The organism is Legionella sp. JM-2024 (assembly GCF_055389095.1).
Genome location: NZ_AP039388.1, coordinates 893,186 through 950,856, shown reverse-complemented (window position 1 = coordinate 950,856; position 57,671 = coordinate 893,186). Strand labels below are relative to the sequence as shown.

Genomic DNA, 57,671 nt, shown 5'->3' with positions numbered 1-57,671 from the left:
TGCATGCTACTGTTTAGTTGTTGATGATAATAATGGATTAAACGAAAAAAATAGGAGTATTTTGCAATTTTACAGTACATTTTTGCGGTAGTCGTTGGTTTGTCTACTACAAAACAGCGAGTGTAATAATCCAGGGAGTTGCTGTCTAAATATTCTGGATCAACCACATGATTATTCTCGAAAGCAAGATTACTCAAATTAAGATTATGCACAGAAACATTCATAATTACAAAATCAGGTTTGACATTCTTTTTCAATAAATATTTTAAGTATGCTCGATGGTGTACAATTCCTGACCCCTCCACTCCTATGTTATATACCTCATAGGATTTGGAAAAATTTTTAGCCAACAAAGAAGAAAAAAGTTCAGGATAAAAACTTCTGGCAATAATGGAATCGCCGATTGCAACAATGCCTTGTTTAATAGAATCACTAACAATCATTTTCTGATCATTTCTGATATTTTCCCCAAAAGGCGCCGTACTGGTAGCCGCTATCCATCTTGAGAAAAATTCGAGAAGTAAAAAAACCAGGCATATAATCAATAAACCTAGCAATCCCTGCTTAAATAGTTTCGATCGATAGGTTTTTTCGCAATGAGTATCAGACATAAGTAGTAGAAATTAATTTCAAAGTATTCAAATTTGTGCAGAATAAACATATTCGATAATGATGTATAGTATTAAACGTAACAAAAAAACTGAAGAAATAATTTAGTTTGGTTTAAACTTAATCCGCTCCCTTACGGTCGCGGCTCAGATTGTTGTTAAATCGAATTGTTATAAGAACCGAGTCGCGACCGTGAGGAAGCGGGCAAATCAAATTTCAACTCCGAATACCCTATTTTTATTTTCAAACACAGCCATTGGCGAACCTTGTTCATAAACAACGTATTGAATTGTTGCTTCAATTTCTTCCTCACTCCAAAGATAGCGTGTACTTCCATGGCGAGTCCATCGACTCTTTCTACCACTATCTAATTTTGCTTTATTCAAATAACGCGAAGCGTATGCTTTTACTGCATTCATCACCTGTTCGGGAGATAATTTGGCATGAACAACAAGATGCACATGATTTGATCTGACATGAGCTGCTAACAATACCCACTGGCGATATTTACATACCTCGCTAATCGCTTGCAAAACAATACTGCGTCTTAATTCATCCAGGGAATAAGGGGTTTCTAGCATGAGTTTTTTTACCTGATCTAATCGCCTTGGGGCATAAGAGATAAAATCAGTGCCGGGTATATTGTTGTAGTGATCGACCGAGGTTGATTTGTCTCCATGTAACCATGTTCCATAGCATGTAAAGGTAATAAAGTATGCAAGAGGAATTACTGTTTCAGGTATCATCATTCCACCATTTCCATTTGGTTTAGGACTTGTTTATGGAAGGACATGTTATCACGTTAACTAATTATTTTTGAAACAAATTTTTGATATTGAAAATTGATATCAGTTTTATCCACTCCCTTACGGTCGCGGCTCGGATTATTGTTCAATCGAATTATTGTTAAAACCGAGCCACGACCATAAGGAAGCGGATAAAACCGAGCAGCTACCGTAAGGGAGTGGATAAAACCGAGCCGCGACCGTAAGGAAGCGGATAAAACCGAGCCACGACCGTAAGGGAGTGGATAAAACCGAGCCGCGACCGTAAGGAAGCGGATAAAACCGAGCAGCTACCGTAAGGGAGTGGATAAAACCGAGCCGCGACCGTAAGGAAGCGGATAAAACCGAGCCACGACCGTAAGGAAGCGGATAAAACCGAGCCACGACCGTAAGGGAGTGGATAAAACCGAGCCGCGACCGTAAGGAAGCGGATAAAACCGAGCCACGGCCGTAAGGGAGTGGATAAAACCGAGCCACGACCGTAAGGGAGTGGATAAAACCGAGCCGCGACCGTAAGGAAGCGGATAAAACCGAGCCGCGACCGTAAGGAAGCGGATAAAACCGAGCCACGACCGTAAGGGAGTGGATAAAACCGAGCCGCGACCGTAAGGAAGCGGATAAAACCGAGCCGCGACCGTAAGGAAGCGGATAAAACCGAGCCACGACCGTAAGGGAGTGGATAAAACCGAGCCGCGACCGTAAGGGAGTGGATAAAACCGAGCCGCGACCGTAAGGGAGCGGATATTGTTGATATTAATAATTATTAACTACCGACCAAGCTTCCAACGGATTAGTAGTAAAAAATGAATCGCTCACTGCATAACCTACTATGCATGCCAATTGATCATTAATATAAACCAATGGAACTCGGTCTCTTATCCAGGGCGGAATCTGCCATTCTTGAAATAATTTTTTTAAATGTTTCGTTTGTTCATGCCAATAAAACTCTTCACCACCCTTTCTAAACCGAACATCAATTTTCGCATCTTTTGGAATCATTAGTCCTTTTTTAGCCTTTACCGCAGACAAATCAATATTTGTTTCTGGACATATTAAAGGTGTAGGAAATTGTTGCCATTCAATAACCTCTGGTAAATTGATCACATCTCCTCGAAGTAAGTAAAGATGATGTTGAAACCGACGTACTTGTATTTCTCCCCAACTCACCATCGGCATGGCATCAGAACTTGAAAAAATTATTTCATGGACGATTCGTTGAAATGTCTTCGTGGAGGGTAATTGAACCTGATTCTTTTTCAGCCAGATCTTTAAGACATTAGTAGTCCGATCAAATCCAAGTACCTTTAAAGGCTCGATACTTAACTGATCGTTAGCCCTTAACAAATCTGGGCAATCATTAATAGCCAGTGCCTCCAGATTAGTTTTGGCTTGCTGGCAATGAGTCGCTGCTCTGGCAATGTTACCTGTTACTCCAGGCCATTTTTCTGCCAATAATGGCATTACCTGATGACGCAGGTAATTTCGAGAGTATTTGGTATCCTGGTTGCTTTCGTCTTCTACCCATTTTAACCCATGACTAAGCGCGTAGCTCTCAAGATGCGATCTCGAATAAGTTAAAAATGGTCTTGCTAATTGACCGGTCTCTAAATCACTCAATTCAAGCATTGCTGCCAAACCATCTATTCCTGCGCCACGAAAGAGTTGTAAAAGGACGGTTTCAGCCTGGTCATCAAGATGATGCGCCAAAACCAGGCAATCCTTATTCGTTAATAAAGATGAAAAAAAATCATACCGCGCAGTACGTGCTGCTTCTTCAATATTGGCAGAACGATCAAATTCAATCGCTTTGGCAATAAAATCAATGCCCAAATCTGAACAAAATTGCTCACAATGCCTTTGCCAGGCCAGAGAATTCCTACTAATCCCATGGTTAATATGTACAGCCAGGAATTTATTACGCAAGGAAGGGAGCGAGGAAAAAACGTGTAACAGCACAGTAGAGTCCAGCCCACCACTAAACCCAACCACCAATTTATTAAATTTTTCCAGACGTACAATCCACTCTGAACTTAATAAAGGCTTAGTCACATGCACCCATTGCCATAAATTTTTGGTATCTTAAATCAATTAATTGATCCAATGGTATTTTTTTCAAAGCCAGAAGTTCACTCGTTAACAGTCTCTTTATGCGATTAGCCATCTCATCAACATCTCGGTGTGCGCCACCTAATGGCTCAGGAACGACCATGTCCACCAATCCATTTTCAAATATTCTATCGGCAGTAATTCCCATAGCTCGCGCCGCTTCACTGGCTTTCGAAGCATCCTTCCAAAGAATTGAGGCACAACCTTCTGGAGAAATGACTGAATAAATACTGAATTGAAGCATAATAATTTTATCACCAACCCCAATCGCCAATGCCCCACCTGAACCTGCTTCGCCGGTAACAATGCAGATAATCGGTGTTTTAATGCGAGACATCACAAATAGATTACGTGCTATCGCTTCAGATTGGTTACGCTCTTCAGCACCAATACCAGGATAAGCTCCGGCTGTATCGATAAAGGTGAATATCGGAAGCTTGAATTTTTCAGCCATTCTCATCAAACGCAATGCTTTTCTATATTCTTCAGGTCGTGCCATTCCAAAGTTTCTATAAACTTTTTCCTTGGTGCGCTTACCTTTTTGATGACCAAGTACCATAACAGGCTCTCCATTTAAACGAGCCATGCCCCCAATAATAGCAGGAGCTGAAGAATAACTGCGATCACCATGCAGCTCCTGAAAATCAGTAAAAATCCTCTCAATATAGTCCGTAGTTTGCGGCCTTAAAGGATGCCTGGCCATCTGAGCTACTTGCCATGGCTCAAGCTTAGAGAAAATATTCTCTGTTAACTCAGAACACTTGCTTTCAAGTCGAGCTATTTCCTCGCTTAAATTAACTTCATTATCACTGCCAACCATACGCAGCGCCTCAATTTTTTGATTCAACTCTTCTATAGGTTGCTCAAAATCCAAAAATTGCCGGGTCATTGATTACTCTTTGGTGAATTAAACGTCTTTGGTATATGATACTCTTAACCGTTAATCGATGCCAGATTTCAGACAAAACAGATGATAATTACAGGATTTACTCCATTAAACACACAAAACTGCATTTTAAATGAATCACGTATTGATCTTTGGCAGTTCTCTTTAGACCAGGAATTACATACCGCCTATCAATTATTGAATGCGGATGAACGTTCCCGTGCCGATAGATTTTATTTCAGTCGCCACAAAAGACGCTTCACCAATGCCAGAGCCACCTTAAGAATCATTCTTGCAGGTTATCTTAATATCTCTCCTGAACGATTGGAATTCAGCTACAACGCTCATGGAAAACCCAATGTTATCAATTCACAAAAATTGCAATTTAATATAAGCCATACGGGTGAAATGGCTATACTAGCGGTAGGGAAAATTTATCCTATAGGAGTTGATATAGAAAAATATTCCGCACGCCCCTATGAAGGAATAGCTAAAAACTTGTTTTCCGAACAAGAATTTCAGGAATTGAAAAAGGCTCCTAAATCACTTATACCAGCTTTATTTTTTCACGTTTGGGCGCAAAAAGAAGCATTTATTAAAGCCAGTGGATTAGGTCTTTCCTATCCAACCAAAGAGTTTCATGTTCCTACAAGTTTTCCAACCAAACAATTAGTTGATGATCCTTTACATAACATGACCTGGCAATTACGATCCTTTATGCCAGAAGTTTGCTGCAGTGGAGCTTTATGCTACCATCCTGCCGTCAGAGAAATCCGTCATGGTGTTATACAGCTTCACCAGAATGTTAGTTTAAAATTTTAATAACCTATCAAAAATATGTTTCAATTTAACTCGTCTCAACACACATTAATAAAAATTCTAGGGGATGGAGCCCGCCATAGTGGCAGTGAACTAGGGAAGGCTTTAAAAATCAGTCGCTCCGCTGTATGGAAACAAATTAACCAACTTAATGATTTAGGGATTTCTATAACTCGCCTGCCACATCAAGGCTACCAATTGGCAAACCCCTTAATCCTGTTAGACTCTAATGTCATTACAAATCAATTACAAACAAAAGGATTTAAACAACCTTTTCATTTGCATTTATTTACATCGATTGATTCAACCAACCGATATCTGAAAGATTTACCACCCAGTTCTGCGGTGGAAATTTGTTGTGCTGAAATACAAACTCAAGGAAGGGGCCGCTTTGGAAGACATTGGCATTCCCCCTTCGGAGAGAATATTTATTGCTCTACCCGATGGAGTTTCAGCAGTGATCTTTCTCGACTTTCTGGGTTAAGCCTCGTTTCAAGTTTAGCAATAGTTGCTTTTTTAAATACTATAAACAATTCAAGTGATATCAAAATCAAATGGCCAAATGACATCTTGTGGGGCAATAAAAAATTATGTGGTAGTCTTATTGAGATCATTGCGGAATCAAACAGCAACTCGCAAGTCATCATTGGAATAGGATTAAATGTCAATACAGACACCGAAAATCACCCTTTGCCAGATAAGCCATGGTGTTCTTTGTACGAAATTTTTAAGCAACAGTATAATCGTAATCTTTTAATTGCGAATCTCATTGTTCATCTGGAACGATATTTAAACGATTTTATAAAAGCTGACCTCAGCATTTTTATGGATGAATGGAATGCGAACGACTACCTGGCAGGTCAATACATCACCGTTTCTCAATCCACGGGTTCTATATCGGGAGTTGCTTGTGGTGTAAATCATTCAGGCCAATTGATTTTAAAAGACAGCAAGGGAGTGAACCATTTTCTTTCATCAGGGGACACGTCACTTCAACCTGGAAAAGCTAACAAACTACTTGAATAACCTTTATGGAATACATTTGAAATGGTATTTGAAGGTTCGTCCCGAGCAGGTTTAAGTGCTCGGAACTGGATGAGCTGCGAGGAAATCGATTTATACTGCTTGTTCTGAATCATCAGACTCTTTTTCTTGTTGTATGCGCAAATAAATTTCTTCACGATGAACGGAAACATCTTTGGGGGCATTAATACCTAAGCGAACTTGATTGCCTTTTACACCTAAAACGGTAATATTGACATCATCACCTATAATTAATGTTTCACCTATACGCCGAGTCAAAATTAACATGACTAAAAATCTCCCTAACATAGCAGCTACCTACTTCTCCATAGAACGCTTCCATGGTGTTCTTGGCAACTACAAGATGAACAAAATTTAAGCAAATTTCATTGCTTGGATCACATTGTACACTCTGATTATTAACGGAATATTAAGTAACAAATAAATCTGTATTTAATTTTTGCAAAAATGAGCGGAAAAATTAATAAATTCCACATCACAAATCGCACAATGTTCCTGTATATTAAAATTTCTAATTTACAAACAAACCGAGTTCGAGAATGGAAAGTAAGTTTTTGTCTAATCTTGAACTCAGTGCCATTCAAAAATACATATTTAAAATCAACTGGATATGATATCAGATAAACGAATTTACTGCCAATTTTGATTAGGATAGTTCGAACTTATTAAAGGAAAGTTGAGAATTCAGCTTCTAAAACTATTCATTACTTCAATATTCATGGTATGTAGAACTTATGAGGTAAATCATGTCTTTAATTTTTAGCTGAAAGGATACAACGCAAAATCATACTTCGATATAAATAATCCACATAGCTATCATTAGACCTCTTTCCAAACTCGCTGAGGTGAGGGAAGTGCGAGGAGAAACGGAGCGCAGAACCGGAGTGTACAGGTCAGTACATGAGGACTCGAGCATCATATCGACGAAGCAATTTCCCACCGCAGTAGAGTTTGGAAAGAATTCTATTCAGAGCCCTGCCTTAACTCAGGGTAAACTCGACCAAGCCTCTCATGGAAATAATATTTATTCCCAGAGATCCTTCATAAAAGTCAGGATGACAGCTATTTAGGCACAATTATAGTTCCAAATCAAACGATGGACTTACCCTGCGAGAGAACAGGCAAATATTAACAAAACAATAGATGCAAACAGTTGGATTTGTTAAATTAAAGAATTAGCTTCTAGCTCAGTTAATCCATTATTTAGATTAGCTGGAACAGCAAAATGCATATTTTTAGGAAAAGACAGATTTAGATTACCCATCATTTCAACATATTCTTGCTTTGATTTTACCTGTAATCTGGGATTATTTTGCTTTTCATGATCAATGGTACTAAAGTACTTCTGGTTATAATCATGACCAGGATACACTTTCATAAATCCAGGTAACTTTAAAAGCTTATTAAACAGACTATCATATTGTTCACTGGCGCTGCCATTTTGAAAATCGGTACGACCCGTAGCGTTAATCAATAAAGTGTCACCCGTAAATACTTTGTCCTCTAGTATAAAACAATAAGAATCTGGAGTATGACCTGGAGTATGCATTGTTCTTATTTTAATATTTCCAAAATTTAAAAACTCGTCATCTCGCAACTTAATGTTTACAAATTTAGCATCCGTCTCAATCCCCATCATAGACTGGCAATCAGTCAATGTAGTCAATAGACCTGAGCCAGTAATGTGATCGGCATGGAGATGAGTATCAATAGAAGCAACCAGATTTAATTCTAATTTATTAATTAGGTTGATATAGCTTGAAACATTTGATTTAACAGGATCAAGGATGACTGCGTGCTTACTATCAGCAGACCCTATGAGGTAGGTGTAAGTACAAGAGTCTTGATCAAAAAGCTGATGAAAAATCATTGAATCTCCGACTATATAAAATAGCAAATCCTTTAAAATAAAACAGATGAAACTAATCGAGACCGATGTAATTCAAATCAGTATACTTTATGTAGCAATTCCTGAAAACTTAAATTATTATTTCTCTTTCTAATTCCATCAAAACAGGTATTATGTTATTCAATTCGTATTTGTTTTTATTCGTTTATTTACCAATTGCCCTCATTGGAAGCTATTTTCTCATTTATTACTTTAAATCTGGTGTCACTCCCTGGCTGTTAATTTTTTCTCTGATATTTTATGGTTGGTGGAATCCAAACTATCTTATTTTGCTAATTGCCTCGATAGTTTTTAATTATTTAATTAGTAAGTTACTTATTAAAAACGAACGACTTTTCTACAAAAAAACATTTTTAATTCTCGGGATAGTCTGTAACCTTGGTGCCCTTTTTTATTTCAAATACATGAACTTTTTTATACAAAATTTCAACACAGTGGCCCATACTCACTTTAATTACCTAAACATTATTTTACCTCTAGGGATCTCCTTTTTCACGTTTACACAGATTGCCTATTTAGTTGATACCTACCAAGGAAAAGTAAAAGAATTTAATTTCATTAACTATTCATTATTTGTTACCTATTTTCCACACTTGATAGCGGGCCCAATCATTCATCACTCCGATGTCATGCCTCAATTTAAAAAAATTGTAGCGATAAAACAGTTCCCTTTCATGCGATACTTTATAATAGGATTATCTATATTTATAATCGGATTATTTAAGAAAGTTTGTTTGGCAGATACCATTGCTCCCAAAGTCAATTATATTTTTGATTTGCCTGGTAAAGGATATGATCTTTCTTTTGTAGACGCTTGGATTGGTGCCATAGGCTATACCTTGCAATTATATTTCGACTTTTCTGGTTACTCTGAAATGGCAATAGGCCTCAGTTATATGATAGGGATTAAATTACCAGTCAATTTTAACTCTCCATACAAGGCAATCAATATCATTGACTTTTGGCGAAGATGGCATATGAGTTTATCTCGTTTTTTCAGAGATTATTTGTATATACCTCTCGGCGGAAACAGACATGGCAGTTTTCATAAATATATGAATTTATTTATCGTAATGGTTGTAGTAGGTTTTTGGCATGGGGCTGGGTGGACTTTTATTTTATGGGGCATATATCATGGTACATTACTTATTCTAAACCATGGGTGGTATGCGGTAAAAATTTATATAAGCCACTTCTACAAAATCAAGATAAATTCACAGATAACATTGACAATATTCAGATATTTTTCGATAGCAATAACGTTCGTTCTGGTAGTTTTTGGCTGGGTATTATTTCGCTCTAATGATTTTGAAACTGCTCAAAACTTTTACAAAGGAATGCTTCATTTTCATACTTACTATTATGGCACCTCTGGTTTACTATTTTTATTAAATTATATTTTCTTTGGATTATTTCTATTATTAGGTTTATTGATATGTTTTATTTTACCAAGCACTATTCAAATAATGAAAAAAACTAATGCCATATTAGATAATTCAAATAAAGACATATCTAATTCATCCTCCGGTCTAATTGCGAATAAACTTATTTGGACTCCTCATATCTGGTATGGTTTTAGTTTGGGTATATTAGCTTACTTCTCAATAACAACTATTTCCCAAACATCAAGTACTTTTTTATATTTTAACTTTTGATTTAGTGATATGACGAAATGGTTCAAAAAATTTATTATAAATACATTATTACCATAATCCTCGGATTAATTTTTACTCATTTATTTTGGAGTTATGCTTTAGGAATATTAACTTCCAGCTTGTATAAGAATAACTTGGTTAATGTTAGAAATTTTATTGATAGGGAGAGATACCCCCTTATCCAAGCCTATTTGAATAAGAAATTAAAATCACCCCAAAAACCAGTAATCCTGGTACTCGGTTCCTCCTTTTCTTACGGTTATCGTCTTCTGGCTAGAGAAACTTACACTCATTTTATGGCTAAATATTTTCCAAATCATACTGTTTTAAATGCTTCACAGCTTGGGTCTAGCGGTGAAGATATCTTGACTAACATTAATTATTTAAAAACAAATAAAATACACTTGGATACCTTGATAGTAGAAATTAATTTATTTAATTTTACTTCATCAGTTAGCTTAATAGCAGCAGACACGAGCCCAAAATACTGGTTTGATAATATAAACAATTCATATAGCCAGTTTTATTTACTTCATCCACATGGAATTAATCTTCTTACCAATTTAGAATTAGATAGAATATATGACCCTGGTAAAAAGATAGAACACTCATATTCTTTTATTTCTTTACCGGACAGCTTTTCGGAAGAATACAGCCATTTTAAAAAAAAATTACCTATGTATAGGAATTTCTTAAATTCATTATTTTCATCTTCTTCAACTATTGCAGACCATGTGTATTTTTTTGTTTCTCCAATATACAAAAATGGTATAAAACAAACTCAATTTAAAATATCTGATATTCAGAATGAATTGGATGATATTCATCAAATATGTGAGAAATTTTCCAAAATTCATTGCCTGACACCCAGTTTTAACTATTCAAAAAATAACTTTATGAACCTGTCACATTTTAACGAACAAGGACACCGTGTACTAGCGAAATGGCTATCAGGCCAAATAGCAAAAACACAAAAACAACAATTAACAACGGTGGAATTAAATAAGCAAGTCAGCTAAAATACTCACCAATTTATAATTAATATACTTTATCATGAAAAAAATACTAATAGTTGGTGCAGGACAATTAGGCAGCAGACATTTACAATCGCTTAATTTACTAAATCAAGAAATGGAAATTAATGTTATTGATCCTAATATTGAATCACTTGAAATAGCTAAAACCCGCTTTGATGCCACTATTCAAGATGTAAAACATAAAATTAGCTATGCACAGACCATAACAAATCATCAATCAATAGACATAGCAATTATCGCCAGCACAGCAAATAGCCGAAGATCCATCATAGAAAATTTATTAAATAAAGCAGAAGTGAAACATCTGGTTCTTGAAAAATTATTGTTTACCCAAAAACAAGATTATTACGATATTGCCAAGCAGTTATCCACAAAAGATACAAAAACATGGGTTAATTGCACCATGAGGATGATGCCATACTATCGGCATTTAGATACTGTATTTAAAAATGAAATCATTCAATATCATGTCAACGGAAGCCAATACGGTTTAGTCACTAATGCGATCCATTATCTTGATCATTTGGCTTATATCACCGGAATCAATCAGTTTGAGCTGGATACCCGATATCTTGATAAACAAGTTATACCCAGTAAAAGAAAGGGGTACTTCGAATTAACAGGGACATTAATCGCGCGATTTGAGAATGGAAGCATCGGTTTCCTGCATTGTGATAAAAGTGGAATAGCACCCATTCAAATTGAAATTTACAATCATAATCTACGTGTTATCTCAAGGGAATGGGAACAAAAGGCATGGCAAACCAGTTTGGAAAAAGACTGGAAATGGGAAGAGGTTAATGCTCCCATCCCCTATCAGAGTATGCTAACTTCTGAACTGGTGACCGCTCTGTTAGAAACAGACCATTGTAACCTGACAAATTACAGCACCTCCATGCAACATCATTTACAACTACTGGCTCCTTTAAAGAGATTTTTATTAGAAAACGGCTTAAACAGTGAAGTGGATTATCCATTTACCTAGTGCTTCGTCAATGGATGTAATTCACTATCCACTCCCTCACGGTCGCGGCTCGGATTATTGTTAAAACCAAACCACGACCATAACCGAGCCGCGACCGTGAGGAAGTGGATAGATAGTGCTGATAAAAACTTGTATGATATTAATAAATGAATTACCCATACTATGAATAAACCCGCCTTAATCAGTATTGATCATATTAATCAATTAATACCTGCTATTGCTGCCTATCGACATAACAAAATAATAAATAAGTCCCCATTAAAACCCTTGGTAATTCTTACCAAACCACACATTCCATTTAATTCTCTTAGAATCTCTCATATCCAATCGTTAATTAGCAATGAACCCAACTCAATTTTTTTATCGGGTTACTCGCTATTCAAACACCCCAAATTCATCACTTACTTACCAGTAAGATTACGAGCAAAACTAATACATCGTAAACTAAAAAAATATGAATTTGATGAATTCTTCTTTTCGCATGACATCAGCAGTGATTTTTGGAACCAGGCATTGATGCACGCTTTTCCCAATGCGAAACGTATTTGCTATGGCGATGCCTTAGGATTAGTCTATACCCAGAACTATTTCTCTCGATTTATGTACCAAATTATTAATAAGAAAAGAATTATACTGCACAATATACTTGCAAGATTAAAAAGAAAATTAATCTATCCAGCAAAAAAATATCAATTACAAGCTCAACAAGCCTTACTGGCTATACCTTGTGATCCCGGGAAAGATTTTTTAACTCAATGCGATTTCTCTATTATATCTAGAAATGATTTAAAAAAATGTGTGGCTGATCTTGCTAATTGCATCCCTGAATTTAAAACTCATATGCGGGATCTAATCAAAAATAACCCCAATCCATGCTATCTGCTTATGCTCAGCAATTTTACTGAGTCCAAATTAACCACGATAGATAATGAAATTGCACTTTATAAAGACATTCTATCAGAATACGCCTCTGTAGGTAGTACTGTTATTTTAAAACCTCATCCCGCACTTAATCCTGATTTATTTTTATTAATAATTAATGCGTTAAAAGAAAAATACAATATACAGGTAATAGACCAGCAATATTATCATCTACCCATTGAATTGGCAGAAAGTTTAGTACAAGGATGTGAAGTGTTATCAGTGTCTTATTCCTCTATTTCTCTGCCATACCTCTATGATAAACAGGTAAAACATGTGCTGACACAAGAGCTTGTGAATAAATATTTTTCAATTGAAAAAATGAGTTGGTTTATAGAAAGCAATAATTTATACATTAGTATGATCAATGCTCTCCCAAATTGGAAACAGGATCGTGAGTTACTTATCTAACAACAGTAGACTTCTTAGGACACTCGCTGCGTTGAGTGAAATGAAAGAAGAACCGAAGCGCATAACCGGAATGTACACGTCAATACATGAGGACTCAAGCACCGCATCGACACAGCAATTCGTCACCACAGTTGAGTTTCCAAAGAAGTCTAATGCCGATCACTCTATTAATATTGGAGTCGTCATTATTAACTACAACTCAGGGAAATATCTGTTAAAAGCAGCTCACGCACTGGCTATACAAACCTATAAACCTTCTCAAATTATCATTTTTGATAATGCCAGTCATGAAGAAATCCCCGAAGAGATATTTAGTCTGGATTTGCCTTTAACAGTCATTAAACATGACAAAAATCTTGGATTTGCATCTGGCAATAACCGCGCGATAGAATATTTATCTCCTGCGATCAATTGGATAGCATTACTTAATCCTGATGCCTACCCCCATAAAGAATGGCTTGAGGAAATGGTATACACCATCCGTGAATACCCACAATTCGCTTTCCTGGGCTCTAAATTAATTTGTGAACAAGAACCCCATTTATTGGACGGCACTGGAGATTGCTATCATATCAGCGGAAAAGCCTGGCGCAGGAATCACAGGAAACCACTTAATCAGGATCCTGGTAGTATCTCAGAGATTTTTTCTCCTTGTGCTGCTGCTGCCCTATACCGACGTAATGCGTTTCATGACGTTCAAGGATTTGATGAGCATTATTTTTGCTATTATGAAGACATCGACCTGGCTTTCCGTTTATGGCTTTTAGGCTATAGGGGGGCTTATGTTCCTAAAGCTATTGTTGAGCACACTGGCTCAGCAACTACCAAGAGGCATAGCGATTTCTATACCTATCATGGGCATCGCAACCTGGTCTGGACTTACTTTAAAAATATGCCTACGGCCTTATTACTGCTAAGTATTCCATTACATCTTTTATTAAATATCGTTACTATTATTTTATTTATGTTCAGGGGACAAACCTCAACCATTCTAAAATCCAAGATTGACGCAATAAAAGGTTTGCAGAGGGTTTTAAGACAACGCAAAATAATCCAAAAATCTCGAAAAACAAATATATTTCAACTACTCAAGATCCTGAATAAAGGTTTACCATGGTAAAAAATTTAGAGAATGTTCATCAAATTGTGTCATTCCCGGACTTAAACCAGGATATACATATAGGTATTTTAACAGGATCAAGAAAATGAAATCTCAATATCCCTTAGTTACTGTAGTAATTGTAAATTACAATTCAGGGGAAATGTTGCTGAAATGCATCGAGGAAGTATTAAGCTGCACTGTTCCGGTAGAAATAATTATTTCTGATAACGCCTCATCTGATAATAGTTTGCACCTTTTAACTAGTGCATACAAAGACAATCCAAACATTCATATTCATAAAAACCATGCCAATCTTGGTTTTTCAGCTGCTAATAATGCGGTCTATCCCATGATAGAAACACCCTTTGTTCTATATTTAAATCCAGATTGTTTTATTAGCGAAAACACTATTGAACACCTGCTTCAGGTTATGAATGATTATCCTGAAGCTGGAATGGTAAGCTGTCTGGTAACTAATCTGGATGGGACTGAACAAGTAGGATGTCGAGGCCTTACCCCAACCCCTGCCAGAGTATTCAATCAAATGTGCAAATTAGATAAAATATTTCCAAATAACCCCAAATTTTCAGGCTACCTGTTATCTGATAAAGCCTTACCAGATCATCCCATAGAAGTAGAATTGATTTCAGGGTCATGTATGTTTGTTAGAAAAAAAGCGATAGATGAAATTGGCCTGCTTGATGATAAATATTTCCTTTATTGTGAAGATTATGATTGGTTCTATAGAGTCTTGAACGGAGAATGGAAAATCATTTTTACACCACATACGAAAGTAACCCATGTAAAAAGCTATAGTACGAAGCAGATTCCTCTTAGAGTCCTGGGATACAAAGCAAAGGGAATGTGGAGATATCATAATAAATTCTTTAAAAATAACTCATCCTTTTTTACTACACTGCTGGTAAGAATTGGAATACTCAGTCGTTTATTTGTTTTAAGCAATATTCTTTTATCAAAAAAATTGTTGAAAATCATTAATAAACCCATCAAATTCTATGTTAAAGAATAAAATAAAATGCCTGTTGTTGCTTTAAAATTTCTCCGAGATTATAATTCGACCAATAAAAAAAATAACTAATGATTTTATAATGATAAATAACAAAAGGATTGTTGCCTTTATACCTGTGCGTGGTGGAAGTAAATCCATTATAAATAAAAATCTCGCTCTACTGGGTGGAAAACCCTTAGTTGCCTGGCCAATTGAAGTGGCATCAGAAGTCACTGAAATTGATGACATTATCGTATCAACTGATGATCAAAACATTGCGAATACCGCAAAATCCTATAACGTTACTATCCAGCACAGACCTGATTATTTAGCTACAGACACAGCACTGGTTGCAGACGCAGTACGCTATTGCCGAACAGTTCTCGCTTCTGAAAATAACCTGCCTGATTATATGATATTACTGGAAGCTACCTCGCCTTTCCGAACTAAAGAAATCATACAAAAATGTTTATACCGTTTAATTCATGAGGATCTGGATTCCATTGCTACTTTTAATGAATCTGAAATAAATCCACATCGAATCTGGTCCATTCAAAATGACCAGCCAGAGCCTTTTATTAAAGGTGCAATACCTTGGATTTCAAGACAAAATTTACCAAAGGCCTATCAGTTAAATGGAGTTGTTTATGCTTTTAACCTAAGGACCTTTCCTAATGAAGGACCAAACGTCCTTTTTGGAAAAATGGGTGCAGAAATTCTTGATGGAAATTCTGTAGTTGATATCGATACAAAAAAAGATTTGGTGGTTGCAAATGTCTTATTCGAAACCCGAAACAGCACCGAGGTTATCTGAGCTTTTTTCACTAGAAGATAAAACTGCTTTAGTGATAGGAGGAGCCGGCTTATTAGGCAGTGAGATAGCTCACGCTTTTGCTGAGCAAGGAGCTAACGTTATTATCGCTAGCCGTAGTATGGAAAAATGTCAAAATTATACTAATTATCTAACTGAACATTTTAAAAATAGCATCTTTACTCCTCTCTCAATGGATATTTCTAATCCTGAATCCATAGATCTATGTCTGCATACAGTGAATGAATTATTTCCTGATGGCCTGGATATTTTAGTTAATTGCGGCTGGTCAGGTCGCAAAAACACTTTTGAATCCATTTCTGATGAAGATTGGAATATGGATATCGAGATATGCCTGAATGGAGTGTTTAGAACCATTAAGAGAGCCTATCCTCTTTTAAAAAAGAAAAAAGGGAATATTCTTAATATAGCGTCCATGTATGGTCATGTTGCTCCTGATTATAGGTTGTACGATAGTGAGAGATTTGCCAACCCACCCAGTTATGGCGCAGCCAAAGCAGGATTAATACAACTCACCAAGTATTTGGCAAGCTTCTTATCACCCCACCAAATCAGAGTAAATGCCATAAGCCCTGGACCATTTCCCTTTGAAAGTACTCAAAAGGAAAACCCTGATTTCATTCAACGTTTAAATAACAAAAATCCACTGAATCGAATTGGTAAACCTCATGAATTAAAAGGCGCCGCCATATTACTATGCTCAGAAGCCGGATCTTATATAACTGGCCAAAATATATGCGTTGATGGTGGCTGGGGTGTATGGTGATGAAAGCAGGTATTTTAGGATATAGCGAAGGAAACGGCCACCCCTTTTCATTCTCTGCCATTATTAATGGATATGATCCTGATGCGTTTATTGCAGCAGGTTGGCCTGTTATTCTAAACTACCTGGAAAAGCAATCTAAGGATGCTTTTGATTTTCATGATCTGAAAGTAAGCCATGCATGGACTCAAGACAAGAGTTTGACACAAAAATTATGTGCCGCAAGCAAGATAACCTATGCGATCGATGATTATGAAGAGATGCTAGGTAAAGTAGATCTTGTCTTTATAGCCAGGGATGATTATCAAACTCATTACAAAATGGCCAAGCCCTTTCTGGAATATGGCATACCCGTTTTTATTGACAAACCACTAACTTTAAATATTGATGAATTAAACTATTTTGAAAAATATTTAAATAATGGTTTGCTCATGAGTACCTCTGGTATGCGCTATGCTCAGGAGTTGGATCTAATAAGAAGTAATGATTTAAATCTTGGAGAATTAAAATTAATAGAGGGTGTTGTTTTAAATAACCTGGAAAAATATGGAATTCATCTTATTGATGCAATTAATGGTTTGGGACTAGGAAAAGTAATTTCTGCGGTGCGACTACCTACCCCATTCGAATCATATAATCTCACCTTGCAAAATAATGTTATGTTTAACTTATCCTGTATAGGAGAAGTCGGTAAAACCTTTCATCTTTCGTTTTATGGTACGAATAATCATTACCATTATGACCTTCATGATAATTTTACTGCATTTAAACGAACTATTAAAAATATGCAATTGATGGTTAAGAAGAAACTACCTGTTATACCACCGCATGAAACGATCAATACCATGCGATTAATAAGGCAATTGTCTTCATTAAAACCTATGGAACAAATTACTTTCAACAATAAAGAATAAGGACAGAGAGTGTTTGATCTAACAAATAAAACGGCAATTATCACAGGTGGGGCTGGAATTCTTGGTAAAGGTTTTAGTCGAGAACTAGCAAAAAATGGTGCTAAAGTTGTGGTAACCGATGTTTGCTATGATAAAGCTGAACAGGTGTGCCTATCAATCCAAGAGGAGTTTCCAGAGGCTAAAGTTCTTCCTTTAAGATGCGATGTCACAGATAAAGTGAATATCACTCATATGGTTGAAACAGTTAAGACTCAATTCAGTTCAATTGATATACTTTTAAATAATGCAGCCAGCAAAACAGATGATTTATATCAGTTCTTTGCTCCTTTTGAAGAATACACTTTAGAGACATGGCGAAAAGTAATGGAAGTAAACCTGGACGGTATGTTCCTTGTGGCTCAAGCGGTGAGTAGAGAGATGATAAATCAAAACACTGGGGGCAGTATTATTCAGACTAGCTCCATTTATGGCGTTGTTGCCCCGGATCAAGGCATCTACAAAGGATCTGAGTATCTGGGAGTGAAAATTAACACACCTGCTGTCTATTCTGTATCAAAAGGAGCTGTCTTAAGCTTAACTAAATATCTGGCAACGTATTTGGCCAAATACAATATTCGTGTTAATACTTTAACTCCTGGCGGTATTGAAAGTGGACAAAACGATGTCTTTATTAAAAATTATTCAAATAAAGTGCCTTTAGGAAGAATGGGAAAGTTTAACGAATTACTAGGTGCCTTGGTTTTTCTGGCATCAGATGCTTCGTCCTATGTGACAGGACAAAATATCATAGTAGACGGTGGATTTACCTGTTGGTAAAATAATAATTACCCTCTAAACATATATTTTTTGTTAGTGATCTTTTAATTTTGTTTTAAGCAAGTCAAAAGACATTTATCAAAAATGTAGTCCCATGATTATTCGCGGACTGAAAGATCCCCTAAAAATGTACATTTTTAGGGGATCTTTCAGTTCTCGAGCTCAGGCCAACGCTGAAGAAAATCTCAATACAGTATAGAATTTATAATAAAGTTTATTCTATTGTATAATGATGACTTTATTTTTATAGTATATAAATAATGCTCTTTAATTCTTATTCTTTTCTTTTCATCTTCTTACCAATTACCTTCGCCTTATTTTCTTTTTTTCAGTTTAGTCCAATACATTCTAAAACAATTGCATTTCTTTTTCTAACCTCCATTATTTTTTATGGATATTGGAATTTATACTATTTGCCTCTATTGTTAATCTCAATTTTATTTAATTTTCTCATCAGTTTATTAATAGAACGAAAAAATAGAAATCTCTTCTATGTAGGACTTATTGGTAATTTATCATTGCTTGTTTACTTTAAATACAGCCAGTTTTTATTAGCGAATTTATACTTATTACTTAATCAACCTCTGGAATTAATCAATGGGGATCTACCACTAGGTATTTCTTTTTTTACCTTTACACAAATTGCTTATCTCACAGATTGTTATAGAAAACAAATTAAGGTACCTCCCTTTGTGAACTATGGTTTATTTGTCACCTTTTTTCCTCATTTAATGGCGGGACCAATACTTCATCATCAAGAAATAATGCCCCAATTTGAAAATAAGGGAAAAAAATTACTCAATTGGGAAAATTGTGCAGTTGGCTTGACTATTTTTTCTATTGGTCTTTTTAAAAAAACCATCATTGCCGATTCTTTAGCACCTTATGCAAACACCGTCTTTAGTGCAGCGTCCAAAGAATCCATCACTTTTATAGAAGCCTGGTGCGGAAGTATTTCCTATACGTTTCAATTGTATTTTGATTTCTCAGGTTATTCTGATATGGCCATAGGCTTAGCTCGTCTTTTTGGTATCGTGTTTCCTTTAAATTTCAATTCACCATACAAGGCACCCAATATTATTATTTTCTGGCGCCGATGGCATATGACCTTATCCCGTTTTCTTCGAGATTACGTCTATATCCCTTTAGGCGGGAACCGCAAAGGAAATATCAAACGATACATCAATTTGATGATAACGATGATCATAGGTGGCATTTGGCATGGGGCTGGATGGACTTTTATTATATGGGGTCTATTACACGGTTTCTATTTGGTAATAAATCATTTATGGCTTCAGTTTAAAAAACATTATTTTCAATCGTTCGTCATAACGAAATTTATTGGTAATTCTTTTGCTCAAATCGTTACCTTTCTGGCTGTTGTGATAGCTTGGATTTTTTTCCGCGCAGAAACTTTTACGACTAGCAGTCATATTTTAACTGCATTATTTCATAATATTTCACTATCTAGTACCTTATTTAATTTTGAACAATTAAAGCACTTATTAGCACTTTTATTCATAACAGGATTAATCGTATTTTTAGGACCGAACACTCAACAATTACTCAATAAATACAATCCCGCACTCGAAACTTACCCAGGGGAAATTGAACCATATCTTTTCAAGAAATTGTACTGGGCACCTAATGTGTTCACTGCAGCAATTTGTGCTATTTTGACCTTACTTTCACTGCTGTCTTTGGGGCATATCAGTGAGTTTTTATATTATAAATTCTAGGTGAACTCAATTGAATCGCTTTAAAAAGTTTTTCATTTTTTATCTCGCATTTCTTCTATTATTTGGTTTTATTACCATATTATTTAATTGGCTGGTTAATCCGTACGATATTTATAAATCAGTACCTATTCAAAAGTTCAGTCAGAAGCCACAAGTTACCTCCCACCTGCGTCTTACCAAAGCTATAGCAGTAGAATGGAAAAAACCAGAGTATCTGATATTAGGCTCATCTACTGCTGAAACAGGGCTTAACCCTGATTTTTCTGCATGGAATAATTCTCAGGTTTATAATCTGGGTTTGAGCGGAGCAAATATTTATGAGGTGATGCGCTATCTACAGCATGCTGAGGCAATTAAGCCTATTAAAAAAGTCGTTTTAGTCGTTAATTTCTTTATGTTTAATGCCTATGTCAATAATAGAGATGATTTTAATGAGTCATTACTGCGTGTCGATATCAATGGTAATAAAAATCCCCTTGCTGTAAATACTATTTTTTCTACTTTACTGTCATTTGATGCATTAAAAGCGAGCCTGGAAACCATAAAAAACCAGAACAAAAGAAATGCCTTTCTAAGTAATGGACAACTTGTTCATGATTATAGACAAGAACAAATAGACCAACTAAAAGGCTATAAAAATAATTTTTTGCATACGGAAAGTTACAGTAAATTATCTTTATTGCCATCACCACAAAATCAATTCAGTTTTACTAATCCTGAAAATGGGATTAACACTATTGATTATTTAAAAAAAATCATAGCGATTTGTGAAAATAACAATACTGAATTAATTCTAATCCTTGCTCCAGAACATGTCAGACTTTTAGAGACCTATAAATTATTAGATTTATGGGACATCTATGAGCAATGGCAAAAAGAGTTGATGGTTACAATAACAACTCATAATCAAAAACACCCCAACTCAAAATTTGCTTTATGGGGTTTTAATAACATTAATTCCATTACAACAGAACAACTTCCTGATAAAGAGGATGCCAATACTAAAATGCATTGGTTTTGGGACCCTCAACACTTTAAAAATGAATTAGGGAACCTAATATTGTCAGTAGTACTAAAGCTAAAAGATGAACCTGAGATTAGTCATTTTTCTACTTTACTAACACAAGATAATATTCAGAAAAAATTAGAGAATGATAAATTAGCGCTAAATAAATGGGAGAATAGAAATCCAAAAGCAGTTATAGAACTAAAACACAATCTATTTGGAATTACCACTCCTGAATCTGATTAACCAGTTCCTAATAAAGCAACTCTTCTAAATTATCGATGAATTCTCATTTTTAATAGTTTATCACTGTCAGCATCATGATATGAAAATAAAAAATTCAATTCGATCATTAAAAGAAAATATTGAGTTTTAGAAATCTGATTATATTTACAGAGTTAATTCATTAATTACTTTATAAATTCTTTCAAAACTTAACCCATCAATCATTCCCCAATGTGCAGAAATTTGTTTTTGTGCTGTTTGTATTTCATTAAAATATTGATTTTCTTCCAAAATCAATTTCATTACCTGTTCAAATTCTTCTTGTTTCGATACTTTTAAAACACCTGAAGCCTCATCATAGTCGTTCAAATTAAATTGATAAAAATCATAATTGATCACTGGCTTTCCAAGTGCAATAGCCCAACGTACAGTACTAGAATAGCAACTTACATAAATATCATGTGTTGCTAGTTCATCAAGAATGTAAGAAGTACTGATATTTATATTTAAACTTTCAACAAAACTTTTAAATTCCGGCTGAACTGCTGGATGAAGATTAATTGTAACTCTTACATTTTTTAACTGACTTAAAAATTTAAATACTGTTGAAGTAAGATCTTCATAAGTATCAAACTCACATAAATTTGACCGCTCATTATGATAGCTTGGGGGCCAGCAAACCAAAATGGATATTGGGTTATCTATATTATAGCTATTTTGCTCCACCAGATTTCTATTATTTAAATCTAAACGAGTTTTCAAATAATCACAGTAGGGTGAACCGGTTAATACTAATTTATTAGGTTGAACCTCTTCCTTTACATAATGATTAAACATGATTTGACTTTCAACACCGAGAGCATTTGCGAATCCTCCATGAACAGTCCATGGGTTGTATAATTTTATTTGCAACTCCTCACGCGCTAAAATGAAATGAGGATTTAACAAAATTGAACCTGAAAATTTACCCCTTTTAACCCAATGCGGAAAATTATCTTTTACCGCTAAACCTGCTCCCTCATCAGAGTTATATAATTCTTCATTTTGCCTTTTCTGAGCTAGAGAATTTTCCAAATCCATGTAACTTCCATATCCATACGGTATATCTAAAATTGGAATTTTCTTGAATATTGCTGCTTGAATCAAACAAGCATTAGAGCCTATTCCATCCTCGCCCACGATCAATAGTTTGGGTTGATACTTCGTAAAAAATTCTTCAGACCTTGATAACTCTTGGCTTAAACTAATATACAAAGCCCTAAGAGTATCAAAATTTAAATCATATTTTTTATATTTATTTTCTAACTTATTAACTCTATCATCTAAATTATCTTTCTCATTAATATTCAATTCACTTAAAAAGATGAACATTCCATTAAAATCATTTATAAATGATAAAATTCTGGAAACCAATTTTTCATTCTTTTCGGGTAGGACAAAAATTATAAACTCTTTTTTTACTATGAGTTGTAAAGCAAGCATCGCAAGGACAGGCGCATCTGTAAATGAATTGATGTAAATAGCAATTGGTTTTCTATTTACTTGGTCACCATAATAAAAACTTAAAATTTTCTTTAATACTTTATTCATAAAAACCATCAATACTCCAAATTATGTCCAGACTCGGTTAGCAATTTTCAGCAAAATTTCTCTGGCTTTAAAAGTTGCATACTCAGGGTTTTCCAATTTTTTACTCGCCATCCAATATTCTCTTTTGCCACTATCAGAAAATAAATATTGTAAATTACGACTATCTGGTTTTTGGGAGTCAAATATAAATGCAATATTTTTTTCCTTATATGGCGATGCCTTAATCATGTTGTAATTATTCAAATGATTCAATAAGTCCTCTTTATAACATAATGCAATAGGGCTGATGAAAGGAATTGGTGAAAAGAAATTTAGATAGCTTGCATCATAAAGACAATTAGACAAAATACTACAAACTGCATCACATAATATCAATGTATGTTCGACTTTTTCATCTTTCATCAATCTAAAGGAGATTTTTGAACTTTCTAGTAACTCAATAGTGCTCAGAGCTTGATCATCACTCTCACGTGGGTGCTGCCTGTATACGATAGTAGCTCCCGGACAAGCTTCAGGTACTAAAGATAAAAAATCCAAAAGGGTTTCTTTATATCCTGGAATACGGTGAAGTGATTGGCCAAATAAACCAATTACAATATCTTCAGTTGATAAATCAGCTTTTTCCCTTAATTCTTTTCTGAGATGAATAAGATCTAATGATTTATACCAAGAATGTCGTGGTGAGCCTATGACCAGGCCTTCAGTATCATGTCGCTGTTCTGTTAATATTTTTGCTTCTTGATCTAAACAAAAATAATAATCTGCGCAAGTACCGAAAAAATCATTAACTTCACCCCAAAAATCTTGCATCACCACTGTTGGAATTTTATTTTTAGCAACAGTAATCAATGCTTCATCAATACCAGCATCACCTGGTGTAGACAATCCACATAAAATAACATCAGGCTTTATTTTTTCCAAGAGTTCATCGGCATAATTCAATATAAGATCCGCTTCATTGCTATCTTGCTGTTTCACTATAAAATTGGGTACCAACTCATATTCTAAATTGTGATTACCAAAATACTGAGCTGCGGGAGGTTGAATATATAAAAACAAGTCACAATCAGGAGCAGACTTGGCCAACTTTACAATTTCAATGATATTAATAGCGGCCCCGACATCCCTAGATGACACCAGAATTCTCTTTCTGGACATAAACTTATACCTGTAGAATTTTATTTAAAGTAATTTGCATTTTTTTAGCTAGTTCAGATAGCATATAAAATTTGCGCCATTCCTGTTCATATATGTTATTTCCCTCCATTTCACATAATGTAAGAACACACAATGAGCGAAGAGCAATTGTTGATAAAGCAAATCTGTCTGTTTCTTGATACAAATAAGAGCCACCACTTTCAAGATAGGCAACCATAAAATGTTTACCTAATTCCTGAATATAATCAATCGAATTATATCTTACAAATACCAGACGCTCTAATATTAATGCCAATTCATAAATTATTGGCAAATAGCTGTGGAGAGTATCCTCAAAATCAAAGAAATAGACATGATTATCAACCATCATCATATTTCCAGGATGCAAATCTCCATGTATGGCTTGAAAATCAGCCCCTTGAGTAAAATTCAAGTCGCCATTCAAAGCCAAACTTCTCACATAGTCAGGAAATGGCCCTATTTTAATTATTCCTTTCGCAATTTGTTCACGTATTTCATTTAATTTCGATATTCGCTTATTTGTTCTGGTTTTAATACTATCTTGTAAAGGATAATTTCTAAGCGCCTCATGCATTTTTGCAAGAGAGCTTCCTAATTTTTTGAGAACATCAATGGAAGATTTTAATCGAGTGCCATCAAGAAACGGGTAAATAAAATAACTTTTCGAGTCCGATGACAAAGCAGAGTTGGCATTTACTCCTTGCATCTGCAACCATCGAGCCACATGTTCAGCTTGTTGATAATGCTCAAAATGCTCCTGTTGAAAACATTTAATAAAATAGTTTTTTTCGTTTTGCTGCTCTTTAATCAAATAAAAATTTGATAACTGATCTTCAAAACAGACCTGATAGACCGTGCCACTCAATTGCACTTTTCCTAATAAGGTCTCTGCTTGATTGGAATCAAGCGGTACATAATCAGGCAGACCAGGCATTAGGGTCTGCCAGGTTGGGTTTTTAAGAATCATTTTTTTTAATATCAGACCATTGAACGGGATTATTTGCCTTGATTATTGAAGTAACATTACTTCCATTTACTAAATCCCAGTGTTGTACAGGTACGCCAAGGCATGGAAAAGCAAATCTTACATTATCTAGTGAAAGCGTTTCACCCGGTTGGATATCTCTTCTTGCTACAACACATTGGCGTTGTGAGCTCCCAATCACTCCCTTGATTTGCCGCCTTGGGTTGCGTTCAGTACTGCCTAAAGATTCCCAGACATCGTATACCTTTTGCAAAACATCAGGTAAGTCCTCCAGACTCATTGAATGGGAAATATCTTGATCAAGCTCCTCAGGGTATACATGAACCCCTTTTTCCAAAATTGAAGCACCTAAGGCAATAGAAACATAAAGCATTTCAAGACCATTATGATGGTCAGACAAGCCAACAGGAAGGTTAAACGCCTGTGAATAAGTTTGCAAAAGTCTTAAATTATGTGCTTCGGGTAAAGCGGGATGTCCATCTGGGCTGTGCTGGACAATGATGTCTTCACAACCAGCAACTCGTGCTGTGTTGATCGCATTAAATACCTCAGCAATAGTTGATCTGCCTGTGTCGATAAGTAAAGGTAAGCCTTTTTGTGCGGCATAACGAATTAAAGGGATATGTACTATATTAGCGGATGCAATTTTTAACGCACAAGCGCCATGCTGGGTTGCAAAATCTACTGCAGTAAAATCATACACAGAAACTATAAACGGCATGGATGCGTTTCTCACGATAGAGAATAACTGTTCATACTTTTCCAAAGGCATCACCTTACGCTCAATCAGTTCTCTATAATTCTCCTTTTTAACCTGACCGTCTTTGGAAGTATATGTTTCCATAAGATCACTGGGAAGACATATTTCAGGATCGTTTAAAATTTCTGTTTTTAATACGACAGGTTGTTTCGGAACCATCGTACGCGCTTTTATAATCGTTTCAACCATGTTCTTGGCAAGCTGATAATCACCATTGAAATAGCTGCCAACTTCAGCTAAAAAAATTGGTGGGTATTGAGTACTGACATTAAAATTCCCAAGCTTGAATTCTCTTTCCACAATTGTACCCTCATAAATTTAGAGTGATATTTTTAATAAATAGTGATCAATTAATAGCTTTAAACCATTAGTAAGCTGTCTTTCATTTTTTTCAGTTCTCATAGTCCAGGTCCGAACCGGATCTTCTTTGGGGTTCAAATCAAGATTAATCTTGAAAGGATGGAAGCACCATTGGCTACATTTGTCTTGTATCAACTCTCCAATAGTTTCTTTGCTAAACACGTTCCATCCTTTCTCCCACTTCCCTTTCACCCCATTCTTCCTTTTTCGGTGGGTTATTTCACAGTCAACCCCAAATTCGTTGAAAGGTGACAAGATATAAATTGTTGCACCTGGTCGACAAGCCTTGAACAAATTTGAGAAAAAGGCGGGTAATTCAGACTCATCAAAAATAGACATAACCCCGACTACAGTAACGATATCAAATTGATGGGCTAAATTGTCTGGTAATTGTAGAATAGACGCTTTAAAAAATTCTTTATCTGGTTGCAGTTTTTTACACTGATCAATTAAATCGTCAAAAACATCAATTCCCGTGTACTGAAATTCTGGATATCGATTAGAGAGAAAATAAACCAATTCACCAGTTGCACAACCGACATCAAGTAAAGAAACAGTCGAATCTCTTTGTTCCTGGGCAATGAAAAAATCAAGGAATTTAAAAATTTCTTTTGGATTTTTTGACCATCCTTCAGTGATGTAATGTTGAAAATTCTGATAATTAGCAGACATAATTATTAATCCTAGAACTGTTTTCCTTTTCTGAAAGCAAAAATTCACAAAATTGCAAATCAAGCTTGGTATCAACATCAATACTGTCTTCCATACTCATCACATAAGGTAGACATGGAGATTGGTAAAATTTTAATTGATCAAGAAAATTTGTTGTTTTTAAAGCATAAATAGCCCCATTTTGCCTATACACTTCTTCCAAATCCTGAGTCCTCTTTTCAACATCCTCCAAACAAGTGTATGGCAAAACCTCATTATCCTTAATGCGAATGCATTTTCCAGGATGATGCTCAACTTTACAAACACTCATAACACTATTCATCCCGGATTCTAAAAATTGTTCCAGACATTGTTTTAAATGAAATGAAGATCTTAAAGGGGAGGTAGGTTGTAACAATACGATGTAGTCAGGAAAATAATTGGTTTCGCTAAACGTTTCTATCACATGTTTTACAACATACTCATTAGATACTGTATCGCCAGCTAATTCCAACGGCCTATTGATAACCATTACTCCGGCACCAAGAGCTACCTCAGAGATCAAATTATCTTCAGTTGACACCACAACATCAGTAATTAAATCACAATGGCTAGCAGCAAGAATAGAATGCACGAGTAATGGCTTATCTCTTAAATTCAAGATGTTTTTACGAGGTAACCTCTTTGAGCCTCCTCGTGCAGGAATAATAGCCAAAATGCTTGGTTTATTAAAATGATAAATCAATTCATATCCTTGATGTTTTGTAACAACTCATCTGACACTTCTTCTCCAAATTACCGGAGAGGAAGAGAAGGAAAATATATTTTAACTCTTCCTTCGCACTACCTTCCGCAACTTGTCCTCGGAATCCAGGAATATTCCACTATTCCTGGATCTTGCGGACAAGCCGCAGGACGTCGCATCTCGTTAATCTTAAGGTACTAGAAAACCTGTTGTCTTAATATCCATCGTCCATTATCAAAAGCCCAAAGATGTGGTGATCTAAACTGATTGGTCAACCTCTCAAAATATTCCCTATCCATTTTGGGTTGCTCAAATTGTTTAGCTGCTATGGGTAGTTTTTTTGAATCAATACTTAAATATTCAAAATTCTCTTTTTCAAATCGTTCCGGATATTCACCATCAAAGCGTTTTACCAAAGCAACTCCTTCTTCCCGCACCAACTCCCCATTGCGAATTTCCTGGGAGCTATCGTAAGTCGCTCTACCAATCCCAAATTTGATAAAAGTGGTGTAGTAGTGCAAATCATCAATTTTATCGTCTATACCGCTGTATTTACTATAGGTACCCGCAGTCCGCTCGGGTGAGGGGGTAAATCCACCATGGTTTACAGCAAAATAATAACACTCTTGTGGATGCCAAGGTAAATAATATCCTAAATATTGTACTTCAATGTTCTTATCAGCTAATTTATTTGGATTAGGTGGAATATAAGGCTGTAGCTCTACTTCAGTTAAACCAAACTCTTCCTTCAACTCAAGCGCTGATATTCCAGAAAGATAAATATTGGAAATATCATTGGCAGTGAAATAACTGATATCCTTGGTTGCTTTTTCGTTTTCCTTGGCATTGTTACCGTATTCCGATGGATTTTCCCCATAAAATACTAATGGAATATTCAAATCCATTGCGATTTTTGGTGGATAGTACATTTGACCAAGAATAAAAGGTTGAAATGGGTGATATAATTTTTCCAGTGCTAATCTGGTCAGCAACCTATGCACTTGTCCATTAGGAGTGAACAGATAATTGTCAAATCCGGCATGAATCCAAGCCTGAAAATTATTCCAACCCCAAGAGGTATAGATATGGGGAGCCCAAGTAACGGTTAAAGGATTCATTCCATATTCATATTTTAACATATAGGCTGTGTAAAAGCTGTCCTTGCCACCTGATCCAGGAATAAGACAATCATAATGGCCATTTTTGCTACGATATTTATCGCATAATTCTTTTAATTCTCTTTTTCTTTGTTCCCAATCGATTGATTTTTTCCTTTCCGCAATTCGGCAAGCGGAACAGACACCTTCTTCATCAAAATTAATAGTAGGCTTCTTGGCATCAATGGTATGTTTATATTCTTTTTCTGAATTAGGCTTTTGGTTGCTGTAAGTACACTTGGTACAAAACATCACCTCACTTGGCAAACCATAAAATATCTCCTCTGGTTTACTATCAAGTTTGTATTTAGCAAGGTTGACTTCTCCTGGGTACGTAATCATTAAATGGAATCTCCAATAATATTCATCAATAATTTATGCTAATACAATTTACCAATTCTGTCCTAAACAGAATATGAATTTATATGTATTAAATTGTTAGTAAATTAATTTGAACGGATCACAAAATCAATACATAAACTCATAAAATCACATCTATATTCATCAAACTATTTTATTAGACATAGTATGCATTGATAATTCATTTACTTTACTTTCAAAAAATCTCCATATACTTCTTTATGCACACTAATTACAAGATTTTTTATGTAGTATCTACCTCCCCGACTAAAAGTCGGGGATAATATTTGGCATTTGTAAAACCATAGTCAATGGATCTTGTAGTTATTCACCATAAATTTGGTGAATCAAATCCATCGTTTTTAAACTGTCCTTCAAGGTTATCGCATTATTATCTTGACCACGCACACCTTTACAAACTTCTTCGGCCTGTTTATAAAATCCTGCTTTAAATTGTTGATCGATATCATCCAATGTTAAATCATGGACTATTCTTTCGTTTGCATTTTGATAGCGTGCCTTTTCAAGGGGTTGCATTGTCCAGCGAATACTTGGGGTACTCACACTACATGCCCAAGGACCTGGCCCTTTCCAAATGCATTCATATAATGCACGGTCCCCGCTGTCAAACTCTACATAACTAATCACAATTTCTGTTTGATCTTTTTTCCAGGGAGCAACTGGAACAACCTGTGTTATCTCACCTCTCGCAAAGAATCGAATCAAGTCAATGGTATGGATTGAATTAGCATACATAAATTTTTGAACAATTTTTTCCGGGTGCTGGCATGCTCTTGCCTCTTCAAAACTCTGCTGATCCTGAATATGGATAAATCTCTTATCAGAGCTTTTTGAATCCAGATCGTTGCGAATTTGTATTGAACTGGAATAAAATCTTCTGTTTAAGCCTACATATATTGGACCTTTTGCTGTTAATGCTGCTTCCGCTATATCATGAGCGTCCATCAAATCATATCCGGCTGGCTTTTCCAAGAGCACAGACCAATCATATTGAAAACACTTTTTCGCAACTTGATTAGCCTCAAGCTCAGGAACTGCAACCACCACTAAATCGGCGCTCGTTTGTTTATTTAATTTTTCAATTGTCTCTGCGACATATGGAACACCAAACTCACTTGCTAAAGCGACGGCTTTTTCATAAGTTCTGCTTAATAAACCAGTCACTTGAACTCCAGGCACAGCTTGAAACGCTTTAATATGCTCACGTCCCATTCGACCTGCACCTATTATTGCAACACTTAAATTCTTCATAATCACCCTTGCTACAAAGTTAAGACGCTTTTCGAGGTACTTTTTTAAGATGAATTAATTCCTTAACCAAATCATTGATTCTGTGAGTTGATTTTCCGTCCAAATTACCCCATTTTCTTTTTTCTATGTCCAATTGTTTCTTAATAACAATAAACTGTTCCAACTGACTCATGGTATTTATGGCCCGTTTAAATTCTTCTTTAGTGCACGCATTAAGCACTCCATTGACGTTTTTATAATCTGAAAAGTCATAATAAAACATATCGTAGTTGATAGTTGGAATACCACATGATATAGCCCAACGAATCGTTGCAGACGCAAATGCCAGGTAAATATCAGATAGAGCGACTAATCGAGCAGTATCTATCTGGGTAACTAAGATATTTTTTTTCACAAAAAGATCAGATAATTCCAGGTAGTTTGGATGAGGTCGAAAAATAATTTCATAATCCTTTTTAAATATCTCAACACAATCCGCAATAAAGTTTACCGCATCTTCCGCATCTTCAAAATCAAATTGAGGAGGATTAGCTGTAATTTGATTTGGAAAACCTCCGAGCAAGAAAAAAGGTTTATCACTTTCTATACCTAATTCCCGGTATAATTTTTTTCTTTCGTCTTCCTTATTCAAGTAATAATAAGCCAAATTATCGTCATAACAGGCACCTGTGATTTTCATTTTAGAAGCAGGTATTCCACTATTACGGTAATATTCAAACATTTTCTCATTTTCAATGGCTATCACATTAGCATATCCACTGTTCATCATCCATGGATCAGGGGGTGAGGTTCTGGTTATGATATGACCGAACACATGTTCTGCAGGCAATCTTAAAACTCTTCGAGCATCATCTTTCATAACCCATGAACGAAAAAAAAGTCCAACTACCTTATTAAAGCTATGATATGTTACTTGAAATTCCTCTCGATCTTTGAGTGCTTGAAATGCTTCACTTTGGTTTGCAATCGTATAAGGAAGAATTAAACTGGGAATTTTTAATGAATGGCCTGATCTGATTATTAACGGAGAAATCTTACCGACTATGTCTTCTGGTAAAATAATTAAATTATACTGGCCTTCTTTCAGGATATTTTGGAATTGGTAATAGTTATATCTATAAGTTCGGGGAACGTAAACTATGGGCGACTTAATAAAATCCGAACATTTATTAATCCATATACGAATTGTAGAATATAGCATACGACATTGATACATAAACCAATGAAGACTTTTAGCCACCAGAAACAGGGGAAACAATAAGACATTAGACTTTTTAATAAACATTTTAATAAATTTTTTAATATTTATTTTAATCTTGAATGCTAAAGCATGAACTTTTATGATGAGAGTTTTAAGGCTTCTAATTTTTAATTTTTCTACTCTACCTCTCGCGCTTTTAGATCCCTTCTCTTTATCTATCTCATCCGGTTTTGAAGTTTTGTTCCTGCTAATATTCCATTTTGGTTTGTTATTTTTTTGGGAAAGCTCTGGAGAATTATTACGTGATTTTTTAAATTCGATTACCAAATTGCTATTAAATATTTCTATACCGTCTATCTCTCCAAGATCAATGCTGTTTTCAATTTCTTGCAATACAATTGAATCATAGTACGGTGAGTCTACTCCACAAAAAAGAATAAAGCACTGATAACCAAATTTCTTCAAACCGATAGCTGCCCTTTTCATTTCAACAAAATCGGACAATCGCTGAACAACGAATAGTATTTTAGATGATTTGGATTGAGAAATTTTCATATCGAGCGTAAGTTCAAAAATAACTACGCATACTTTCATATTTCTCAAAGCTTGTAAAGTTTCCAGTTACAGGAAACTAACCAGAATTTCACTACTGCAATAACGATATTTAGGGCAAGCAGTGATTTTGTAGCTAAATATTTAATATCTGATAAAATCCATCAGCAATTTATACTCGTAAAACCAATTCAAAGCCAATGAATTGAGAATTTTTATTAGTAAAATGCAATAGTAACACTTTATCAATTTAATAATTAAAATAGTATAACTCTTCAATATGAACAAATTAAAAACATATCGTGGCTATCTGCTAAAAAAATTACTGTTGGTTTTATTTTTATTTGCCTTTGTATTTATCCCGATTGAATTATTTTCCAGATGGGTATCAGTCAATTCTATTGCCCCGTTCGGAAGTTGGTTTAATCGTGACCAAAAATTTCTTATAGCCGACACAATTTATGGCGGTATTGTTGGCATAGGTGATTCAATTATTGCAAGGGATTTTTATCCGGAACTTTTCTCTTCATCCTTAGCCGAAAAACTATCTGTAACATACCCTAGCTATAACTTAGGTCTTGAAGGAGCCAATCTGGAGGAACAATTAGCACTCTACAAATATCTGATTAAAAGAAAAGTAAACCCAAAATTGGTTATAATCGATGTGCCGGTTCATATTCTTAATGTCGATAATTTTTCTATATCTTCTCCTGCAAGCAAAAAACCTTTAAAGTTATGGGAAGATAATGTTTCCGATTACTATACTCGCTGTGAGGTACGGGATTCTTATGCTATTTCCACAAAAATATATTGCAAGTTAGCAAGTAAACTCTATTTCCTACGATTGCTGAATTTTTACCATCAGCAAATTAATAACAGCGATAAGACTTTGTTACACACATCAAAATCACGATTAACCAATTTAATTTATAATCACCAGCCAGTATCTGTCGTAGGTTTCTCACCCATTTTTAATGTCATGACTTCCGAGTCCGCTAACACCGATTATTTATACAATGCCATGGTGAAAACTTATGAAAGAGATTACGTTCATTATCAGTTAGGAACGGACAGGCTAGAGCACTTTATAGATGAATTCAACAACCACCAGACTAAAGTAGTCTTGGTCCTGATGCCTTTATACCAACCATTAATGCGTAAAGTTCATGACCAACTCAATGTACCTGAAAACCAGTTAATCGTTGAGAAAATTAAACAATTTGCAGAGAAGAAAAAAATTGCTTTCGTCAATTTATTCGAAGAATTACAAGACCCGGAAAACTTTCAAGATCCTGTCCATATGAATGTTCTCGGCGCATCAAAAGTGACCATGCTTTTAGCAAAAAAAATCCTGAACAAGGAGTATACCTATCCAGAAGGTTATCTGGATACAGAAATATATGATTATATGAAGAACGCTCATGAGGATAAACCATGAACTTTGCAACCTTTCAATTTATTTTATTTTTAATCCTCTCATTAGTTGTCTTCTTTTTTATAAATGCCAATTATCGAAAATATTTTATTTTGGTTTGCAGTTACGTGTTTTATGGTACATGGAGTGTTCCACTGATTAGCGTCATACTTTTCTCTACTTCAGTAGATTATTATTTGGGAAACAGGATTTATAATACGACGTCTAGCCAACTAAAAAAACTGTTTCTTACCCTATCCATTTTAATCAATTGCTCCATTTTAATCTATTTCAAATATGCTAACTTTTTTTTGGATAACGCGAACACTTTAGGTGCCCTTCTTGGCTTCGATTTACCAATACCCAAAGCACTTCATATCATTTTGCCTTTAGGTGTTTCTTTTTATACTTTCGAAGCGATCAGTTACATTGTGGATATCTATAGAGGAGAAAAACCGGCGAGCAATTGGTTAAATTATAATTTTTATATTATGTATTTCCCTCACCTGATTTCAGGACCCATTGTCCGTTACAAAGAAATTTATCAACAATACGAAGGCACAATTGAACTACCAGAATTCTCCCGAATTAATGAAGGACTAAGACTGGTTTTGTATGGTTTTATTTTTAAATTAGTCATAGCAGATGGAGTCGCCTCTACTGTAGATTCAGTATTTAATAATTACCAAAACGCAACTCATCTTGAATCATGGCTTGCAGCCATTGCGTTTACCGTACAAATTTATTTTGATTTCCTGGGATATACCCATATCGCAAGAGGAGTTTCCTTATTTTTCAATATCAAGCTACCTCTTAATTTCAATCACCCTTACAATGCAGTTAATATCAGTGATTTTTGGCAACGATGGCACATCAGTCTCTCGCTCTGGATTAGAGATTATTTATACATTCCTTTTGGCGGCAGCCGAGGCACTTTAATTAAAACAGTTAATAACTTAATAGCCACGATGTTTATTGCCGGATTATGGCACGGAGCCTCATGGAACTATGCCATCTGGGGAGCTTATCACGGCCTGTTGTTGTCTATATATCACATCTATCGTAATAAATTTAAAAATAAGAATACTGTTTTATCGAATAGCTACCATCAAATAGCCTCTATAGCTTTCACATTTTTATGTGTTGTTGTTGGATGGGTCATTTTTAGAGCTAATTCTTTTGACCAAGCTTACACATTGATCTCGAAAATGTTTAACCCGATTGGTATAGCAAAAGAGATTGCAGTTAATCATTCTTTAAATAACTACACTGATTCGTTGTTTGGTTTAATTGCATTAAGCACATTGTGTTTCATTGGACCACAGATAAATCAATTTGAAACTCGGACTCTTTCATCACTTCAACCGCTTTGGATTAAAAAATGCGGTTATATCTTTGGTATGTTGATGCTGATAATATTTATGTTTTCACCGACTAAACCCTTCATTTACTTTGTTTTCTAGAGCGTTAGGTATTGAGAAGCGATTGTAGATTATTTCACCATGAAAATCTGAATAGCATAATAATTGTTCTCTTATGATAAATAAATGGTTGTATGGTATTAGAAAACTCTATTTTTTGAGGAACTCTACTAACTGGTATTTTAGTAAAATCAATGGATAAGCGGATATTTTGTACCAACATATGTCATATTGAGCAAATTTTATAAAAATAACTTTTCATCGCTTGGGCCTTGGTGTTAAAATAATTGGCAATTTATTCTTTAATAGATCAATAAGATATGAATTTCCATGATATGCAAGCAAAAAATAATCAAAACAATAACACCAAGCCTAGTAATGCAAGGTTAATAAAAAAAATGAAAACAGAGCTGGAGCCCTCAACTAATATTAATAGGGGGCTTAAAAAAGCATCTGGGTATAATAAGCCGCCCCAAAATTCATTTAATTTTCTGGGGACGACTTACAATCGCGAAGAATTAGAAACCCTTCTTAAAGAGAATAGCAGTGGAGTTAAAATTGAATGGTTAATCGAAATATTGACTAAAGGATTTAAGGGTAGCAGTAAAAACTTCCCAAAAGAAAGCATTAAAATTACATCGAAACTCGAATTTATAAAAATAATCATCAACACAATGGATAATATACTCCTGGATCTAGATAGTCAGTTTCAATCAAATAGGAAAGATAAAACAGAAGCTAATGCATTTCTTGAAATAATTTTGAATTCTTTAAAAGAAACTCATGATGATTTTGTGGATAAATTAGGTAGATGCATTTCAATTGGTGAGAAAAACAAAGAACTAAGTACAAAAACCTATTTTTTTAAACGTATTATTTCCTGGGCGATTATTTTTTCTTTGGTGAATAAATTCGATCCCCCCTATAATTTGTTCAAACCCAGCGAATCGGAAGCGAACGAATCTTTTAATGCACTGGTCCAAACAATCAAGAAAGATTTAAAGACAAGTGTCAATAAGAATGGAAAAAATGATGAGTTACATTTTAAATTTTCAGACAATAGGGGCGCAGAACATGGGGGAAATGCATCTAATTTTTTTACTTTCGATGAAAGAGCTGATACTACAAAGGAAGGATATACTACATTTAAGGAATTGTGGGAAGGTAACAAACAAACTTTAGTTTCACATATGTCGAAAGCAATTCTCGATGCGTTGGGTAAGCGTAAGCCACTGAAAATAAAAACAGCAATGAATGCTGTTACTTCTCTTAGTTTAGTGTGTCAATTTAGAGCCCTCACCGTTGCATCTACCATAAAAAAATTAATAGAAGCAGGTTTTCTCCAGGAAGTGAGGACATTTTTTGACGCGATTGGTGGATGGGGGGACAGAGAGATTGGTATATTAAGTTATTTTGCGGCAGTCCAGGAGGATCTTGGATACCCTTTAAACAACAAATATGCAATCGTATCTGTAGATGCCAATCCAAATTTAGTTAAAGCTTTTGAGGAAATATACAAGCATTATGCCAAATTACATAGCCTGGATTCGGTATCCTATCTTGCTATAAATTCAGAAATTCAAAGGATTGAAAACGATAAAGTAATGAACCAATTCAATGGCAAACCCGCCGATCTCTCGATTTCTTCCCCTCCTTATTATAATTCAAAAAAATCCAGAGTTATTGAAGGATATCCTGAACATCGTGATTGTGAAGGTAAAACTAAACAATCTTCTCAGTACAAAACAGAAAAAGAGTGGGCTGAACAATTTTTTCTACCTTACCTAAGAAAATTATTTGATTTATCCAGAATTTCGATGATTAATGTCCCTTTAGACGCTGAAAGCAGCCAATTGCTACTGAAAATTTCTGAGAAAAATGAAAATTTCTTGTTTACCGGTTCAAAAGTTAGAGAATCAGTAGAACAAATGGCTAAAAAAACTTTATTTCCATATTATAAATATATAAAAGGATCAATGGAAGAATACCAAAAAGCAATTGGATTAGATCTAAAAATTATATGTCTTTCAGTATATTACGCAGGTACGACCGTTCCTGAAGCGTATTATGGAATTCAGGTTAGAGTTCCGTTCTTATTATTAACTGAACCTGCATTCAAACTTAATAATACTATCAAACATAACCAGCCAGAAGATTACATTGAAGAAAACAGCAACAATAAGGAAGATTTCATGGAAATTGAGGTTCCTTCCGAATCCAAAGAAACGTTGCTCTCAGTAGTTCCCCAGACTTTTTTCTTTAAATCAACGAAAATAACCAAGCTAAACGTTTCAAACACGGATGAAAAACAATTTTCAAATAAGAACTAAATAAATTTTAACGACACATGGCTATTGGAGAACAAATTAAGGTGAAATTCTCAGCTAGGTTGCTGGGAAGACGGATAAAATGTCGACATTATATTGCTGTAAAAAAACCTCCCAAACTATGCAACGTGTTTTTTAAATTAGTAGCAAGCTCAGAGTAAACTCATTACTAATGGAATTGAAGTGAGTGGAGTCTTCATCAATTTCCTTAAGAAAGGATTCTACTTCAGTTCGGAAACCTTTCATGAATAATATTTCTAATAAACGAAAATGGTTTGCGATTAAGAATTATTGATTCTTTGCAAGCCAGGAATCCATATTAGATCATTTTTTCTTTCTAACAAAAGTTGATGAAATAAGTGATGAAGTTCGAGCACCACACAAACTTTTATAGGTATAATGGTTATGAAAGTAATCCCCAGGATATTACTGTTGGAAAAGAATTATGATCCAAAACTATGACAATAAAACGTCAAGTGTATTGAATTTATTATTCGATTATATGCGTCAGCACAAAAGTAGTACCTTCTTTTTTGTTGCTTTTGGACTATTTTGGGCATTTACATTACCGTATATGTCCTACTTGTTTGGCGTCATTATCGACAGAATCAAAATTCATGGCCTTGAATCTGTTTCTGTATATTCATTTGTTCTTGTTCCATTATGCTTATATGTAAGCATCCACGTTTTACGGAGTGTTGGTTATTATGGTGACGGTTTATTTTCACTGCTAAGTATTCCCGCATATAAATCCGAGATGGTGAAAAACTTATTTACTCATCTAGGTAAACAATCCATCGATTATTTTGAAGCAAAAAAATCAGGATTTTTATCTAATAAAGTGATGAATGCTTGCATAGGATTAGAGCCAGTCATAGTTAATTTGTTTTTCACGATTTTCCCCCAATCCTTAGCAATTTTGATCACAGGCATTTTATTGTCCACTGTCATCCCTTATTTTGGCATTGTACTCTGGGTTTGGGGAATAGCTATTATCATTTATACTTATCAATCGGCCAAAGTAGGTCAAATGAAAGCCTCCTCATTTGCAGATAGCTGCAGCGTCTTTAATGGCCATATTGTAGACATTATCGGGAATATTCAATCTGTTATTCATAATGCCACTTTTGACCAAGAGACAAAATTGCTCAAACAAAATATGAATGACTTGATTGACAAAGAACGCCTTCGTAATCGTCATGCCAATAAGGTCATGCTTTTGCAGCACCTTGCAATGAATGCACTTGTTGCATTTTATCTTATCGGTTCCATTATTGGATACGAAAACCATCTAGTAAGTATTGGCGAGGTGGTATTCGTAATGACGGCGGTAACAGCCATAGCTGGTTTAACCAGCAGTCTTGGCAATTGCTTTTTAGAGTTCATTTATAACATTGGTTTATTACAAGACGGGTTAAACTTATTGAAAGAGCATCCCAATGTAACCAACAAGGAAGATGCCGCCAGCCATAAAATATCCAAAGGGAATATTGAAATCAAAAACATCACTTTCTCTTACCCTTCTCAGCCGCCAGTTTTTAAAAATTTTAGTTTGTCCATTCCTATTCAACAAAAGATTGGGATCGTTGGAAGTTCCGGTGCAGGGAAAACAACATTAATGAAGCTCATTATGAGGTTATATGATATCAATGAAGGAAGTATTGAGATAGATGATATCAATCTTTCCTGCTTTACTATGGATTCATTACGTAGCCAGATTGCTATTGTTCCACAACATTTAAACTTATTTCATCGCAGCATTTTTGAAAATATTGCTTATGGTTGTGGGGACGTTAGAAAAGAGGACGTCATTGCAGCTGCCCAAAAAGCCAAGTGTCATGACTTTATTACCTCATTAGAACATCAATATGACACCATTATCGGTGAGCAGGGCGTAAAATTATCAGGAGGTCAACGACAACGCATTGCCATTGCTCGTGCAATTTTAAAAAATGCCCCTATTTTATTGTTTGATGAAGCAACCTCTGCATTAGATTCCGCAACGGAACAAGCGATACAGGAGGCATTGGAAATGTTACTCAAAGATAAAACTGCTCTCATTATTGCACATCGACTATCTACACTAAAAGCAATGGATAAAATCATCGTACTTGAAAATGGTCACATTGTAGAGTCAGGAACTCATAACGAATTGTTAGCAATTAAAGGAGCTTATTATAATTATTGGACGCATCAGTCAAGTGGATTTATTAAATAGAGATAACCAGGAGTTTCAGGAGGTAGAAGAAAATGAACGTAACCGTTCACGGATCATATAAATTTTTCTGTTTATAAGCATATTTATTTGAATTGTCTTTCCCACGAACTGATAAATCCCCACGAATTTTAGAATGAATTTATCCCAAAACCGTTTGCACTGAGGAGGAGCACAGCGACGTCTCGAAGTGTAGGTTGCCAATGCTTCGAGACGTCGCTGTGCTCCTCCTCAGCATGAACGGTTTCGATTAGAATAAAAGATGGAATAGTTATTTTAATCAAATAGATACGGCTATGTTTCGTAGGGATATATCAGTTCGGGAGTAAACGTTCACCTCTGAACGGTTACAAATGAACAAGTCATTAGGAGCAATATAAAATTCATCTTCATTAAAGTGATTGTTAAGAAGCTTGAAAATGCATCGGGTATACTCTTTCAACAATAAGATAATAACTAAATAAAACCAGTGTTAACATGAATAACGCGCATAATACAGTCACTGTCTGTGTCCAACTCAATAACACTAAACATCCAATGATTCCGTTCATTACTAATTGAACAAGCAATATTAATCGCGTGTCCAATCCAAACTGTTTTAATCGTTGATAAGCATGTTTTCTATGTGGGGCAAACCAGCGCTCTTTATTCATAATTCTGCGTAGTAACGTAATAGTCGAATCAAAAAGAAATAGACTATTCAACATAAACCAATAAATCACAGGAATTTGATATTTTTGCTGTGCAATTAATGCCATTGAGAAAATAATGAGTCCTAAGGAAGCACTACCCACATCCCCCATGAATATCTTGGCTGGGGGGAAATTAAAAAATAAAAATCCCGTCAAACTGCATATCAATACCCAGCAAAGTTCTTGATAAACCAAAGCATGATGTAAATTAAACAAAATAAAGTAACAAACCAACAAATAAATAGCTTGTAACGCACAAAAACCATCCAGGCCATCCATAAAATTAAAATGATTGATAGCCCAAATAACCATAAAAAAAACGAAAGGTATAATTAAATAGTCATGCGTCAATGAAAAAAGAACAAAATCCAATTTCTCCGGTTTCATCAATACGGCTACAATGAAAGCCACAACACATTGTACCCCCAGCCGAATCTTGATGGAGAGATCATATAGATCATCACAAAAGCTGACTCCAGCTATTAGGAGAATACACAGTAACAAAGGCATCCACTCTTTATAGAATGTGCCCGTAAAATACCAAATAAATGGCAAAACCAATAAAGTCAATCCAATGAATACAACTCCTCCCCCACGCACTGTAGGCTTCAAATGCAAAGTTCTATCATTTGGTTTATCCATAAGTTTTGAATTCTGCGCATAATTACAAAATAATTTAGTACAAAAAAAAGATATCAGTATAAAAAAACAACTAAGAATTATATTCATATTGATACCAAACTGCTGTTTTCTTTAAGCCCTCCACCGAATTCACTGGGGGTGTCCAACCTAATTCAGAAATGATCTTCTTATTATTAATTTCCAATGAGCCTAATAAACGAGAATTTAAATTACTCATCCCTGAAATTTTGAAAAGACCAGCCAGGAGAACAACTGGAAAATGAAATAATCTTAAATTAATTTTCATACTTTGAGCCAAAATAGATAATAGTTCTGCCAATGACCAGGATTCATTATCTGCGATAAGATACAGTCGATTAGCTGCATTGGGATGCATCATTACCTTTAGAATGGCTGAAATCAAATTCTCAATATAAATAAAACTCCTTTTATTGCTAATACTGGCAAAGGGTAACGGCCATCCCTTTTGTACCATACCTAACAGTTTTAAAAAATTGGCTTTGACTCCAGGTCCATAAACTAATGGTGGCCTCAAAATCACCACTTCCATTCCACTGCGTTCACTAATCTTCTGTAGATATCGTTCAGCATTTAATTTACTTAGTGCATAAGGATCTGTAGGTTGAACATTGCTTTCTTCTGTAAACGGTTGATGAACCAGGCTCATTTCTCCATTCACTTTAATGGTGCTTAAAAAAACAAAGCGTTTCACTTTATGTTTTGCAGCTTGTTCTGCAAAATTTTTTGTTGCAATGCTGTTTACCTTACAATATTCATCCAAAGAGGTTGAGGCATTCTCTTTCATAATATGAACTCGTGCCGCCAGATGTATTACGATATCAATTCCATCCAGAGCTTTTGCCCAATCTGTTATCTGTTCCAATTTATTAATTTCTACCTGCTCAACAGGCAGATTCGTATTTTTTTGCCAAACCGCGCAGCGAACATCATATCCAGCAGCAATAAGAGCAGGAACTAGACTGCTGCCAATAAACCCTGTAGCACCTGTCACTAATACTTTTGTCACTCGTTTACCTAACTTGTTAATAACGTTTCTGATTTAGTAATTCTTCAAGATATTGCCCATAATTGCTTTTATTCAACTCTCTTGCTCTACGCAAAAGAGCTTCATCATTGATAAATTCCATGCGCCATGCAATTTCCTCTGGACATCCAATTTTTAAACCCTGGCGCTGTTCAATGGTACAAATATAGTTGCTGGCTGATAATAAGGTTTCCGGTGTACCCATATCCAGCCAAACAAACCCTCTACCCAAAATCTGAACGTCCAGTTTGTTTTCATATAAATAAAATTGATTGATATCTGTTATCTCAAGCTCTCCTCTACCAGAAGGTTTTAAACTCTTGGCAATTTCTATCACTTGATTATCATAAAAATATAGTCCGGTTACAGCATAGTTAGACTTTGGCTCAACAGGCTTTTCCACTATTGAAATGACTTGCTGTTTGTCATTGAATTCTACTACCCCGTAGGCTTGGGGTTTATCGACATAATAGGCAAAAACAGTGGCTCCGTTTAATTTGGATTTTGCATTTTGTAATAATTCAGAAAAACCTCTTCCCTGGTGTATGTTATCTCCCAATACCAGACAGACAGAATCATTACCAATAAATTTTTCTCCTAAAATAAAAGCCTCAGCAATTCCTTTTGGTTCATTTTGTACCATATAGTTAAATGAGACTCCCCATTGGGAGCCATCATTTAATAAATCCTGATACAAGGGAAGATGCTCTTCTGTTGAAATAATCAGTATTTCTCTGATATCTGCCAGCATTAATGTCGAGATAGCATAATAAATCATTGGCTTATCATAAACCGGAATAATATGCTTACTAATAGATTTTGTCAGAGGATAAAGTCTTGTACCAAAACCACCTGCGAGGATAATGCCTTTCATTATATCGCGCCTACTCTCTATTTTTTTAAAGAAATAATAGCTTTAAATATTATCAAGTTTATTGAAGTAATACATTAAAAATATATTGATATCGTCAATTAAATATCAATTTCCGTCTAATAATTAAACTGTTTTATGAGATTTCGTCCCTTTATGATTCGCTTGATAATGTGATTTCTCTATGAGCAATTTTGGCGCTTTCAATACCTGGTTGATCAAAAGGATTGATATTCCATATGACACTCTGAACAAAGATTTTATGCTCATACAGTGCCACCAAAGCACCTAAAGTATAGGGAGAGCAATCTGACAAAATAAGATGATTCATTGGCATATTACCAGGGATATAACCATAAGGATTTTCAGCAGCCTCAATCCCTTCGCTCAAAACTTTCATTTTATAATGACACATCGAATTAATCTCATGCTCGTCATTAGTTTTCAAAGTAATAAAATCTCCAACACATCGATGTGTGCCTTGGCATAATAATTGAAAATAACTATGCTGAGCCTGATTCCCCAATCCACCCCAAACGATAGGCCCAGTGGCATAATCCACTGCTCTTCCATTCACGTCAATCGATTTTCCATTGCTTTCCATATCCAGCTGTTGCACATAAGGAACGAAGTATTCCAATTTTTTCGAATACGTAAGAACAAGCAAGTTATGAATATTCCAAAAATTGTTATTCCACACTCCTATTAAAGCCATAAGCACAGGAATATTGCTTTTAAAATCAGTGAATCGCACATGATGATCGACATCATGCGCACCAGCCAATAACTCAACAAATTGTTCATAGCCAATTGCTATCGCGGTAATTAAATTGACTGCAGAACAAAAAGAAAATCGGCCACCAACCCAATCCCAAATTGGCAAAACGGTTTTAATACCCATTTGACAGGCTCTTTCAGGGTGCGCAGTCACTGCTATAAAATGTTGAGCGATAGAAGCATTATCCTGATACAATGCAAAAGCCTTCCTGGCATTCAACAAAGTTTCTTTCGTAGTAAATGACTTGGAGGAAATAATGAATAATGTCGTTTGAGGATTAATTTTTGCAATGACATTTTTAAAACTCTCAGGATCAACATCCGAGATGAAATGATAGTTAAATTCATTAGAAATATAATCCGATAAAGCATGGATACATAAACGAGGGCCTAAATCAGATCCGCCAATTCCTACATTCACAATATCAGTTATGGGTAGCCCTGAATGACCAAGCCATTTCTTTTCCCTGATCAGGTTCGATATCACTTTAATTTTTTCGCGGGTATCTGCAACTGCAGTCATGATATCAAGACCATCAATCAAGATTGACTTATTACTTAAATCTCGAAGTGCGGTATGAAGAGCTGCTCTGTTTTCACTGATATTCACTTTATCGCCATTGATTAAACCATCGATTTTCTCTTGTAATTTCGCCTCCTCGGCCAAATCGACAAGTAAATCAATGACAATTTTATTTACTTTTTGTCTTGAAAAGTCGTATTCAATAGTACTAATTTGTTTTCTATAGTCCAAACTACTGGAATCCAATAATGATTGAGGTTGAGAGCCTGGAATCAGTCGAATTCGGTCTGCCTCTCTTTGGAGCATTTTCCATGTTGTTAATTCTGTCTGTCGCTTCTTCATGCTATTTCTATTTATTAAAATGGGTAATAAACTACCATAATTAAGAAGGTTGTAAACCTTATACTACTATAAAATTTCCAAACACTGGGATTATTGCACTCTTATAGGACAATTCGAGTCAGAATCAGATTCTTCGCTTTGTGCCTGAGCTATCCCCACATAAATTATTAACACCAGTTTAAGTTGATTTTATCTCAAATTATGGCGGTGTCGTCCCGGAATTTAGCACACCTAAGTTCGCAAGCTCACTAAGATGCGCTAAATTCCGGGACGACACCACCAAAATTAGGGGATAAATTATCCTGAACGCTGTGTAGTTAATTTATGTGGGCATACCTCAGGTAAATTCTTATTTCATAAGTGAATCTATTCCTTAATATACAACTTTAATGCTGTTAATTACTAACTCTTTATCGGCATTCTCAATTTTATTGTTATTCACTACACCCATTGTAGGTGATGAAAAAACGATACCATAGTACACATTTTTGATCTTATTATTTTGAACTAAAACATCCGATCTGAATTTTTCATTGCCACCAACCCAAATCCCAAAACTATGTCCAGAATCCCCTCTGAAATGAGCTCTTTTTTCTAAAAAAGCATAATGATTGAAAATATGATTTCCAACAGCAACAGAGTTCGCATTGTTGTTCGAAAATGAAATTCCTATATTTTCCCCTTCTCCAGAGGCTTTAGTATCCTCAATAAAATTATTTTCAACCCTTGAATCTGGACCAATCATTTCAATACCCATGCTAAATGCATTTTCATATACCGTGCTACCACCAGTATTAAATATCCGACAATTATTGATTTTCTGATTAACTCCCTCTAGTCTTATCCCTCGAAAAAAATTATTTTTCAATGTCATATGTTCAATAAGATAATGTCCTGAATGACTCCTGATGCTTGTATCTGAACCTCTACTATCAGAAAGGTATATTGCATACATGAATCCTTTTATCTGGCCATTTTTTACAACAATATGGTGAGAATTTAAAGAATAAACTCCATATATTTTATTAGCCGAATTAAAAGGAACTAATTCAATTTTGTGATTTTTAAAATCCAAAGTGACATGAGAAGAGTTTATAGTTATTGGATTTTCTTCACCCCTATAACGATAATTTTTCTCTAAACAATAAACACCTGATTTATTAATTACAACAGGAATTTTTGATATAGGATTACAAATCTGATTGGCGTTTAATATAGGAATTACTGTTAGCAGTGATAAAATAATAACGAGTAACCTACATAAACAGGTATTAAACATTATGTATGGATACCTCAGGGACAAGCTGCAGTACGTCGAGGTTACAGAGCAATTATAAACAGACCCTAATAAAATCAATTTTATCTATCTGCTTTAGAATAATTTTTTAAATAATATTGAACTGTACTTAGTAATTTATGAATGAAATGACCTTTTGGAGTCCATCCCAACTCGTTTTGAATTTTGCTATTGTTTATGGCGTATCGTTTGTCATGACCTTTTCTATCCTCTACAAACGTAATCAATGACTCGTATGGTTTTTCCATAGGTTTTAAATCATCCATCATATGACAAATCATTTTTATCAAACTTAAATTATCCAGTTCGTTATTACCGCCTATATTATAAACTTCTCCTTCCGCTCCTTTTTGAATAATAGTATCTATTGCTTCACAATGATCTATTACATAAAGCCAATCACGAACATTAGAGCCATTTCCATAAACAGTGATAGGTAATCGATTAACACAAGCATCCACTACTTTAGGAATCAACTTCTCTTTGTGTTGATTAGGTCCATAATTATTTGAGCAATTGGAAGTGGTGACAGGTAACCCATAAGTATGGAAATAGGCTCTGACTATATGATCCGAACCTGCTTTGGATGCTGAATAAGGGGAATTGGGTTGATACAAATTTTTTTCAGTAAAAGCAGACTCATCGACTTCTAATGAACCATACACTTCATCAGTGGACACATGATGAAATCGGCACTTTGATTTATCCCATTTCTTTTCATTCAACCAATAAATCCTAGCTGCCTCTAACAGAGTAAAAGTCCCAATAATATTGGTCTCTAGAAATACCTGGGGATTATCGATGGAATTATCCACATGAGATTCCGCTGCAAAATGCACAATGGTATCTATCTCATGTTGTCTCAATACTGATAAAACCAGATTTTTATCTAATATATCTCCATGCACAAAATGATGATTTTGCAATCCATCTACTTCATGCAAATTAGCTTTATTACCGGCATAAGTCAGTTTATCCAGACTAACGACTTTGATTTCCGGATACTTATCAATCATAAATTTAACAAGATTACTTCCTATAAAACCTGCGGCACCAGTCACTAAGAGGCTATACATTCGATTTTTCATAGAGAAGCTCGTATTATTGTTTAGTAAATTGTTCAATCATATCTGGCAAATAATTTTTCCAGCTATGACACGTTATGCCCAATATCGTTTCTATTTTTGTAGTATCCAGTATGGAGCTTTTGGGTCTTATTGCCTTTGTAATATACTCTTCTGTTTTAATCGGATTTAAACTGGTTAAAGTTAAAGGAAACCCTCTCTTTTTTGCCATATCTAAAAACACAATTGCAAACTCATACCAACTAGTAACATCTTGCCCAGCATAATGGTATATGCCCCAACAATCAAAGAAAGGATCACTAAATTTCTGTACCATCTCAAAGAGTACTCTTGCGATGTCTCGAGCTGATGTTGGTTTTCCCCATTGGTCAGAAACAATACTCAACTCATTTCTGGTGGCAGCTAAATTTAATATGGTTTTTACAAAATTTTTCCCATGTTCTCCAAATACCCAACTGACTCGTAAAATAATATATTTTTTAAGTTGTGATAAAATCACCTGCTCTCCCTCCCATTTGCTGCGTCCGTAAACGCTCAATGGATGAGGAATATCTGTTTCATAGTAGGAGCCGTCCTTTTCTCCATCAAATACATAATCAGTTGATAAATGTATTAATGGGATATCTTGCAAATAACAATACCCAGCTAATTGACGAACAAATTCAGCATTTATGACATGAGCCAAAGCCAGTTCATCTTCCGCTTTATCTACAGCCGTATAGGCCGCTGCATTAATGATAAGATCAGGTTCAATTTCCGATAAAACTCCATGAACCAGATCAAGTTTGGAACAATCAAGCGTGCTTCTTGTACAAGCAAATACTTCATGATCCGAAGAAGAAAAAAATTTGATAATCTCGGTACCAACTTGACCATTAGCACCTGTAACCATTATTTTCATTTAGGTTTGATATCTCGGTAAAAGTTGAGTGTCTATTAAACTTAAAGGCTTGGCGGCAGCGTCTTTTGGTGACAGTTGAACCTGCTCCCCTAATGGCCAATCAATCGCTAATTGCGGGTCAAGATAATTAATCGAAAATTCACTTTCAGGATGGTAATAGTCAGTGCACTTATAAGCAAAATCAGCCATTGTACTCAAAACATAAAATCCATGTGCAAAGCCTTTAGGAATCCAAAATTGTCGTCTGTTCTCGCCTGAAAGAATAACGCCTACCCAGCAACCAAAGGTTGGAGAACCTATTCTGATATCCACTGCCACATCAAAAACTTCGCCAGTTAAAACTGAAACCAGTTTTCCCTGGCTTTGTTGGCTTTGATAATGAAGACCTCTTAACACCCCATTCTGTGATCTTGAAAAATTATCTTGTACAAAATAATCCGTAATTCCTAATAATTCTCCATATCGCCTGGCTTGAAAAGATTCATAAAAAAAACCTCGTTCATCACCATAAACTCTTGGTTCAATAATTTTAACTTCAGGTATTTTTGTATCTATAACATTCATACATTCGCCAATAAATTGTTGAAATAACCATTATGCGAAGAGCAAATTAATTTCGCTCAATAAATTTTCCCCGGATTTCCCATCCAACAATCCCCATTTAGTACTATCCTTCAACTGAGCCAGTTGTACTTCGTCATAATAAGTTGTTTCTTTGATCAGTTTTTTTAACGTATTTGAAAACTCAATTCGCTTAAATACTGTAATAACACCCTCCAAATTATTATAATCATCATATCGATATTGATATAAATCATAATTAATAACAGGAATCCCGCAGGTAATAGCCATTCTAATAGTTGCAGAACAAGTTGCTACATAAACAGAGCTTAACGGAATTATTTCAGCCACATCACCATAAAATATCTTCACTGGGTAATCATTGATGAACTCGACAGTAGATGGGTTAATTCGTGGATGCAGGTTAATGACAATATTATATTCATTAGCATATTGTTCCAATTCCCCTAGTACATATTTTACCAGGTCCGAATAGTCTGTAAATTCGATGACATCTAACCTGCTTTCGCATTGATTTGGGGGTAAGGCACACAGAATCATAGGTTTATTGGGCTGCATATTGAGAGACTGATATAGCTCAGACCTATGCAAATCAGCATTTTGTAATTTGAAATACAGTTCATCATTATATAATGCGCCAGTCGATCTTAGGTAGTTTTCTTCCAATCCTGCAGCAATATAATATTCCTTCATGGCATTGCTCTCTATGGCAAGAAAATCAATTATTCCACTATTCAGTAGCCAAGGATTCTTAGGTGTAATTCCAAACATTTCATGAAGTAATATCAAATCGGCATGCAAAATGATCTGCTTGTTTTTATAGCAGAATACCCAATGAGGGAATGCAATGGACATAATTTTATTATATATATTAGACAGAGAACATGCTGGTTCATTATAAAAAGCTTCTGCCCATTCCTTAGTATTTGCAATTGTAAAAGGAACAATGATTGAGGGAATATTGTATTTTTTTCCAATATGTGCAGTTAATTGAGTAAAATAAAATAAGTTATGTTCTGGATAAACTAATAATTTAATTTCATACTGTTTTAAAATGCCATCAACATAATGACTATACCTGTGCGCAGCACGAGAAATCGTTGGCAAAAAAAACGGTAATTTATTCCATGTCAATTTGTAGAACCAAACTAATAAAGGCGCAAGCCACTTTTCATTTTTAAAAGATAATTGATTTTTTTTACTTCTGTTCCACTTTCTATAAAAACTAAAAATACCTTTAAAAATCAAAGCAATGGGCTTCAGTAAATAGTAAAAAGGAACTAATAAAATTGCGAGCCATTTATTGTTTTGCAAAGAAAATTTACTTTTTTTGTCTTTAATCAATTTTCTAAAAATCCAAAGAATTGGCTTCAATAAATAAATGATAATTTCTAAAACTTTAAATATTAGTTTCAGAGACCATCGTATAATTTTATTTTTAATTCTATGTGTACGTTTAGATAGATCAGCATCAAAATAAGTAATGTATTGAATTCCTTCTGACTGGCATTGATTGATATGTCGCTTGACTCCTTCATATCCTGCATAAAAAAATACATAAGGTTTAAAGCTTCCATCTTGCTTCATTAATCGAGCAACACGCATCATTTCTTTAAAATGGGTAGAAATATGCACGAATAGGAAAGTATTTCTTTGGATACTCATTTTATTCATTCGATGTATATTACATCCTTAAAAAATTTAACTGCCTGCTATTCACAAAATTCTTGAATAATGACAAGGAATTCCTATTCTTCTATTGCTAATTCCTGATCAATTAATTCAGGAGAAGATTCCTCTGATCTAATGCTCCAAATCAATTTTGGTCTTAATAAGCTATCTGGCCAAGAGCCTAACCAATCCCCTCTTACACCAATAGGTAGTTGATCATCGATGATTTTCATTGATAAACAATTTGAGCGGACAATTGCTGGTCCATTATTTTCCAAATCTGTAATGACAAGTGAAATTAAAAATTGACCGTCATTCAAGAATTCTTTTGGAATAACGAGTGTCTGAGAATAAAATCCTGCTTTTCTGTAATTTTGATGAGGATTTACTGAATTATCCATTGTCGAAAATAAATTTACTCCGCTCAATGAAGACACATCTAATCTAATATTTATCCTGGAGTTATTTCGTTTAATCTCATATTGAATTTGAATAGTGATGTCTTCATTTATTGTAAATTTATCTTGAACTTGCCCGGTATTATTCAAAAGTTTCAATGAATGAATTTGGATTGTATCTTTTATCTGGGGAGCATTAACTAAATTATTATCCCAATTTCTCTCCGCACATAATGATTCTTTTGGATCAGATGCTGAATCCAATGTGATTGGTGTGGATTGTTTAGGTTCGTTTGAAACTGATAAATTATTTTTTTTATCTGAATTTGAATTATCGGTTTCATTAATTTCAATCTCTTTAAATTCAACAATTGACCCATGAGACAATTTTATAACTTTTTTACAAATGGACTCTATGGCATTCATATCATGACTTACAAATATAACCGTCCGTCCATCATTTGCAACTTCCAGCATCTTTTCCTTGCATTTTTTCTGGAAATCCTGATCGCCTACTGCAAGAACTTCATCAAGTAGTATTATTTCTGATTCAAGATGAGCTGCTACTGAAAATGCAAGTCGCGTATACATTCCAGAGGAATACCGCTTTACAGGCGTTTCAATCTGACTACCTAACTCGGAAAATTCGACTATCTCTTTAAATCGAAGATTAATTTGTTGTTTTGTCATCCCGTTAATAGCGGCGTTTAAGTATATATTCTCACGTCCTGTCAATTCCGGATGAAAACCTGTTCCTACCTCAAGCAAGCTAATTAAATGGCCTTTATATCTAAATTCACCATAAGTAGGAGTTGTAATTCTCGATAAAATTTTTAATAAAGTACTTTTCCCGGAACCATTTTGACCTATTAAGCCTATGCGTTCGCCAGGAGAGACTTGTAAATTGATATCCTTTAAAGCCCAAAAATATCCAGGAGGTAAGCCTTCTGTTTGTGCATCCGAAATAACCGCTTTGGCAGAGGCCGGTTGTACATTTTCTTCATCGACAATTGGTGTACTTTTTGTTCCGATTAGTGCTTTTTTAATTTTTTTTGATAGTTGCTCATATATAGTCCCATGTTCGGAGGCACCAGCACCTAGCCTATATACTTTACTTAAATTATCTACTCTTAAAATCCAGTTCATAATGCGTCTACTAATGATTGTTCATGTTTACGAAATACGTTAAATCCAAAAATAAATACTAAAATTGCAGCCGAAAAACCAAATACGAATTGCTCAGTGTTTGGCCATCCCCCTTTCAAGGCATCTCTATAGGCGCAAACCACCATACTCATGGGATTAAACTCATACCACAAACGTAACCAGGAAGGACTGGCTGATATTGGGTAGAGTATTGGATTTGCGAAATAATAAAATTGCAAAGCCAGAGGCACAAATAATTTCAAATCGCGGTACCTGGTACTAAAAGGAGCAAGCATCAACCCCAATCCCATTGCAAACATCGCTTGAATGACAAATAGAAGTGGGAATATTATGAATAAATGATAATTAAGTTTATGATAAATGGTAGCGCAAATTATAATTAAACCGAATCCGACAATATAATCAACCCCTGCAGACAAAGTGTATGTTCCTCCTAATAATAACCTTGGAAAATAAATTTTATTTACCAATCCAGAGTTGCCTTCTACCGATCCCATAGTTAAATTGATCATTGCCATAAAGGCATACCAGGGAATAATGGCTACTAAATAGAATAAAAGATAAGGCAAACCATCTGTGGGGATTTTTATCATAAATCCAAACACAAACGTAAACACTCCAACGGTAATTAATGGCGATAACACTATCCAGCCAAAACCCAAGAGTGTTTGGGAATATCGAACTTTGATATCCCTTGCAGTAAAAACCCACAGCAACATCTTGTAGTGCCATAAATCTTTTAGATATGTTTTAAGAGGCTGGATATCACCCGCTTTAATAACCGTTTCTTTTAATACTTTATTTTCATTCATAATCGTTATACAACCTCTATAACATTTTGTTTAGATTTGAAAATATCATTCAGACAATGAATGACTCTGTCAATATCCCTGGCAGTTAGATTTGATCCGGAAGGAAGACAAATACCATGATCAAACAAGTAGTCTGAAACACTAAATTGCTCATCATGAGGATAATACTTAGAACCAGCAAATAACGGTTGTCTATGCATTGGCTTCCAGGTTCTTCTTGCCTCTATATTAAATGGCTTTAATTTATCAATCACTTCTTCTGGTTTTATCTTGCTTGGCGTGGATTTAATGACTAAAGTGGATAACCAGCGAGTACTAAACCCATTTTTTATCTCTGGCATCATCTCAATAAATGGATAAGAATCCAAAGCTTGTTTGTATTGGTCAAAAACAAATCTTCTCGCATTGACACGTTTTTCCAATACTTTGAGCTGTCCTCTACCTATCCCTGCAAGCACATTACTCATACGATAGTTATATCCAACCACTGTATGCTCATAATGAGGCACTGGCTCACGAGCCTGGGTTGATAAAAACCTGGCTCTCTGTATTAAATGGTCGTCTTCGGATACCAGCATTCCACCGCCAGAAGTGGTAATGATTTTATTACCATTAAACGAAAACACTCCTAACTTACCGAAAGTCCCGCTGTATTTATTGTTATAAGTAGCCCCCAAAGATTCTGCTGCGTCTTCTATAATTGGAACATTGTACTCATCACACAATTGGCACAAGGCATCATAATTAGCACTTTGCCCATATAAATTAACAATGATAACAGCCTTTGGCATTTTGTTGTTTGCTTTACTCTCTCTTAGTGCCCTCTCCAGAGCAACGGGAGACATATTCCAAGTGTCTAAATCAGAATCAATAAATACAGGTGTCGCGCCTTGATATAGGATAGGATTCACCGTCGCTACAAACGTAAAACTGGATGCGAACACAATATCTCCTGGTTTCACATTAAGTAAAACCAGTGCCAGATGAATAGCGGCTGTTCCTGAACTTAAAGCAACAGCTGATTTTATACCAATGTATTCCGCCACTTCTCTCTCAAAAGAATCCACGTTGGGTCCTAGAGGCGCTACCCAGTTTGTCTCAAACGCTTCCTGTACATACTGTTGCTCATGTTCGCCGATATGAGGCGAAGAAAGCAGGATATTGGAAGACAGCTCACGTCGGTGAATCAAACGTATAGGACGATTATTTTCATCAATGACAGGAATATGATCCAACTCATACTCTTTCATTAAATGATAAGCATCCTGAATAGTAGCTGATATCGGAAGGGCTTTTGATGAATGCTCTGATAATTCCTCCAAAGTGGAATCTAATGTGAACCCTTTTAATAGTAATCTTCGAATATCACCGTCTGTAACTGTTCTTATTAAACATTCATCACTATCCACCAGAAATAACACTCCTTGAGCCGTAGCATCCAGCTTACTCAAAGCAGTTTTCAGGTTTTCCTGTTTATTAACATATAATTCTTTGATAGTAATCATTTTATTCCTTTTAGACTGCAGGTACACCTTTCACAATAGTGTTCTCTTTTATATCCTTCACGACTACTGAGCCAGCACCAATTATTGCCCCATCACCTATAGTAACGCCAGGCAAAACAACTGCTCCGGCACCAACTAAAACCAGTTTTCCAATTTTGACTCTCCCACCTAATGTACTATTAGGTGCAATATGTGAACAGGAACCCACTGTCACCTCATGATCCACAACAGCACCATGATTAATAATGCATCCCTCTCCTACCTCACTGTCAGGTCCTAGTATCGCTTGAGCCGCAATAAAAGAACCCACACCAATCCGCGCTGTCTTTGCAATAATGGCAGCAGGATGAATAATTGTAAACAAGTTTGACTCACAATTCAGCAATTTAGTAACACTTTGTCTTGCCTGGTTATTCCCAATGCTAACATGAGCATAACCAACATAATTCGCTAAACTATCCATTGTGGAATCAATCAAAATCCCACATAGTTCCTGACCTAACAAATTCTTATTACTATCGCAAAGTGAAACCTTTAAGGAGTGGGAATTAAGAGATAAGGCATCAATTACCACTTTTGCATGTCCACCACATCCAATAATTTTTAATTTAGTATGCATTACATTTATTCAAAATTTGTGAATTCAAAGGGATAGTTTTCAACAATTGATAGCATCGTTCACTTGTATTCCCATCACCATAACAATTCGAATAATTAATTTTAGGGGTATTTAACGCCTCTTTTAAACCTGTCAGGACAGATTCGTAAGTCACACCAACATCGATGACATTATCACTTCGTTCCCTTAAATTTTGCCGGCTCCCAATATTAACCACTATCAAGTTAAAAGAAGCGGCTTCTATAATTCCACTACTTGAATTACCTAGCATCACATCGGCATTTGCAAGACAATCAATAAACTCGGGTCGATGTAAATGTTTTATAATTCTAACATCAGGATGATGGATATATTCCTGAATGGCTTCTCTTATTAAATGTCCACCGGTATCAGAATTTGGCTCTAAACAAATAATCAGTAAATTTGCTGCGAGGGCTGCCTGGATTGCATTTCGAAATTGTATCGTAATCGAATCAATTTCCTGAACAACAGGATGATAAATTAGCAAACAGATTTTCTTGTTCGAATCAAATCCATAACGATGATTGAATAAGTCACGACTGGAGGTTTTATATTGCATGATTTCTTCCAAACCTGGCGCACCCACTTGAAAGACAGTTTCTTCTTTTTCTCCCATTCTGATCAAACGTTGTCTAGATGCCTCTGTCGCAACAAAATGGTAATGAGATAATTTGGAAATAGCATGCCTTACCATTTCATCAACTGTTCCAGAACGCTCACCGCCATGCAGATGCACTACGGGGATATTTAAATGCACCGCTGCGATTGCTGCAGCCAACATTTCTCCTCGATCACCTAACAATAAAACAATATCAGGTTTTTCTCGTTCCAATACCTCAGTTAGACCTAACAGCTCATGACCAATAGATTTTGCCATAGTCCCATGCTGAGTATTGACAACATCAACAGGAATAATGCCGCATATTGGGAACTGATCTGCTTTAATTTCATTAATCGTATTTCCATACAGAGCATCCAGATGCATGCCTGTAACACAAATCGATAAGTCAATGTCTTCAGCCTGGTGTAATTTTTTAAGTACTTCCCGCATTAGCCCATAATCAGCGCGAGTGCCAGTCACATAAATTATTTTTCTTGTCATTACGCTTCTTCAATATGTTCCCATAATAAAGTACTGCCTGCAGGCAAATTCATACTTAACCGTGCACCTACAATTTTTGAAATTTCTGATGGCGCTATTCCTGTACCAGGTCTTAATAAAATTAAATCATCCTCACTGATTTGAGCACCTTTAGCCAAATCATATTTTAAAGTCACACTTCTTCTTACCAGAGCTCTTATAGGCAGCTCATTATCAGATGGCTTTTTTTCACCATTTCCTAATATTATTTCAACCTCTCTAATCGATTGCACCAAATTCTTCATTTCCTCTGGATTCATAGAAGCAAGATGGTCTGGTCCTGGAAGAGACTTATCCATTGTAAAATGTTTTTCTATGACACAAGCACCCATCCCTACTGCTAGTGTTGGCACCAAAATACCTAAGGTATGGTCTGAATATCCCACAGGCAATTGAAATTGGTTAGCCAGGGTCTGCATGGCTTTCAAATTCACGTCCTGATAAGCGGCTGGGTAATTGGAGGTACAATGCAATAAAACCAAATGATCAGATAAAGAGCCCTCATAATACGGTTTAACGGTATCTATGGCAGTCCTCACTTCATCCAAATCACACATGCCCGTTGAAATGATCAAAGGTAATTTTTTGCTGGCACAATGCTGTAAATAAGGGATATTGGTAATTTCACCTGAAGGTATTTTTAATCTTTTCACACCTAAAGAGATAAGAAAATCGATACTTTGCTCATCAAATCCGGTGGACATAAATTCAATGTCCAATGAATTTGCCAGTTCACTTAACAAATAATGATCGTCTTCCGATAGTTCCAATGCTTTAAGCATCTCATATTGAGTTGTGGATTCTGGAGCATTATTTTTTTGATATTCTGCTTTCCCTACGGTTTTGTTGACTAACGCATCCGCTTTAAATGTTTGAAATTTTACCGCATCTGCCCCTGATTCTTTGGCTGCATAAACTAGTTCTTTAGCCAGCTGAAGATCACCATTATGATTAACACCCGCTTCTGCAATGATGAAACAAGTCATACTAAAACCTCTTGGTTCAGTTCCATTAATTTTTCAGTTAGAGCCCAATCGATTGGAGTATCAATATCAATAGATTCAATTGGGCTATCCATAAGTAAGGCTTTCGTTGGATCACTATAAAATGATTTTTTAGAAATTATCTGCTCGGTTGTCGCTATATAAATCGCGCCATTCAATTTATAAATTGATTCACTTTCTTCAGAAACATCAGCTGCTTTAAAAACATTGGGGTAACACAAATTGCCTTGATTATCTATAGTTCTGTACCAGGAAGGTTTAAAGCTTACTTTGTTGATAGATACAACGCTATCACCTATAGCTTTATGCATTAAAACTGCCTTTCTTATCGTTTCAGGCTTCCTAAAAGGAGAAGTAGGTTGTAACAATAAAACACTGTCAAAAGACACATTAATTTTTTTATAATTATTTAACAAGTCAATCACAGCATCTTCTACACTGGACGAATCATCTGACAAATTTGCGGGCCTTAACCACGGAACAGAAGCCCCGTGTTGAATTGCAATGTCTGCTATTTCCTGACTATCTGTAGAAACTACAATTTGCTCACAGCAATCGGATTGAATAGCAGCATTAATAGTGTGAGCGATCAGCGGTTTTCCAGCAAGCAATTTTATATTTTTCCCCGGGAGTCGTTTCGAACCTGCTCTTGCCGGTATTATTGCTAAAATTCTCAATTCCTGCATCCTAAATTTGTAAAAACTGCTTAATAATTTCCAACCCTACTTTCCCACTTTTTTCAGGGTGAAATTGGCAACCGTAAATATTTTCATCTTTTATCACAGCACTAATTGCCTGACCATCGTACATTGTA

Annotated in this window: 50 protein-coding genes (2 of these 50 running past the window's edge); 18 read left to right on the top strand and 32 right to left on the bottom strand. The window is 35.3% G+C overall.

Translation table 11 applies throughout. From position 1 onward, the window contains the following. The 4 genes from ACZ5EK_RS04145 to ACZ5EK_RS04130 all read right to left on the bottom strand — a co-directional run. On the bottom strand, window positions 1–443 hold the beginning of the coding sequence (locus ACZ5EK_RS04145) for a DUF1574 family protein (protein WP_464431540.1). The gene continues 553 nt to the left of window position 1, outside the view; 443 of the gene's 996 nt are visible here — the first part of the coding sequence; it begins with the start codon at window positions 441–443; its stop codon lies beyond the left edge, outside the window. 375 nt (window positions 444–818) lie between these two features. Further along, window positions 819–1,355: a transposase gene (locus ACZ5EK_RS04140; protein ID WP_464432452.1), complete on the bottom strand. Its 537-nt coding sequence runs from the start codon at window positions 1,353–1,355 to the stop codon at window positions 819–821. 792 nt (window positions 1,356–2,147) lie between these two features. Beyond that, window positions 2,148–3,443, bottom strand: a complete 1,296-nt coding sequence (gene tilS / locus ACZ5EK_RS04135; RefSeq protein ID WP_464431539.1) for a tRNA lysidine(34) synthetase TilS — start codon at window positions 3,441–3,443, stop codon at window positions 2,148–2,150. Beyond that, on the bottom strand, window positions 3,436–4,389 hold the full coding sequence (locus ACZ5EK_RS04130) for an acetyl-CoA carboxylase carboxyltransferase subunit alpha (RefSeq protein WP_464426720.1): 954 nt from the start codon (window positions 4,387–4,389) through the stop codon (window positions 3,436–3,438). The genes tilS and ACZ5EK_RS04130 overlap by 8 nt, the downstream gene beginning before the upstream one ends. 81 nt (window positions 4,390–4,470) lie before the next feature. Here ACZ5EK_RS04130 and ACZ5EK_RS04125 point away from each other — a divergent pair, with 81 nt between their 5' ends. Both ACZ5EK_RS04125 and ACZ5EK_RS04120 read left to right on the top strand, forming a co-directional pair. Continuing rightward, a complete protein-coding gene (locus tag ACZ5EK_RS04125; RefSeq protein WP_464431538.1) occupies window positions 4,471–5,208 on the top strand; it encodes a 4'-phosphopantetheinyl transferase family protein in 738 nt (245 codons plus the stop codon). 15 nt (window positions 5,209–5,223) lie between these two features. Then, complete coding sequence (locus ACZ5EK_RS04120) at window positions 5,224–6,231, top strand: biotin--[acetyl-CoA-carboxylase] ligase (protein ID WP_464431537.1); 1,008 nt, start codon at window positions 5,224–5,226, stop codon at window positions 6,229–6,231. 90 nt (window positions 6,232–6,321) lie between these two features. On the opposite strand, the gene csrA is transcribed toward ACZ5EK_RS04120, so the two are convergent. Both csrA and ACZ5EK_RS04110 read right to left on the bottom strand, forming a co-directional pair. Then, a complete protein-coding gene (csrA, locus tag ACZ5EK_RS04115) occupies window positions 6,322–6,516 on the bottom strand; it encodes a carbon storage regulator CsrA (protein WP_011213314.1) in 195 nt (64 codons plus the stop codon). A gap of 895 nt (window positions 6,517–7,411) precedes the next feature. Beyond that, window positions 7,412–8,119, bottom strand: a complete 708-nt coding sequence (locus ACZ5EK_RS04110) for an MBL fold metallo-hydrolase (RefSeq protein ID WP_464431536.1) — start codon at window positions 8,117–8,119, stop codon at window positions 7,412–7,414. Window positions 8,120–8,562: 443 nt separating this feature from the next. Here ACZ5EK_RS04110 and ACZ5EK_RS04105 point away from each other — a divergent pair, with 443 nt between their 5' ends. The 12 genes from ACZ5EK_RS04105 (at window position 8,563) to ACZ5EK_RS04050 (ending at window position 21,594) form a co-directional block, all read left to right on the top strand. Beyond that, window positions 8,563–9,813 (top strand): MBOAT family O-acyltransferase, encoded by a 1,251-nt coding sequence (locus ACZ5EK_RS04105; RefSeq protein WP_464431535.1) that lies wholly within the window; start codon window positions 8,563–8,565, stop codon window positions 9,811–9,813. 17 nt (window positions 9,814–9,830) lie between these two features. Then, window positions 9,831–10,832: a hypothetical protein gene (locus tag ACZ5EK_RS04100; RefSeq protein WP_464431534.1), complete on the top strand. Its 1,002-nt coding sequence runs from the start codon at window positions 9,831–9,833 to the stop codon at window positions 10,830–10,832. 34 nt (window positions 10,833–10,866) lie between these two features. Further along, a complete protein-coding gene (locus tag ACZ5EK_RS04095; protein WP_464431533.1) occupies window positions 10,867–11,835 on the top strand; it encodes a Gfo/Idh/MocA family oxidoreductase in 969 nt (322 codons plus the stop codon). 162 nt (window positions 11,836–11,997) lie between these two features. Next, window positions 11,998–13,167, top strand: a complete 1,170-nt coding sequence (locus ACZ5EK_RS04090) for a polysialyltransferase family glycosyltransferase (protein ID WP_464431532.1) — start codon at window positions 11,998–12,000, stop codon at window positions 13,165–13,167. A 40-nt stretch (window positions 13,168–13,207) separates the two neighbouring features. Beyond that, window positions 13,208–14,287 (top strand): glycosyltransferase family 2 protein, encoded by a 1,080-nt coding sequence (locus ACZ5EK_RS04085; protein ID WP_464431531.1) that lies wholly within the window; start codon window positions 13,208–13,210, stop codon window positions 14,285–14,287. 85 nt (window positions 14,288–14,372) lie between these two features. Further along, window positions 14,373–15,299: a glycosyltransferase family 2 protein gene (locus ACZ5EK_RS04080; RefSeq protein ID WP_464431530.1), complete on the top strand. Its 927-nt coding sequence runs from the start codon at window positions 14,373–14,375 to the stop codon at window positions 15,297–15,299. A 79-nt stretch (window positions 15,300–15,378) separates the two neighbouring features. Beyond that, on the top strand, window positions 15,379–16,092 hold the full coding sequence (locus tag ACZ5EK_RS04075) for an acylneuraminate cytidylyltransferase family protein (RefSeq protein WP_464431529.1): 714 nt from the start codon (window positions 15,379–15,381) through the stop codon (window positions 16,090–16,092). Next, the gene (locus ACZ5EK_RS04070) at window positions 16,052–16,876 is read left to right on the top strand and encodes an SDR family oxidoreductase (protein WP_464431528.1); all 825 of its coding nucleotides are present in this window, start codon (window positions 16,052–16,054) and stop codon (window positions 16,874–16,876) included. The genes ACZ5EK_RS04075 and ACZ5EK_RS04070 overlap by 41 nt, the downstream gene beginning before the upstream one ends. After that, complete coding sequence (locus ACZ5EK_RS04065; protein WP_464431527.1) at window positions 16,876–17,787, top strand: Gfo/Idh/MocA family oxidoreductase; 912 nt, start codon at window positions 16,876–16,878, stop codon at window positions 17,785–17,787. The genes ACZ5EK_RS04070 and ACZ5EK_RS04065 overlap by 1 nt, the downstream gene beginning before the upstream one ends. 9 nt (window positions 17,788–17,796) lie before the next feature. Beyond that, a complete protein-coding gene (locus ACZ5EK_RS04060) occupies window positions 17,797–18,603 on the top strand; it encodes an SDR family oxidoreductase (RefSeq protein ID WP_464431526.1) in 807 nt (268 codons plus the stop codon). A 413-nt stretch (window positions 18,604–19,016) separates the two neighbouring features. Beyond that, complete coding sequence (locus tag ACZ5EK_RS04055; protein WP_464431525.1) at window positions 19,017–20,342, top strand: MBOAT family O-acyltransferase; 1,326 nt, start codon at window positions 19,017–19,019, stop codon at window positions 20,340–20,342. A gap of 10 nt (window positions 20,343–20,352) precedes the next feature. Further along, on the top strand, window positions 20,353–21,594 hold the full coding sequence (locus tag ACZ5EK_RS04050) for a hypothetical protein (RefSeq protein ID WP_464431524.1): 1,242 nt from the start codon (window positions 20,353–20,355) through the stop codon (window positions 21,592–21,594). Window positions 21,595–21,738: 144 nt separating this feature from the next. Here ACZ5EK_RS04050 and ACZ5EK_RS04045 read toward each other — a convergent pair whose 3' ends face one another. The 9 genes from ACZ5EK_RS04045 to ACZ5EK_RS04005 all read right to left on the bottom strand — a co-directional run bounded on the left by ACZ5EK_RS04045 (window position 21,739) and on the right by ACZ5EK_RS04005 (window position 32,427). Continuing rightward, window positions 21,739–23,163: a hypothetical protein gene (locus ACZ5EK_RS04045; RefSeq protein WP_464431523.1), complete on the bottom strand. Its 1,425-nt coding sequence runs from the start codon at window positions 23,161–23,163 to the stop codon at window positions 21,739–21,741. A 21-nt stretch (window positions 23,164–23,184) separates the two neighbouring features. Next, window positions 23,185–24,321: a hypothetical protein gene (locus tag ACZ5EK_RS04040; protein WP_464431522.1), complete on the bottom strand. Its 1,137-nt coding sequence runs from the start codon at window positions 24,319–24,321 to the stop codon at window positions 23,185–23,187. 4 nt (window positions 24,322–24,325) lie between these two features. After that, window positions 24,326–25,276, bottom strand: coding sequence for a phosphotransferase (locus tag ACZ5EK_RS04035; protein WP_464431521.1), 951 nt, complete (start codon window positions 25,274–25,276; stop codon window positions 24,326–24,328). Between the two features lie 22 nt (window positions 25,277–25,298). After that, on the bottom strand, window positions 25,299–26,387 hold the full coding sequence (locus tag ACZ5EK_RS04030) for an N-acetylneuraminate synthase family protein (RefSeq protein WP_464431520.1): 1,089 nt from the start codon (window positions 26,385–26,387) through the stop codon (window positions 25,299–25,301). Between the two features lie 18 nt (window positions 26,388–26,405). Then, entirely contained in the window at window positions 26,406–27,119 is a 714-nt protein-coding gene (locus ACZ5EK_RS04025) for a class I SAM-dependent methyltransferase (protein ID WP_464431519.1), read from the bottom strand. After that, a complete protein-coding gene (locus tag ACZ5EK_RS04020) occupies window positions 27,109–27,843 on the bottom strand; it encodes an acylneuraminate cytidylyltransferase family protein (protein ID WP_464431518.1) in 735 nt (244 codons plus the stop codon). The genes ACZ5EK_RS04025 and ACZ5EK_RS04020 overlap by 11 nt, the downstream gene beginning before the upstream one ends. A gap of 197 nt (window positions 27,844–28,040) precedes the next feature. Continuing rightward, on the bottom strand, window positions 28,041–29,342 hold the full coding sequence (locus ACZ5EK_RS04015) for an N-acetyl sugar amidotransferase (RefSeq protein WP_464431517.1): 1,302 nt from the start codon (window positions 29,340–29,342) through the stop codon (window positions 28,041–28,043). Window positions 29,343–29,684: 342 nt separating this feature from the next. Further along, window positions 29,685–30,632, bottom strand: coding sequence for a Gfo/Idh/MocA family protein (locus ACZ5EK_RS04010; protein ID WP_464431516.1), 948 nt, complete (start codon window positions 30,630–30,632; stop codon window positions 29,685–29,687). A gap of 19 nt (window positions 30,633–30,651) precedes the next feature. Then, window positions 30,652–32,427: a hypothetical protein gene (locus ACZ5EK_RS04005; RefSeq protein ID WP_464431515.1), complete on the bottom strand. Its 1,776-nt coding sequence runs from the start codon at window positions 32,425–32,427 to the stop codon at window positions 30,652–30,654. A gap of 238 nt (window positions 32,428–32,665) precedes the next feature. Here ACZ5EK_RS04005 and ACZ5EK_RS04000 point away from each other — a divergent pair, with 238 nt between their 5' ends. From ACZ5EK_RS04000 to ACZ5EK_RS03985, 4 genes are all read left to right on the top strand, one after another. Continuing rightward, a complete protein-coding gene (locus ACZ5EK_RS04000; RefSeq protein ID WP_464431514.1) occupies window positions 32,666–33,823 on the top strand; it encodes a hypothetical protein in 1,158 nt (385 codons plus the stop codon). Then, the gene (locus tag ACZ5EK_RS03995; RefSeq protein ID WP_464431513.1) at window positions 33,820–35,262 is read left to right on the top strand and encodes an MBOAT family O-acyltransferase; all 1,443 of its coding nucleotides are present in this window, start codon (window positions 33,820–33,822) and stop codon (window positions 35,260–35,262) included. The genes ACZ5EK_RS04000 and ACZ5EK_RS03995 overlap by 4 nt, the downstream gene beginning before the upstream one ends. Before the next feature lie 278 nt (window positions 35,263–35,540). Beyond that, window positions 35,541–37,550, top strand: a complete 2,010-nt coding sequence (locus ACZ5EK_RS03990) for a hypothetical protein (protein ID WP_464431512.1) — start codon at window positions 35,541–35,543, stop codon at window positions 37,548–37,550. 442 nt (window positions 37,551–37,992) lie between these two features. Next, a complete protein-coding gene (locus tag ACZ5EK_RS03985) occupies window positions 37,993–39,765 on the top strand; it encodes an ABC transporter ATP-binding protein (RefSeq protein WP_464431511.1) in 1,773 nt (590 codons plus the stop codon). A gap of 401 nt (window positions 39,766–40,166) precedes the next feature. On the opposite strand, the gene ACZ5EK_RS03980 is transcribed toward ACZ5EK_RS03985, so the two are convergent. The 17 genes from ACZ5EK_RS03980 to hisH all read right to left on the bottom strand — a co-directional run. Next, window positions 40,167–41,183, bottom strand: coding sequence for an MraY family glycosyltransferase (locus ACZ5EK_RS03980; RefSeq protein ID WP_464431510.1), 1,017 nt, complete (start codon window positions 41,181–41,183; stop codon window positions 40,167–40,169). Continuing rightward, a complete protein-coding gene (locus tag ACZ5EK_RS03975) occupies window positions 41,167–42,123 on the bottom strand; it encodes an NAD-dependent epimerase/dehydratase family protein (protein WP_464431509.1) in 957 nt (318 codons plus the stop codon). The genes ACZ5EK_RS03980 and ACZ5EK_RS03975 overlap by 17 nt, the downstream gene beginning before the upstream one ends. A 16-nt stretch (window positions 42,124–42,139) precedes the next feature. Next, entirely contained in the window at window positions 42,140–43,015 is an 876-nt protein-coding gene (gene rfbA / locus ACZ5EK_RS03970; RefSeq protein ID WP_464431508.1) for a glucose-1-phosphate thymidylyltransferase RfbA, read from the bottom strand. A 151-nt stretch (window positions 43,016–43,166) separates the two neighbouring features. Continuing rightward, window positions 43,167–44,654 (bottom strand): glucose-6-phosphate isomerase, encoded by a 1,488-nt coding sequence (gene pgi, locus ACZ5EK_RS03965; protein WP_464431507.1) that lies wholly within the window; start codon window positions 44,652–44,654, stop codon window positions 43,167–43,169. Window positions 44,655–45,027: 373 nt separating this feature from the next. Further along, window positions 45,028–45,933: a right-handed parallel beta-helix repeat-containing protein gene (locus ACZ5EK_RS03960; RefSeq protein WP_464431506.1), complete on the bottom strand. Its 906-nt coding sequence runs from the start codon at window positions 45,931–45,933 to the stop codon at window positions 45,028–45,030. A gap of 80 nt (window positions 45,934–46,013) precedes the next feature. Beyond that, window positions 46,014–47,039, bottom strand: a complete 1,026-nt coding sequence (gene rfbB / locus ACZ5EK_RS03955) for a dTDP-glucose 4,6-dehydratase (protein ID WP_464431505.1) — start codon at window positions 47,037–47,039, stop codon at window positions 46,014–46,016. 13 nt (window positions 47,040–47,052) lie between these two features. Then, window positions 47,053–47,937, bottom strand: coding sequence for a dTDP-4-dehydrorhamnose reductase (rfbD, locus tag ACZ5EK_RS03950; RefSeq protein ID WP_464431504.1), 885 nt, complete (start codon window positions 47,935–47,937; stop codon window positions 47,053–47,055). Continuing rightward, window positions 47,938–48,501 (bottom strand): dTDP-4-dehydrorhamnose 3,5-epimerase, encoded by a 564-nt coding sequence (rfbC, locus tag ACZ5EK_RS03945; RefSeq protein WP_464431503.1) that lies wholly within the window; start codon window positions 48,499–48,501, stop codon window positions 47,938–47,940. It abuts the gene before it with no gap. A gap of 30 nt (window positions 48,502–48,531) precedes the next feature. After that, window positions 48,532–50,184: a hypothetical protein gene (locus ACZ5EK_RS03940; protein WP_464431502.1), complete on the bottom strand. Its 1,653-nt coding sequence runs from the start codon at window positions 50,182–50,184 to the stop codon at window positions 48,532–48,534. A gap of 83 nt (window positions 50,185–50,267) precedes the next feature. Continuing rightward, entirely contained in the window at window positions 50,268–51,734 is a 1,467-nt protein-coding gene (locus ACZ5EK_RS03935) for an ABC transporter ATP-binding protein (protein WP_464431501.1), read from the bottom strand. Then, window positions 51,731–52,567 carry an ABC transporter permease gene (locus ACZ5EK_RS03930; RefSeq protein ID WP_464431500.1) on the bottom strand — a complete coding sequence of 279 codons (837 nt, stop codon included), beginning with the start codon at window positions 52,565–52,567 and terminating at the stop codon, window positions 51,731–51,733. The genes ACZ5EK_RS03935 and ACZ5EK_RS03930 overlap by 4 nt, the downstream gene beginning before the upstream one ends. 5 nt (window positions 52,568–52,572) lie before the next feature. Next, on the bottom strand, window positions 52,573–54,072 hold the full coding sequence (locus ACZ5EK_RS03925; protein ID WP_464431499.1) for an aminotransferase class I/II-fold pyridoxal phosphate-dependent enzyme: 1,500 nt from the start codon (window positions 54,070–54,072) through the stop codon (window positions 52,573–52,575). A gap of 10 nt (window positions 54,073–54,082) precedes the next feature. Next, on the bottom strand, window positions 54,083–54,691 hold the full coding sequence (locus tag ACZ5EK_RS03920; protein ID WP_464431498.1) for an acetyltransferase: 609 nt from the start codon (window positions 54,689–54,691) through the stop codon (window positions 54,083–54,085). Beyond that, window positions 54,681–55,814, bottom strand: coding sequence for a UDP-N-acetylglucosamine 2-epimerase (neuC, locus tag ACZ5EK_RS03915; RefSeq protein WP_464431497.1), 1,134 nt, complete (start codon window positions 55,812–55,814; stop codon window positions 54,681–54,683). The genes ACZ5EK_RS03920 and neuC overlap by 11 nt, the downstream gene beginning before the upstream one ends. Next, on the bottom strand, window positions 55,814–56,839 hold the full coding sequence (gene legI / locus ACZ5EK_RS03910) for a N,N'-diacetyllegionaminate synthase (protein ID WP_464431496.1): 1,026 nt from the start codon (window positions 56,837–56,839) through the stop codon (window positions 55,814–55,816). Before legI ends, neuC begins: the two co-directional genes overlap by 1 nt. After that, window positions 56,836–57,543, bottom strand: coding sequence for an acylneuraminate cytidylyltransferase family protein (locus ACZ5EK_RS03905; RefSeq protein WP_464431495.1), 708 nt, complete (start codon window positions 57,541–57,543; stop codon window positions 56,836–56,838). The genes legI and ACZ5EK_RS03905 overlap by 4 nt, the downstream gene beginning before the upstream one ends. 1 nt (window position 57,544) lies before the next feature. After that, a protein-coding gene (hisH, locus tag ACZ5EK_RS03900; protein ID WP_464431494.1) for an imidazole glycerol phosphate synthase subunit HisH crosses the window boundary here: on the bottom strand, window positions 57,545–57,671 show its 3' end. It continues 515 nt past the right edge of the window; only the last 127 of its 642 coding nucleotides appear in the window; its start codon lies beyond the right edge, outside the window; the stop codon is at window positions 57,545–57,547.

What these genes read in the sequence shown, in the direction of transcription:
- pgi (WP_464431507.1), bottom strand. Translation starts at nt 44,654, where the DNA reads ATGAAGAAGCGACAGACAGAATTAACAACATGGAAAATGCTCCAAAGA.
- ACZ5EK_RS04065 (WP_464431527.1), top strand. Translation starts at nt 16,876, where the DNA reads ATGAAAGCAGGTATTTTAGGATATAGCGAAGGAAACGGCCACCCCTTT.
- ACZ5EK_RS04040 (WP_464431522.1), bottom strand. Translation starts at nt 24,321, where the DNA reads ATGTCCAGAAAGAGAATTCTGGTGTCATCTAGGGATGTCGGGGCCGCT.
- legI (WP_464431496.1), bottom strand. Translation starts at nt 56,839, where the DNA reads ATGACTTGTTTCATCATTGCAGAAGCGGGTGTTAATCATAATGGTGAT.
- ACZ5EK_RS04005 (WP_464431515.1), bottom strand. Translation starts at nt 32,427, where the DNA reads ATGAAAGTATGCGTAGTTATTTTTGAACTTACGCTCGATATGAAAATT.
- rfbD (WP_464431504.1), bottom strand. Translation starts at nt 47,937, where the DNA reads ATGAAAATAATGGTTACAGGTGCTAATGGTCAAGTTGGTACCGAGATT.
- ACZ5EK_RS04045 (WP_464431523.1), bottom strand. Translation starts at nt 23,163, where the DNA reads ATGAATAAAGTATTAAAGAAAATTTTAAGTTTTTATTATGGTGACCAA.
- ACZ5EK_RS03920 (WP_464431498.1), bottom strand. Translation starts at nt 54,691, where the DNA reads ATGCATACTAAATTAAAAATTATTGGATGTGGTGGACATGCAAAAGTG.
- ACZ5EK_RS04130 (WP_464426720.1), bottom strand. Translation starts at nt 4,389, where the DNA reads ATGACCCGGCAATTTTTGGATTTTGAGCAACCTATAGAAGAGTTGAAT.
- rfbB (WP_464431505.1), bottom strand. Translation starts at nt 47,039, where the DNA reads ATGAAAAATCGAATGTATAGCCTCTTAGTGACTGGTGCCGCAGGTTTT.
- ACZ5EK_RS03985 (WP_464431511.1), top strand. Translation starts at nt 37,993, where the DNA reads ATGATCCAAAACTATGACAATAAAACGTCAAGTGTATTGAATTTATTA.
- ACZ5EK_RS04105 (WP_464431535.1), top strand. Translation starts at nt 8,563, where the DNA reads ATGAACTTTTTTATACAAAATTTCAACACAGTGGCCCATACTCACTTT.
- ACZ5EK_RS04120 (WP_464431537.1), top strand. Translation starts at nt 5,224, where the DNA reads ATGTTTCAATTTAACTCGTCTCAACACACATTAATAAAAATTCTAGGG.
- ACZ5EK_RS03925 (WP_464431499.1), bottom strand. Translation starts at nt 54,072, where the DNA reads ATGATTACTATCAAAGAATTATATGTTAATAAACAGGAAAACCTGAAA.
- ACZ5EK_RS03990 (WP_464431512.1), top strand. Translation starts at nt 35,541, where the DNA reads ATGAATTTCCATGATATGCAAGCAAAAAATAATCAAAACAATAACACC.
- ACZ5EK_RS04085 (WP_464431531.1), top strand. Translation starts at nt 13,208, where the DNA reads ATGAAAGAAGAACCGAAGCGCATAACCGGAATGTACACGTCAATACAT.
- ACZ5EK_RS04080 (WP_464431530.1), top strand. Translation starts at nt 14,373, where the DNA reads ATGAAATCTCAATATCCCTTAGTTACTGTAGTAATTGTAAATTACAAT.
- csrA (WP_011213314.1), bottom strand. Translation starts at nt 6,516, where the DNA reads ATGTTAATTTTGACTCGGCGTATAGGTGAAACATTAATTATAGGTGAT.
- ACZ5EK_RS03960 (WP_464431506.1), bottom strand. Translation starts at nt 45,933, where the DNA reads ATGTTTAATACCTGTTTATGTAGGTTACTCGTTATTATTTTATCACTG.
- ACZ5EK_RS04035 (WP_464431521.1), bottom strand. Translation starts at nt 25,276, where the DNA reads ATGCCTGGTCTGCCTGATTATGTACCGCTTGATTCCAATCAAGCAGAG.
- ACZ5EK_RS03995 (WP_464431513.1), top strand. Translation starts at nt 33,820, where the DNA reads ATGAACTTTGCAACCTTTCAATTTATTTTATTTTTAATCCTCTCATTA.
- neuC (WP_464431497.1), bottom strand. Translation starts at nt 55,814, where the DNA reads ATGACAAGAAAAATAATTTATGTGACTGGCACTCGCGCTGATTATGGG.
- ACZ5EK_RS04010 (WP_464431516.1), bottom strand. Translation starts at nt 30,632, where the DNA reads ATGAAGAATTTAAGTGTTGCAATAATAGGTGCAGGTCGAATGGGACGT.
- ACZ5EK_RS04125 (WP_464431538.1), top strand. Translation starts at nt 4,471, where the DNA reads ATGATAATTACAGGATTTACTCCATTAAACACACAAAACTGCATTTTA.
- ACZ5EK_RS03930 (WP_464431500.1), bottom strand. Translation starts at nt 52,567, where the DNA reads ATGAATGAAAATAAAGTATTAAAAGAAACGGTTATTAAAGCGGGTGAT.
- ACZ5EK_RS04100 (WP_464431534.1), top strand. Translation starts at nt 9,831, where the DNA reads ATGGTTCAAAAAATTTATTATAAATACATTATTACCATAATCCTCGGA.
- rfbA (WP_464431508.1), bottom strand. Translation starts at nt 43,015, where the DNA reads ATGAAAGGCATTATCCTCGCAGGTGGTTTTGGTACAAGACTTTATCCT.
- ACZ5EK_RS04025 (WP_464431519.1), bottom strand. Translation starts at nt 27,119, where the DNA reads ATGTCTGCTAATTATCAGAATTTTCAACATTACATCACTGAAGGATGG.
- rfbC (WP_464431503.1), bottom strand. Translation starts at nt 48,501, where the DNA reads ATGAATGTTATAGATACAAAAATACCTGAAGTTAAAATTATTGAACCA.
- ACZ5EK_RS03980 (WP_464431510.1), bottom strand. Translation starts at nt 41,183, where the DNA reads ATGAATATAATTCTTAGTTGTTTTTTTATACTGATATCTTTTTTTTGT.
- ACZ5EK_RS03935 (WP_464431501.1), bottom strand. Translation starts at nt 51,734, where the DNA reads ATGAACTGGATTTTAAGAGTAGATAATTTAAGTAAAGTATATAGGCTA.
- ACZ5EK_RS04015 (WP_464431517.1), bottom strand. Translation starts at nt 29,342, where the DNA reads ATGATTACGTACCCAGGAGAAGTCAACCTTGCTAAATACAAACTTGAT.
- ACZ5EK_RS04090 (WP_464431532.1), top strand. Translation starts at nt 11,998, where the DNA reads ATGAATAAACCCGCCTTAATCAGTATTGATCATATTAATCAATTAATA.
- ACZ5EK_RS03905 (WP_464431495.1), bottom strand. Translation starts at nt 57,543, where the DNA reads ATGCAGGAATTGAGAATTTTAGCAATAATACCGGCAAGAGCAGGTTCG.
- ACZ5EK_RS04095 (WP_464431533.1), top strand. Translation starts at nt 10,867, where the DNA reads ATGAAAAAAATACTAATAGTTGGTGCAGGACAATTAGGCAGCAGACAT.
- ACZ5EK_RS04140 (WP_464432452.1), bottom strand. Translation starts at nt 1,355, where the DNA reads ATGATACCTGAAACAGTAATTCCTCTTGCATACTTTATTACCTTTACA.
- ACZ5EK_RS04110 (WP_464431536.1), bottom strand. Translation starts at nt 8,119, where the DNA reads ATGATTTTTCATCAGCTTTTTGATCAAGACTCTTGTACTTACACCTAC.
- ACZ5EK_RS04000 (WP_464431514.1), top strand. Translation starts at nt 32,666, where the DNA reads ATGAACAAATTAAAAACATATCGTGGCTATCTGCTAAAAAAATTACTG.
- ACZ5EK_RS04070 (WP_464431528.1), top strand. Translation starts at nt 16,052, where the DNA reads ATGTCTTATTCGAAACCCGAAACAGCACCGAGGTTATCTGAGCTTTTT.
- ACZ5EK_RS04075 (WP_464431529.1), top strand. Translation starts at nt 15,379, where the DNA reads ATGATAAATAACAAAAGGATTGTTGCCTTTATACCTGTGCGTGGTGGA.
- ACZ5EK_RS03940 (WP_464431502.1), bottom strand. Translation starts at nt 50,184, where the DNA reads ATGAGTATCCAAAGAAATACTTTCCTATTCGTGCATATTTCTACCCAT.